The following is a 57,671-nucleotide window of genomic DNA, read 5'->3' on the forward strand; positions in this document are numbered from 1 at the left end:
CCCAAGCTCACGGTGTTCCTCTACGAGATCGCCGAGGACCCCGCCTCGCGCAACCGGCCCCCGGTGCGCTCCCTGCCGCCCGCGCCGCCGACCATACGCAGGCCCCCGATGGCCCTGCTCCTGCGCTACCTCATCACCCCCTGGGGCGGCGACCAGGAGACCCAGCACCGGATGCTCGGACGGGCCCTGCAGACCTTCCACGACGACGCCGTCCTCGACGGCGCCCGGCTCTCCGGCAGCCTGGCGGGCGGCACCGACGCGCTGCACCTCACCCTCACCCCGCTGACCCTCGACCAGAAGTCCTGGGTCTGGTACGCGATCCAGAAGCCGTACCGGCTCTCCCTCAACTACGAGGTCCGCGTGGTCGACCTGGACTCCGCCGCGGAGCGGCCCGTGCGGCCCGTACGCACCCGCACCATCGAGGGCGCGGGCGCCGTCGAAAGGACGACGACGCCGTGAGCGCCTTCCTGCCGCTGGCCGGGTCCACGCTCCACAGCCCCGTCTGGCTGGTGCCGTACGACGAGCACGCGCGGCGGGTGCGGGCCGCCGGGGTGGAGGTCCGCCTCGACCGGTACGACGAGGCGGACGGCCGCTGGGTGCCGCTGGACGGCACCGCGGTGCGCACACCGGGCGGTGCCTTCGCCTTCCCCCGCCTCGGACGGAGCCGCGACCCGTGGGCGGCGCGGCCGGAGCCGCACCGGGCCCGGTTCGCCGCCGCCGGCTACCGGCCGCTGTACCCGGCCGACGGGGAGCCGTACGACGCACGGCGCGGCGGCGTCGAGTTCCTCGTCCACCCGTACGGCGACACCCGGCCGCCGACCGTCCCCGCCGAGGCGCGGCTGGTCCGGCTGCTGCCGGCCGTCTCGTACCCCTACCCGCCCGGCACGCGCACCGTCCACGGCGTCGTCGTCGACGCGGCCGGGCGCGCCCCCGTCGCGGACGCGCTGGTCGAGGCCGCCGGCCACACCGGCGCGGACCGGGTCCCCTGGCACGAGCGCACGCTCAGCGACGCGCGGGGCGCCTTCCGGCTCGCCCTGCGCTGGGAGGGCGACAGGGCCGGGGACGACACCGCCGAGGAGACCTTCCGCCTCCGTGCCACCGACCGGCCGGGCCGGGCCGGCGAACTGGTCGTGCGCCTGCCCCGCGACGCGGCACGCCGCCACGTCGTCGAGATCCGCGAGAGTTGAGGAGATGCGTCCATGGCCGAGTACCTGAGTCCCGGCGTCTACGTCGAGGAGATCGACGCGGGGCCGCGGCCGATCGCGGGAGTCAGCACCAGCACCGCCGGCATGGTCGGGGTCACCGCGCGCGGCCCCTCCACCGGGAAGCCGCGGCTCGTCACCAACTTCCTGGAGTTCCAGAACACCTTCGGCGGCTTCCTGCCCGAACCGGCGGCGCACGTGCGCGACGCCTGGGCCGGCGACCACGCCGAGGGCGGCCGCTGGTGGCTGTTCCCACTGGCCGTCAAGGGCTTCTTCGACAACGGGGGACGCCGCCTGTACGTCAAACGCGTGGTGAGCGGCGGGGCGAAGGCCGCGTCCGGCACCCTCGCGCAGGGCCTCGTCAGCCCCGTCGCCGCCGACGCCGCACCGGGCGCCGACCGGCTGCGCCTCGGCCACCTGCTCGGCTTCGCCGGCACCGGGCAGCAGGTCCAGGTGTTCCGCGGCGACGACGGGCGCGCCGTCCACACCGCCACCGTCACCGCGTACGAGACGGCCACGGGCCGCGTCACCCTCGACCAGCCGCTGCCCGCCGAGGTCAGGGCCTCCCGCGGCGACTACGTCCAGGTGGGGGAGCGCGGGACCGGGCGGACGCTGCGGTTCACCGCCGTGAGCCCCGGCACATGGGGCGACGGCGTCCAGGTGCGCGTCCAGCCCGTGGCCGCGGCCGCGCTGCCCGTCCTGCCCGAGCCGGCCGAGGGCGGACTGTTCGTCACCCGCCTCGCCGAGGACGCGCCCGAGGACAGCGCGACGGTCACGGTCACCGCCGCCGCCGGACTCGACCCGGCCACGCTCCCCGGCGAGGTGTGGGCGCAGATCGGGGCCGGCCGCCACCAGGTCCAGGTCGGCCCCGCCGCCGACGGACTGGTCACCCTCACCCTCCCGGCGGGCACCGCGCACCCCGCGTGGCAGGCCGGGCTGACGGTGCGCCGGGTGCGGCGCGGCAACACGTCGCCCGGCCGCACCCTGCGCGTCGGCGGCGCGAGCCGGCTGTACCCCGGCGCGGTCGTCCAGCTCGACGACGGCACCGCCCTGACCCGCCGCACCGTCGAGACGGTCACGGGCGACACCGTCGCCTTCGACGGCGAGACGCCCGGCACCTTCTTCGAGAGCGACCGCGTCCACCTGGTCGAGGCCGAGGTCAGCACCCGCTTCACCGGCCCCGGCGGCGCCCCCGTCACCGAGCACTTCACCGGCCTGCGGCTCGGCGGCGACGGCCCGTCGAGCCTGGTGACCGCCCTCGCCGCCCGCTCACAGCTCGTGCGGGCCGAGTCGCTGCCCGACCTGTCCGCCGACCCCGCCCGCTTCCCGGTCCCCGCGAGCGGCTCCTGGCTGACGCTGGCCGACGGCGACGACGCGTACGAGTCGCTGACCACCGCCGACTTCGCGGGCGCCGACGGCGGCAGCGGCCGGCGGACCGGGATCGTCGCCCTGGAGGACATCGACGAGGTCGCCGTGTGCGCCGTGCCCGGCCTGTGGTCCGGCACGGTCGAGTCCGCCCTGGTCACCCACTGCGAGCAGCTCGGGGACCGGTTCGCCGTCCTCGACCCGCGCGACGGCCTCGACATCGAGGGCGTCCTCGCGTTCCGCGAGCCGTTCGACACCCGGTACGCCGCCCTGTACCACCCGTGGCTCGTCGTCCGCGACCCCGCCACCCTCCGCGACGTCGAAGTGCCGCCCTCGGGCCACCTGGCCGGCGTCTACGCGCGCGTGGACGTGGAGCGCGGCGTGCACAAGGCGCCCGCCAACGTGGTCGTCCGCGGCATCCGGCAGACCGACGGCTTCGCCCAGGACATCACCCGCCGCCACCAGGACCTGCTCAACCCCAGGGGCGTCAACGCCCTCCGGTTCTTCCCCGGCCTCGGCCACCGCGTGTGGGGCGCCCGCACGCTCTCCTCCGACAGCTCCTGGAAGTACGTCAACGTACGGCGCCTCTTCCTCTACCTGGAGGAGTCCATCGACGAGGGCACCCAGTGGGTCGTCTTCGAACCCAACGACGAGTCGCTCTGGGCGCTCGTCCGGCAGACCGTCGGCAACTTCCTCACCACCGTCTGGCGCTCCGGGGCCCTCGCCGGCACCACCGCCGATGAGGCGTTCTTCGTCGCCTGCGACCGCACCACGATGACCGAGGACGACCTGGCGAACGGCCGCCTGGTCTGCGTCGTCGGCGTCGCGCCGGTCCACCCCGCCGAGTTCGTGATCTTCCGGATCCAGCAGAAGACCCGCGAGACCCAGATCTCCTGAAGAGCACCCCAGCGAGGAACGAGGAGGGGGCCGCCATGCCGCCCATCACCAGGGACGACCCGTACGCGTCCTACAACTTCCAGGTCATCGTCACCAACGTCAGCGACGACGGCGTCGCCGTGAGCGGCTCCTTCACCGAGGTCAGCGGACTGGAGCTGGAGATCCCGCCCATCGAGTACCGCAACGGCAGCGAGGACACCACCGTCCGCAAGGTCCCCGGACTCAAGAAGTACACCAACCTCACCCTCAAGCGCGGCGTCACCGGCCACGTCGGCTTCTGGAACTGGGTCGTCGAGGCCCTCAACGGCAGGGTGCGGCGCACCTCCGGCTCCATCGTGCTCCTCGACGAGAACCGGCAGGAGGCCATGCGCTGGAACTTCGACCGCGGCTGGCCCACCAAGTACACCGGCCCCACCCTGAGCGCCGCCAAGAACGAGATCGCGATGGAGACCCTCGTCCTCGCGGTCGAGAAGCTGGAGATCGACGTCTGACATGACCGCCGAAGCCCTCCCCGGTGTGTCCCTGGCGTTCGCCGCGCGCGACGCCGGGGTCCAGCCGCTGCGCACCGACGTGGCGGTGTTCCTCGGCCGGCTCCGCCGCGGCCCGGTCGGCGCGCCGGTGCGGGTGGAGAGCCGGGACGACGCCGTCGCCGCCTTCGGGCCGCTCCCCGACGGGCCGCCCGCCCCGCCCGGCGCGTGCGCCACCCCCCACGCCCTGCGCGGCTTCTTCGAGAACGGCGGCCGCACCGCCTGGGTGGTGCGCGTCAGCGGACCGGCCGCCACCGCCCGCGCCCGGTGGGAGCCCGGACCGCTCGGCGGGCTGTCCGCCACCCGCTGGGAGGTGACCGCCACCAGCCCCGGCGCCTGGGCCGAGGGCGCCCGCGTCGCCCTGCGCTACCAGGCGAGCACCGTCGCCGGACCGCCCACGATCGGCGTGCGGATCACCGTGCCCGGCGAACCGCCCGAGATCTTCCCGGGCCTGCCGCTGCCCGGCCTCCCCGACCGGCTCGCCGCCTCCCGGTACGTCAGACTCGTCCCCGACGGCCCCCCGCCGCCGCCCCCGCCCGGCCCGCCCGGCCCGATCTCGCGCACCTGGGACCTCACCCTCACGGGCGGAGCCGACGGCCCGCCCACCCGCGCCGCGTACGAGGACGCCGTCACCGTCCAGGCCGACCTGCCCGAACCGGCGCTCGTCGCCCTCCCCGACCTCGGCACCGACCTGCACGGCGCCGACCACACCGGCCTGGTCCTCCGGCTGCTGCGCACCATCGCCCCGCTCCACGACCGGCTCGCCCTCCTCGACGTACCGCCCGCCCTCCGCTCCGCCGACGAGGCGGTCGCCTGGGCCCGGGAGGTCACCGCCGCCGGCGACGGCGAGCTCCTCGCCTGCGCGGCCGTCCACCACCCGGCGCTGCGCGTCCCCGGCCCAGGAGGGCCGCGCACCGTCCCCGCCTCCGGGCACGTCGCCGGCCTCGTCGCCCGCCTCGACGCCGAGCGCGGAGCCCACCACACCCCCGCCAACGCCGTCCTCCTCGACGCGGTCGACCTCGCGGCCGACCTGCCCCGGCCGCAGCAGGAGCGGCTCTACGAGGCGGGCATCGGCCTGATCCGCTGCACCCGCGGCCGGGGCCTCACCGTGTGGGGCGGACACACCCTCTCCCCGGACCCGCGCCACCGCCACATCGCCCACCGCCGCCTGGTGCACCTCCTGGTGCGCGCCGTCCGCCGGGCCGCCCAGCCGCTCGTCTTCGACGTCGACTCGCCCGAACTGCGGCTCGCCCTGGTGCGGGCCGTCACCTCGGTGCTGCTCGCCGCGTTCCGCGCCGGGGCCCTCGCCGGGGAGCGCCCCGAGCAGGCGTTCCGCGTCGTGTGCGACGACACCGTCAACCCGCCCGAGCGGGAACAGGGGCGGCTCGTCTGCGAGATCGACGTCGCCCCCGCCGCCCCCATGGAGTTCATCCGGCTGCGACTCGTCCTCGGTCAGGACCGGGGGCTGGAGGTGATCGAGGCATGAACGAGGACCCGCTGCCCAAGTACCGCTTCCTCGTCACGCTCGACCCCGGCGACGCCTACCTCCCGCCCGCCCAGGCCCTGCTGCTGCCGCTGGTCGCCGCCGGCGCCTTCCAGGAGGTCGCCGGGCTCGGCGCCCAACTGGAGGTGACCGCCTACCCGGAGGGCGGCCGCAACGACTCCGTGCACCAGCTGCCCGTACGCCACTCCTGGAACCGGATCACCCTCAAACGCGGCGTCGTGCGCGACGCGGGCCTGTGGGCCTGGTACCAGGCCGGGCTCGCCGACTCGCTCGGCGCCCGCCGCGACGGCGCGGTCATCCTCCTCGGCCCCGACGGGACACCCGGCGCCGCCTGGGCGTTCCACGGCGGGATCGCCGCCAAGTGGAGCGGCCCCGACCTGCACGCCGAGCAGAACGCGATCGCCGTCGAGTCGCTGGAGATCGCCCACGAGGGACTCACCCGGGCCCTCGACGACACCGCGGCGAGCATGTCGCCGCGACCGAACCGAGGGAGGTGACCGACGTGCCGAAGGTGACCATCCACCACCTCGAGGTGCGCTTCCAGGTGGACGGCGACGACGGTGCCGTCTTCACCCGCCTGTTCAACCAGCACATCCGGGCCTGGGCGAAGCTCTACGAGGACGCCTCCGCCCGCGCCCGCCGCACCGAGACCGAACGCCGCCTCGGCGACGGGGAGGGCTGACCCGTGCACGTGACCCCCGTCTCCCTCGCCCGCCAGGGCGCCGCCCGCGCCCGCCTGGAGATCGTCCGGCCGGTCATCGCCGACGAGCGGCGGCGGCGCATCCCCCTGCGGTTCAACCCCACCGACTACAAGCTCAGCAAGGCCAACACCTTCGCCGAGATCACCATCCCCGGACTGGAGACCCCGCCCCTGCAGTACGTGCGCGGCGGCACCGAGACGCTCACCGTCCAGGCGCTCGTCGACACCTCCGACACCCTGGAGAACGTACGGACCGCCTACGTCGGCGCCCTGCGGAACCTGCTGCGCCCCGACAGCCGCGAACACGCCCCGCCCGTCGTCCGGTTCGTCTGGGACGAGGAGGTCTTCACCGGGGTCGTGGAGAAGCTCGACGTCAACTACCAGCTGTTCCGGCCCGACGGCGTGCCGCTGCGGGCCCTGCTCGACCTCACCCTCAAGGAGTTCCGGTCCGCCGCCGCGCAGGTCGCCGCCACCCCCCGCTCCTCGCCCACCGTGGAGAAGAGCTACGTGGTGCGCCGCGGCGACACCCTCAGCTCCATCTCCCACACCCTCTACCGGCGGCCCGACGCCTGGCGGGAGCTGGCGCGGGCCAACGGCATCACCGACCCGCGGGAGCTGCGGCCGGGCCGGGTCCTCACCGTGCCCCGGCTGCCGTGAGGAGCGCGCCATGAGGAACCCGGCCCCCGAGAACGCCTCCCCCGACCGGTACGCGCCCGAGTTCGAGGTGCGCGTCGAGGGACTGGAGATGGACCCCTCCACCAAGAACGACGTCATCGACATCAAGGTCAACCGCGACATCGACGAGATGTCCGGCTTCGACCTGACCCTGAACAACTGGGACGACGCGCACCTGCGGTTCAAGCACAGCGACTCGCCGAGCCTGCGCCTCGGCGGACGCGTCGCGGTCCGGCTCGGCTACGCCGACCGGCTGCTCACCGTCGCCACCGGCACCATCTCCACCCTCAGCCCCCGCTTCACCGAGAGCGCGTCCCCCACCGTCCAGGTCAGCGGCGTCGACGGGATGCTGCGGCTCAAGGACCGCAAACCCGCCGGGAACGAGGTCAAGATCTACCGCGACCTGCCCGACTGGCGGATCGCCGAGCAGATCGCCGCCCGCAACCACCTGCGCGTCGAGGTCACCCGCGAGGGACCCGTCCACGAAAGGGTCGTGCAGAAGAACCAGGACGACGCCACGTTCCTGCTGGAGCGGGCCAAGCGCCTCGACTTCGACTGCCACATCCTGCCCGACCCCGCGACCGGCGAGGACACCCTGTACTTCGTGCGGCCCACCGACGGCCGCGACGGCCGCCCCGTCCGCGTCTACCGGCTCGCCTACGCGCCCGGACTGGCGACCGGCCCCACCGGCCGGCCCGAGGGACTGATCCCCAACCTGATGGAGTTCACCCCCGAGCTGACGGTGTCCCAGCAGGTCGGCAAGGTCACCGTGCGCGGCTGGGACCCCCGCGCCAAGGCGCCCATCGCGTACACCGCCACCGCCGAGAACCTCCCGGCCGGCCAGAACGCGGCCGGCGGGCCGAGCGGCCCCCAGGTCGCCGAGGCCACGCTCCAGGGCCGCCAGGACGTCGTCGTCGACGCCCCGGTCGGCAGCGACGAGGAGGCCCGCGAGCTCGCCGTCAGCCTCCTGCGGGAACGCGCCTACGAGTTCATCACCGCCACCGGCAAGGTGGCCGGCCTGCCCGAGCTGCGCCCCGGCGACAACCTGGAGGTCCACGGCGTGGGGCGCCGCTTCTCCGGCATGTACTTCGTCAAGCGCGTCGAGCACACCCTCAACACCGGCGGCTTCTTCACCCAGTTCACCGCACGGCGCATCCACCAGGGGGACCAGTGACCGCCAGGACCACACCGCGCGCCCGCACCGCCGACAAGCGGTACTACGGCGTCGTCGAGGCGCTCGTCGCGGAGAACGACGGCGACGACGAGGGCCGCGTCAGACTCCGCTTCCCGTGGTTCGACGACGTCACCGTCACCGACTGGGTCCGCGTCGCCCAGCCCTACGCGGGCAACGGCTACGGCGCCCTCTTCGTCCCCGAGAAGGGCGACGAGGTCCTCGTCGCGTTCGTCCACGGCGACATGCGCTTCCCCGTCGTCCTCGGCGGCCTCTACAACGGCCGGGACAAACCCCCCGCCGCCCGCACGGAGGGCCGCGACCGGAAGACCGTCCGCACCCGGCACGGACACGAGGTGCTCCTCGACGACACCCCGTCGAGCCCCGCCGTGCGGATCACCTCCGCCGCCGGGCACACCGTCGAACTGGACGACACCGGCGCACAGGTCCGCGTCACCGCCGCCGAGGGCGGCAGCGTCACCGTCACCGCGCACGGCGACATCACCCTCAAGGCGCCCCGCGTCACGGTCGACTCGGCCGCCATCGACCTCGGCGGGGGAGCCACCGAACCGCTCGTCCTCGGCAACGCCCTGCTCCAGGCGTTCAACGCGCACACCCACCCCACTCCCGCGGGACCCAGCGGCCCGCCCGCCCCGCCCCTCACCCCGGCCGTCCTGGCCAGGAAGGCGAGGACCGCGTGAGCGAGGAGTTCCTGGGGACCGGCTGGCGGTTCCCCATCCTGCCCGACACGTCCGGGCGCCTCGGCTACGCCGCCGGCGAGGAGAGCGTCGAGCACTGCCTGCGGGCCCTGCTGCTCACCGGCACCGGCGAGCGCGTCATGCGCCCCGACCTCGGCACCCGCGCCCACGAACTGGTCTTCGCCCCCGGCAGCACGCAGAACCTCCGCGACCTGGAGGACTCGATCGCCGCCGCCGTACGGGACCACGAACCGCGGGTCGAACTGGACGAGGTCCGCGCGGAGGCCGACCCGGCCGACGCCACCCGCATCACCGTCTCCGTCGTCTACCGCGTCCGCCGCAGCAACACCAGGGCCAACCTGGTCTTCCCGTTCTACGCCTCGCTCACCGGTCCCGGCGCCGCACCGGGGAGGACGCCGTGACCCTGCCCGCGCCCAAGCTGGACGACCTCACCTGGGCCGAGATGACCGCGGCCGTCCGCCGCCGCATCCCCGCCGAGTCCGGCGGCGTCTGGACCCTGCACGCCCCCGTCGACCCGGGCATCACCCTCCTCGAACTCCTCGCCCACCTCCTCGAACAGCGGCTCTACTGGCTCGACCAGGTGCCGGACGCGCTGGTCGTCGCCGTCCTGCGGCTGCTCGGCGTCGAACCGCCGCGCCCCGCCCGGCCCGCCGCCACCGTGCTGTGCCTCACCGCCCGGCAGGACGGCGCCGCCGTTCCCGGCACGCCCGCCTTTCCCGGCGCGCCCGCCGTTCCCGTCGTCCCCGCCGGGACGGCCCTCACCCGCGACCCCGACGGGCGGATCGCCTTCACCCTCGACGACGACGTCGCCGTCTTCCCGCTCGCCGAGGACGCCGGCTCCACCGTGTGGACCGACCGCGACCGCACCGCCGACCTGGCGTCCCGCCGGGGCGTCCCGCTCCTCGCCGCCGACGGCGCCCCGGCGTCCGCCCGCCTCACCCTGCCCCTCACCGGCGACCACCCCGCGCCCGGCCCGCTGACCCTCCTGTTCGAACTGGACGGCCCCGCGCCGGCCGCCGCCTGGCTGCCCGGCGCCGTCGACGGCGTACCGCCGCCCGCCGAGCTGACCTGGAGCTGGTTCCGGCCCGGCACCGACCTGCGCGGCGCCTTCGACCGGGTCGAGGACGGTACGGCCGGGCTGCGGCGGTCCGGGATCGTACGGCTCCACCCGCCCGCGGGGTGGACCACCCGCGACCGCGGCGTCCTCCTCACCACGCCCGCCGCGACCCACACCGCCCCGCCGCGCCTGCGCCACCTCGCCGTCAACGTCTGCGCCGCCCGCCACCTGCGATGGCACACCGCGGACGCCGCCGCCCTGCGCGAGCAGACCGGCGCCTGGCTCCGGCTGCCCGGCCAGGAACTGGTCCTGCCGGACGCCGCCGGACACCTCGTCGAGGCATCCGTCCGCCTCGCCGGACACGACTGGCGGGCCGTCCCCGACCTCGCCTTCAGCGGCCCCGCCGACCGGGTCTTCGTCCTCGACCGGGACCGGGGCGCCGTGGTGTTCGGCGACGGGCTGACCGGCCGCGTCCCCCACCCCGGCGAGGACGTCCAGGTCCTCTACGCCGTCGGCGGCGGCCACGCCGGCAACGGCGGCACCACCGGCAACTGGACCCCGCTGCCGGACCCCGCCACCGCCCTCCGGCCCCCGGCCGAGCACCCCCAGGCCGACGCGACCGCGCACCCGTCCGACGCGACCGCGCACCCGTCCGGCGCCCGCCCCCCGGCCGGTACGGCGACCGGTGGGACCGCCGGGCCGGCCCCCCGCCCCGCCACCGACCCGGCCGCCACCCCCGCCGGACCCGCCCGCCCGGCCGCCGGGGCCTGCGCGACCGCCGGGCACGCCGCGGCCCCCGCCATCGCGGTCACCGCCGCCAACCCGGTGCGCGCCGAGGGCGGCGCCGACCCCGAGACCGTCGCGGAGGCGCGCCGCCGCGCCGCCTCCTCCCTCGGCGAGGTCACCCGCGCGGTCACCGCCGAGGACCACGTCACCCTCGCCCTCACCACCCCGGGCGTCACGGTCGCCCGCGCCCACGCGTCGGTGGGCGAGCACCCCGGCTTCCCCTGCGCCCGCGTCCCCGGCGCGGTCACCGTGCACGTCGTACCGGCCGCCCCGCGCGACGCCATCGACCGCGAGGACTTCGTCGCCGCGCCGCACCCCGACCCCGGCACCCTGTGCGCGGTCGCCGCCCGCCTGGAGCGGGCCCGCCTCCTCACCGCCGAGGTCTTCGTCCGCGCCCCCCGCTACCGCGACGTGACCCTGCGCGCCGACCTGTCCGGCGCCCCCGCCGACCCCGCCCGCGTCAGGGCCCTGCTCACCGGAGCGCTGCGCCTGCGGCTCGACCCGCTGGTGGGCGGCGACGACGGCGAGGGCTGGCCGTTCGGCGGGCCGCTGCGCCCGTCCGGCCTGCTGCGGGCCGCCCGCGACGCGCTGGGCGGCCTCGCGGACGTGTCCGCCGTGGCCGTGGGGCTCGACGGCGCGGAGCCGGACGAGTCCTGCCGGGACGTAACCCTCGGCCCCGGCGAGCTTCCCGTCCTGCGGGCGGTCCGCGTCCGGACCGTGCCCGCCGCCGAACCGGGGGAGGGGCTGGCGTGACCGGCACCGTGTGGTGGGAGCGGGCCGCACCCGAACCGCGCGGCGGGGACGGCGACCCGGCCGTGCCCGGCCCCGCGGCGGGCGGCGCGCCCGAGCTGACCGACGCGACACGGGAGGCGGTGCGGGCCGCGCTGCGGGCCCGTATCGCGGGCTACACCCCGGAGTGGACCGACCCCGACCGGCGGGACGCCGGCGTGGCCCTCGTCCGCCTCTTCGGCCTCCAGGCCGAACCCGTCCTCGCCCGCGCCAACCGGCTGCCGGAGAAGATCCTCGCCGAGCACCTGGCGACGGCCGGGGTGCGGCGCCGCCCGGCCGGGGCCGCGGCCGCCCTGCTGGAGTTCACCGTGACCCCGCCCGACGGCCGCTCCGTCCTCGTGCCCGCCGGGTTCCAGAGCGCCGCGTCCGGCCCGTCGGGGCAGACCGTGTACGAGACGGACCACGATCTGTACGCCACCCCCGCGACGCTCGCCGCCCTCGCCGTGGAGGAGGGCGGCACCCTGCACGTCCTGGCGCCCGGACCGGCCGGGCCGAGCCGCCCCTTCCCGCCCTTCGGCGGGGACCCGCGGCCCGGCGACGCCCTGTGGATCGGGCTCGCCGGGACGGCCGCCCCCCATCCGCGCCTCACCCTGGGCCTCGTCCTCGACGCCGGCCCGCCCGCCCCGGCCGAGTCCGGCGGGCCGCCCCGGCCCTCCCCGGCGGCGCCGCTGCTGCGCTGGGACGTACTGGACGGCGCCCGGCTCGTCCCCGCCGAGCCGACCCGCGACACCACCGCGGGGCTCCGGTCGAGCGGAACGGTCGAGCTGGCCGTCCCCCGCACCTGGGCACCCGGCACGCCGCCCGGCGTCCGGACCCGGCAGGCCCTGCGCTGGCTGCGCGTGCGCATCGCGCACGGCGCCTTCGGCACACCCGCCCCGGTGCTCACCGGACTGCGTCTGAACACGGTGCCGGCCACCGCCGCCCGCACGGTCCGCGACGAACCCCTCCAGCCCCTCCAGGACACCGGGGCGGGCGGCGGCCGGCGCATGAGGCTCAGTCAGGCGCCCGTCGTCGCCGGGTCGGTCGAGATCGAGGTCGACGACGATCCGGGCGCCGACGTGTTCGGCACGACGGCAGGGGCCGCCACCCGCTGGCGGGAGGTGGAGAGCCTCGCCGGGCACGGCGCCGACGACCGGGTCTTCACCGTCGACCACGAGACCGGGGAGGTGGCCTTCGGCGACGGCGTCCACGGCGCCGCCGTACCGCCCGGCTTCCGCAACGTCCGGGCCGTCCGCTACCGCGTGGGAGGCGGCGGCGCGGGCACCGCCCTGCGCGCGGGCGCCGTCAACGCGCCCGTCACCGCCCTGCCGTACGTCTCCGCCGTCACCAACCCCTTCCCCGCGCCCGGCGGCACCGGAGCCGAACCCGACGCCGACGCGGCCCGCCGGGGCATCGGCGAGCTGCGCGCCCGCGGCCGGGCCGTCGCCCCCGCCGACTACGGGGTCCTCGCCCTGCGCGCTCCCGGCGCCTCCGTGGCCCGCGCACGGGGCGTGCCCGGACTGCACCCCGACCACCCCGGAGCGCGCATCCCCGGCGTCGTCGGCGTCCTCGTCGTCCCGCCGGGCGACGACACCGGGGAGCCGCCCCTCCCCACCGCCGCGACCCTGCGGGCCGTCGCCGACCACCTCGCCCGCGAGGCCGCACCCGCCGGGGTGACCGTCGTCGCCGCCCCCGCCACCTACCGCCGGGTCGCCGTCGAGGCCCGCCTCACCCTCGACCCCGGCCTGGACCGCGCCGCCGTCCTCGCCGGGGCGCGCGACGCGGTCCGCACCCACCTCGACCCGCTGCGCGGCGGCGACGGCGGCGAGGGCTGGCCCTTCGGCGGCGCCCTGCGCCACACCTCCCTGGTCCGGCGCCTCCTCGCGGCCGGCGGCGTGCTCGCCGTGTCCCGGCTCACCCTCACCGTCGACGGCGTACGCCTGCCGCCCTGCACGGACCACGCGATCGGGCCGGACGACCTGGTGTGGCCCGAACCCCCGCTGCTCGTCCCGGACGGAGACCGCCCATGACCTGCGGCCCCCAGCCCGCCACCTTCCGCCTCCTCGACGCGTACGTCGGCTGGGACGAGACGCCCGCCGGGACCGAGCCCGGCACGGGCGGCGTCACCGGCTTCGACGACCCGGAGGGCATCCGGCTCGCCCACGCGGGCGATCCCGAGGGCCCCGCCCGGTCGCGGCTGCTGCCCTGGTTCCCCGACCCGCGCCTCGCGCCCGGCTGCGGGACCCGCCCCTGGTACCTCCTGGTCCCCGAGGAGCGGCTGCTGCTGCGCTCCGGCCCGTGCGGCGGCGCCTTCGCCCCCGTGTGGCCGCCCCCGTGCGACCCCGACCGACTGCGCGCGCCCGTCTCGGTCGCGGCGCGCGGACACCTGCTGGCCGTCGTCGACTCCGACCGGGTGCTCGTGTGGGACGGCGGAGGCGCGCGGCTCACCGGAGTGGTCCGGGCACGGGGCGCCCGGCTGGCCGCGCTCGGAAGCGGCGGCGAGGTGCTGGTCGCCTGCCGCGGCGGCACCGACCTGCGCCGGTACGACCCGGCCGGCGGCTTCCGCGGGCTGCTGCGCACGGGGGTGCGCGGTGAGATCCTCGGGCTGCGCACCGGCCCCGGGCGCACGGTGTGGCTCCTCACGGGCGACGGCGCCCGCCTGCGGGTCCACCGGGGCGGGTACGGCGTGCCCTTCCGTGAAGCCGGCCCGGAGGAACTGGCCGGGGCCCTGCGGCCGTCCGCGCTCACCGCCGCCGACGAGGACGGGTTCTGCCGGCTTGAGGACACCCCGGACGGGCCCGCGACCCGCTGCCACACCTGGCGGGGCCTGCCCCGCGCCACCCCGCCCCGGCCGGCCGGCACCCACCTGACGGACGGCTCCTACGTCACGGCCCTCGTCGACAGCGGGATCTCCCGCTGCCGCTGGCACCGGGTCCGCGTGGACGCCGACGTGCCCCCCGGCACCTCCGTGTCGGTCTCCCTGGTGGTGACCGAGGACGGCCGCTACGAGGACGGCGACTGGCGGGCGGCGGCCCCCGGCGCCGCCGACTTCCTCGTCGACCAGCCGCCCGGCCGCTACCTGCGGCTGCGGCTGCGCCTCACCGGAGACGGCGCCGCGACCCCCGTGGTGCGCCGCGTCCGGCTCGACTTCCCCCGCTCCACGAGCGCCGACCTGCTGCCGCCCGCGTTCCGGCAGGACCCGGCCGCCGACGACTTCACCGAGCGGTTCCTGTCCCTCTTCGACGCCGCGCTCGCCGAGCTGGACCGGGTGGTCGAGAGGTACCCGGCCCTCCTCGACGCGGACGGCGTCCCCGACCGCGTACTGCCGTGGCTCGCCGGGCTGATGGGCCTGTCCTTCGAGTCGGGCTGGGACGCCCGGACGCGGCGCGCGCTGCTGGCCGCCGCGCCCGGGCTGTACCGCCGCCGGGGCACGCCCTGGGCGCTGCGGGAGGCGGTGCGCATCGTCTTCGGGGCGGTGCCGGTCGTGGAGGAACGGACGCGGGAGCGCCGCTGGGCGTGGCTGCGGGCGGGGGCGGGGGCGGGGCCCGCGGGGGCGGTGCTCCCGGCCGGGACGGTGGTGGCCGAGGCCGGACCGGGTGCCGCCGGGCTGGGCACCGTGCGGCTGTTCGGCCGGTCGGCGAGCCGGTTCCGGGTCGGGGGCTCCGCCCTCGGCGCGGCGCCGCTGCGGGCGTTCGGCGACCCGGACGCCGACCCGCTGACCGCGCACGCGCACCGGTTCCGGGTGCTCCTGCCCGCGGGGGCGGCGGACCCGGCGGCGCTGCGGCGGCTGGTCGAGCGCCAGGCACCCGCGCACACGGCGGGGTCGGTGCGCACCGGCGGAGCCGGGTTCGTCGTCGGCTCCCGCTCCGTCGTCGGCGTGGACACCGCGTTCGTACCGCTGCCGCCTCCCGTGCTCGGCGGGGCGGACACGCCGCGGCTCGGACACGACGCGGTGCTCAGACCGGGACCCGCGGGAGCGCGCCGGGGGGTGGGCGTCCCCTTCGCCTGCGCCGTCGGCGTACACACACGAGTGCCATGAGAGGACGGGGCGATGACCGAGACAGGGACACCGGTGCCGGCGGGGGCGGACGAGCCGCCGCCGCGCAGGCTGCGCTACTTCCACGGCCAGATGCTGGGGGCCCGCGACTTCCAGCGCGAACAGGACTACCACCGCGGGAAGGCCAGACTGCGCCTGCGGCGCCTCCTCGGCTACGGGGTGGTGTGCGGACTGCTCGTGGAACCGGTGCGCGAGCACGGCTGCCCGCCGGGCGGCGACGCCCGCGGGCCGGACGACGACCGGGCCGCCCCGGACGAGGCGGCGGCCGGCCGGCGCGGACCCCGGGTGCGCGTCACCCCCGGCCTCGCCGTGGACCCGGACGGCAACGAGATCACCGTCCGCGACGCCCACGTGGTCGACCTGCGGCGGGCGCTGCCGCCCGAAGAGCGGGACGCCGACACGGTCTGGGTCGGCGTCCGCTACGCCGAGCGGCCCGTCGAGCCCACCCGCGCCGTCTACGGCGATGCCTGCGGCGACACCGACGACTGCGCGTACGGCTGGACGGAGGAGTGCCACCGGATCGTCGTCACCGGCAGCGAGCCCCCCGCCGACGAGCGGTGCGACACCTGCAGCGCACCCGGCGGGCCCGGCGTGCTGTGGCTCGCGCGCGTCGAGGTGCCGCACGGACACGAGCCGCCGCGCGCCGACCGGATCCACATGGACGTCCGCCGCCCCTTCGGCCGCCACGTCCCCACGGTGATCACCGGTGTCAACTGGATCCACGGCCACACGTACACCGTCGACGAGGCCAGGGCGCTGCTCGGCACGCAGGACCAGGACGCCGGCCTGGTCGTGCGGTTCTCCGGCGACGTGCGCACCGACTCGCTGCGCCCCGGCGTGGTCGACCTCCAGGTGGTGGAGGGCGGCAGCGGCCGCAACGCCTCCACCTGGTTCATGGGCGGCGCCTTCACCGAACCGGGCGACGGCTGCGGCGAGTTCACCCGCTGGTTCCGCTACCGGCAGACCACCCGCGAGACCCTGCAGGACGGCGACCGCGTGCTCATCACCGTCCGGGCCGCGTTCCTCCTCGACCGCTGCCGCCGCCCGGTCGACGGCACCCACGTCGGCGGCCGCGTCCCCCTCGTCGCCGACCCCCGAGACCCCCGCGACCCCGCAGGGGCCGGGGCGGCGGACGCGGGCGCGCCGGGCGGGGGAGCGGACCTCCCGCCGTCCGGCGTCGGTCCCTGGACGTCCGGCACCGGCGCGGGCGGGGACGTCTTCGAGAGCTGGTTCTTCGTCAAGGAGCGCTGATCATGCGAACAGACTGCGGCTGCGGCTGCGGTGGCGAGGCCACCCGGACCGCCGCCTTCGTACGGCCCCGCTTCTTCGCGGGCCAACTGCTGACCGAGGACGACCTGGGCCTGCTGGTCGAGTACACCACCGCCAAGACCAGGCTCCGCAACCGCTCCCTGCACGGGCCGGGCGTCGTCTGCGGCCTCGCCGTCACCTGCGCCCCCTGCGGCGGCGGGGTCGTCGTACAGCCGGGCCACGCCCTCGACCCCGCGGGCAACGACATCGTGGTGCCCTGCGCCGAGCAGGTCGACGTCCGGGCCCTCGTCCAGGAGCAGCGGATCGGCGCCCTCGGCTGCGACCCGGCCGACACCTGCGCCGACGACGGCGGGCGCGGCTACGCGCTGTACGTGCGCTACCGGGAGCTGCCGGCCGGGCCGGTGGCGCCCTACGCCACGGAGGAGCCCTGCCCGACGCCGGGCTGCGTGCCGTCGCGGGTCCAGGAGGGGTACCGCTTCGTCGTCCGGCCCGGCGACGGCGGCGAGGACCACCGCCACAACCCGGGCACCCGGCTGCTCGCCCGCGTCGGCGACCTCGCCCGCGCCGACCGGGCCCGCACCCGCGACCGGCGGCTCGCCCACTACCTCGACGCCCTGTTCACCGCTGCGGCCGGCACCGCCCGCACGTTCCGCTTCGACGCCGCCGACGCCCGGCGCTACGCCGCCTCCCTGACGTGGCTGCGGGCCCACGCGACGGGGGAGGGGCCGCCGCCCCCGCCCACCGCCCGCGAGACGGCCGAGCACGTCCGCGCGCTCGCCGCCTCCCTCGCCCGGTACGACACCCACGACCCGGCCGGACGCGACCGGCTCGTCCGCGACCACCCCGACCTCGCCACCGTCCGCGAGGCCCGCACGGTCCTGGCCGCCGCCTGCGAACGCCTCCGCGCCGCCGACGCGGAGGCGGCGTGGCCCGACCCGCTGCGCCGAACCCTGGCCCGCGCGGTCGCCACCGAGGCGGCGGCCCGCGCCGTACCCGAGGGCGGCGCCCCCGACGCGCCGCTGGAGACCCGCATGCTCGCCCAGGGGACCCCGCTCGGCCACGCCCTGCGCGCCGAGTTCCGGGCGGACCTGGCGCTGATCCGGGAGTGGCTGCTGGGCCGCCTGGACACGACGGGCGAGACCGGGGACTGCCGGCTGCGCGCGGAGGTCGCGGCCGTCGAGGCACCGCCGCCGCTCCCGGCGCCGCCCCCGGACAGCACGGAGACGGCGACCGTCGCCGAGGTGCGGCAGACCGCCGAGGCCGCGGCGGCGCTGACCGTCGCGCTGCGCCGCTTCCTGACCGACGCGGCCTGCGCCACCCTCAATCCGCCCTGCGGCGACACCACCGACTCCGATGTGCTCCTCGCGCGCCTGGAGTTCGACGGATGCGACGTCGTACGGGTCTGCTCCGCCACCCGAGAGCAGGTGCTGCCCGGCGGCTCCGCCTACGGCGAGTGGCTGCCCAAGCTGTACCGGCTGCGCGAACTGGCCGAGCGGCTGTGCTGCCGCCCCGAGCCCCCGTACCGGCCCCCGGCGCTCCCGCCCGGCGGCGAGGTGGCCCGGCCGTACGTGCCCGGGCTGCTCGGCGACTGGCCGCGCACCGGCGACCTGGAGGAGACGCTGTCCCTGCTGCTCACCCCGCGCCGGGGGAGACCCCGCCGAAGGCGCTGCACGAGCAGGTCCACACGACGCCCGGCGCGGTGACCGACGGCCTCCACGAACTGGCCCTGCTGCGCACCCAGGTCGCCGAGCTGCGCACGGCCCTGGAAGGCGTACGGGCCCAGCTCGGCAGCGCGCAGACCCAGGTCGGCAGGCTCCGCGCCCAGGTGCCGGAGGGCCTGGAGGCCCGCCTCGCCGACCTGGAGGCCGGACCGGGCACCGGACCCGGGAGCGGCACCGGCGACGCGGGCCGGGGCGCCGCCGGGGGAACCGGCCCGGACGGGCGCCGGGTGCCCGGCCCGGACCGGGACCACGAACCGGACCGGGATCCCGGCCGGTCCGCGCCGCCGGGACCGCCTCCCGCGCACGGCCACCCGCCCGGCGGCTCCACGGGGGACGACGGTCCCGCCGCCCCGTCCGGCGGCCCCGCCCCGGACAACGGCCCGGACAGCGGACCCGACCCGGAAGGGGACCGGCCGCAGGAGGAGCACACCCGGCCCCCGGCCCGCCGCACCCGCTCCTCCCGCACCCGCAAGACGGGAGAGACCTCATGACGGGCACCACGGGGACGACGGGCGCGGCCGGCACGCCGGGCGCGCCCGCGGCGGCCGGCCCGCTGCGCCCCGCCTTCCACGAGGGACAGGTGCTGTCCGCCGCCGACCTCACCGCCGCCGTCGGCCACGCGCGCGGCCTGGCCGCCCGGCACGCCCGCCACCAGCACGACTGGGGCGTCGCCGAGGGACTGGGCCTCACCGCCGAGCCCCGCACCGACCCGCTCACCGGTGCCCGCGCCGTCGAGGTGACCGTGGCGCCGGGCGTCGCCGTCGACGGCACCGGCCGCGAGATCGTGCTCACCGCGCCCGCCGTGCTCCGCGAGAGCGACTTCGACGAGGTCAACGGCGCCGACCCGCCGACCGACGAGCCCTACCCCGTCTTCCTCACCGCGGCCGACCGCACGCCCCCGGCGGCGCCCGCGCCCCTGTCCTGCGCGCCCGGCGCCACCGCCACCCGCGTCGAGGAGACATACCGCCTCCTCTTCGGGCGGCTCGGCGACGAACGGCTCGCCGCCGAGCAGCGCCCGCCCGCCGTCGGGGCACCGCCCGCCGACCCGCCGGCCCGCTGGCTCGTCCTGCTCGGCTACGTGCGGTGGACGGACGGCCACTTCACCGCGGTGAGCACCGAGGCGCGCGGCGTGGGCGTCCGCTTCACCGGCGTCCGCGCCGACACCGTGGCGGCCCGGTCGGGCGCCCTCGCCCTGCGGACGCGCCCGGAACCGGAGGAGGGCGAGCCCGCGCTGGTGCTCTCCGGCGGCGAGCAGCCCAGCCTGGTGTTCGGCCTCTACCGGGGCAGCGGCGCGGTCGCCCCGCTGATGACGGTCGCCGCCAACGGCAACCTCACCGTCGAGGGCAGCCTCAGCGGCCGCCTGCAGGCCGGCAGCACCCTCGTGGCGTCCGGGACCGCCACCGACGGGATGCTGCTGCCGCTGCCGGAAGGGGTCGCGCCCGAGCAGGTCGCCGACGGCCGCGTCGCCCTGCACGTCCTGCTGACCCCGCGCACCCCGGCCCTCCCCACGGACTCCACCCTGGCCTCCCCCGTGGAGGCGGGCGTGGACGGCGACCGCCGCGTGCGGTGCCGGACGCGCCTCCACGACCCCCTGGCCGCCCCGGCCGAGGTGGCCGAACGGCCCTGCGCCGTCGACTACATCGTCGTGGCGGCCGTGGCGGCCGTCGCGTCGACGAACGGCGGTGGCTGACGATGGCCCTCACCGTGGTGTACGCGTCCGCCACCGGCCACGTCGTGGGCGCCCTCGCCCGCCCCGGGCCCGCCGCCTCCGCCCCGCCCGACCCGGCCGCGCTCGTCGGACGGGCGCTGCCGCTGCGGGTCGCCCTCGGCGCGGGCCGCACGGCCGTCCTCCCGCTGCACGCGGGGGAACTCGCCTCGGCGTCCGTGGACGACGAACCGGCCGTCTTCGCCGACCCGCTGGCCTTCGGCGTCGACCTGTCCGCCGACGGCAGGCCCAAGCCGGTGCTGCCGCGGCTCGCTGCGTGGACCGGCGGCGGCCTCGCGCTCGCCGCGGACGGGCTCACCGTCACCGTGCCGCTCGCGCCCGTCAGGGCCGCCCGGATCGTCGCCCTCGTCTCCGGTGGACAGGACACCCACGTCCTCGCCGGCGAGATCCCCGCGGGACGGGACCGGGTGACCCTGCCCCTCGCCCTCGCGGAGGGCGGCACCCACGGCGTCCTGGTGCTCGTCACCGGGTGGGCCGGCCGCCTGGAGAAGGCGAGGATGGCGTGACCGCTTCCGACGAGGGCGACCCGGCCGTGCGCGGAGGGGGCGGCCCGACCGCTTCCGGCGACCGCGACAGCGATGGCGACGGCGGCCCGTCCGGCCCGTCCGGCCCGTCCGGCCCGTCCGGCCCGTCCCGCCCGTCCGGCGGGGCGGGCGGCGGGATCACCGTGCACCGCTGCACGGTGACGGTGGTCCGCCGGGGCGGGTGGAGCTGGGGCCCCGACCCGCGCGGCCTCGTCCAGCAGGTCGTCGACACCCTGCCGGAGCGGCTGGCGACCCACTTCGGGCCGTGGCTCGCCGGCGGCGGCCCGGACGTGGAGATCACCGAACCGGTGACCGTCACCGTCCGCCCCGGGCCCCGGCCCGGTGCGCTCCCGACGGCCGCCGACATCCAGGTCGGCCCCGTCGCGCCGACCGAGCCGCCCGGCGGCGGGACGGCCGCCCCGGTGCCGCCGGCGGAGGCCCTCGCCGCCCCGTGGCAGCCGCCCGGCGCGGCGGACCTCTTCGCCGAACTGGCCGAACGCGGCGAACTGGACGCGCTCCTCGCCCTGCTGCCGGACGAGTCGCTCCGGACGTACGCGCGCGCCCTGCGGGACGCCGCCCCGGCCGCCGCTGCCCGGTCGGCCGCCGAAGCGGCCCGCGGGGCCCGGCCGGACGACGGCGCCACCCCCTCCGCCGACGGCACCGGCGACGCGGGCCCCGGCGCCCCGTCCGGCCCGCCCGCCGCGCATCCGGCGGCGGCCGGCCGCGCCGAGCCCGGCCGGCCCGGCCGCGCGGACCAGGACCGCCCGGCCACCCGCGCACCGGCCCCGCGCGGGTCCGCCACCGCCGCGCGCCCCGCCACCGGGGAGGTGCGGGTGTGGTCCGCGCTGCCCTTCCTCCTCACCGGGCCCCTGGCACGCGTCGGCTACCTCGACGCGGTCGCCCCCGCGCTCGCCGGAGCGCGACTGGCCGACGACGCGCCGCTGTTCGCCGCCGCCCTCGCGTACAAGGTCCTCAAGGCGACCGGACGCGGCTGGCGCCGGGACGAGCGGGACAGCGAGGCGGCCGCCGCCTTCGCCGGCCTCGCACCGCCCGTCCCCGAACAGGCGCTCACCCGCTTCGCCGACACCGCGCGCCCCGCGCTCCCGGTCCTCGACGGCGTCCTGGCCCTCGCCGTGTGCCGGGGCCACGACCCGGCCGACCCGCTCCTGCTCACCGGCGCCGGCGGCGGGCTCCTGCTCCTCGACGCCCAGGGCGTGTTCCCCGTCGCGTGGACCTCCGGCGCGGCGGAACTGCTGCCGCACTGGCGAAACAGCGGCCGGCCGGCCGTGCTCGTCTGCGACGGCCCCCTGCCCCCGGGCACGCTCGGCGTACTGGACGCGGCGGCCGTACCGTTCCTCACGGGCGTACGGCCGCTGCGCGGAGAGCCCGCCGTCCGGCTGCCCTGGCGCACGCCCCTGTGGACCGGGGCCGCCCGCCCGCTCGCCGACCCCGCGCTCGCCGCCGCCCTGCCCGGCCACACGGCCCGGACGGCGGACCTGGTCTCCGCCCTCGCCGAGCGCCGCGCGGTGCCGCTGGCCCGGCACGCGGCACTGGAGCGCACGGCCGCCCTCGCCGCCCTCCTGGGCCTGTCCACCCTGGCCTGGACGCTCTGGCGCGACCGGGAGACCCCCGACCCGCTGCTCGCCCTCGGGCGCTTCGCCGACCTGGAGGCGACCGTCCGCCACGAGACCGGCGCCGTCCGGGTCCGCGTCCCGCTGGGACGGCGCCACGCGGACCTGCTGCGCGGCGGACTGCTCGCCGACGTACCGGACGTGCCGTGGCTGGGCGGACGCCCCCTGACCTTCACCGGAGGCTGAGCGCCATGGGCGACGCGGCACTGGAGCACCTGCGGATCCGGCTGGCCGGCATCCACCGGGCGCTGCGCACGGCCGTCGAGCGGCAGGCCGGGCTCGCGGCCCGCCTGACCCGGCCGGACCTCACGCCGTACTGCGTGACGGACGAGCAGGTCGAGGTGCTGCTCGGCGAGATGGACGCCGTCGCCGACGCCCTGGCCGGCGCCCGCGCCCCCCGGCCTCCCGCCCCGCCCTCCGGCGGGCGTACCGCACCGGGCCACGCCCCCGACCCCGCACCGGACCACGCCCCCGACCCCGCGGCGGGCCCCGGCCGGGGCACCGCCCCGGACCCCGGCCGGGCGGTCGGCCCGGACCCCGGCCGGGTCACCGGCCCGGACCGCGGAGGGGCCTGCGGGCCCGACCCCCACCGGGCCGCCCACCCGGCCCCTGAACGCACCATCGTCACCGGCCCCGGAGGGTCCACCCGCGCCCGCCCCGGAGGGGCCTCCCAAGCGGGCTCCCGCCCGGCGGCCGAGGCGGGCGCGGACCCGGCCCCCCGAGAGGCCCTCGGACCGCCCCCCGGCCAGACCCCCGGCGCCCGGGCCGAACACGACCTGCGGCGCCGGGTCGCGGCCGAGGGCGGGCGCCTCCCGCTGGACGCCCTCGCGACCGCCTTCGGACTGACCCGCGCCGAACAGGACGCCCTGCTCCTCGCCGCCGCACCCGAACTCGACCGCGGCTACGAGCGGATCTACGCGTACATCGTGGACAACCTCAACCGGCGGCTGCCCAGCGTCGAACTCCTCGTCACCGTCGCCGCGCTGAGCGGCGGCGACCCGGACGAGCCCGCCGCCCGGCTCGCGCTGCGCCGCGCGCTCGGCCCCGCGGGCCCCCTGCGCCGGTACGGCCTGCTGCGCCCGCACGGCGACGCCCCGCTCGAACTGGCCCGCGAACTGCTCCCCGCCCCCGGCGTGCTCGACTTCCTGCTGGGCTGGACCACCGACACCGGCCTGCTCGGCCACGACCCGGGCGAGGTCACCGCGCACGGCCCGTGCCTCCCGCCGCCGCACCCCTGCGCCGACCGGCTCGCCCGGCTCGGCCGGGCCCTGGCCGCCGGCCGCGTCGACCTCGCCGGGCTGTGGGGCGCCCCGCCCGACGGGCAGCTCGACACCGTACGCGCCCTGGCCCGCGCCGCCGGGACGCCGCTGCGCACCCTCACCGAGGACCCCGACACCGACCTGCGGACCGCCGCCGCGCTCGGCGCCCTGCTCTGGGTGCCCACCGACGACCTGCGCGACGAGCGGCGCCGCCCCGACGCCGACGCCCTGACCGCCGCGCTCCTGCGCACCCGCCTGCCGGTGTGCCTCACCGGCCTGGAGCCCTGGCGCCCCGCGTCCCTGCTCGCCGCCCGCTCCTACGCCGAACTGGCCGTTCCCGCACCCGGTCTCGCCGAGCGGCGTGCCATGTGGTCGGCCGCCCTGCCCGGCCTGGGGACCCCCCTCCTGGACGACCTGGCCGTGCGCTACCGGATGAACGGCGGCGAACTGCGCGCCGTCGCCTCGGTCGCGCGTACCGGGGCCCGGCTCGCGGGCGACGGCCGGCCCGAACCGGTCGCCGCCCACGTCGAACCCGCCGTCGCCACCGTCACCCGCGGGCGCGGCGGCGGCGCCGTACGCTCCCTCGCGCCCCGCCGCACCCTGGACGACCTGGTCCTGCCCGACGCCCAGCTCGGCCAGATCCGGGAGATCGCCTCGGCGTTCCGCGCCTGGCCCCGCGTGGCGGAGACCTGGGGCTTCGCCCGCCGCTCGGCCCACGGCGGGGTCAAGGCCCTCTTCACCGGAGAGCCCGGCACCGGCAAGACCCTGTCCGCCGAGATCGTCACCGGCATGCTGGGGCTGGAACTCCTCAAGGTGGACCTCGCCCGGGTCGTCTCCAAGTGGGTGGGCGAGACGGAGAAGAACATGGAGGCCGCCTTCCGGCAGGCCGAGGAGAGCCACGCGGTACTCCTCTTCGACGAGGCCGACGCCCTGTTCGGCAAGCGCGGCGAGGTCAGGCACGGCACCGACCGCTACGCCAACATGGAGGTCGGCTACCTGCTCCAGCGCCTGGAGGCCAGCGACGGACTGGTGATCCTCACCAGCAACCTGCGCGACAACATCGACCCGGCCTTCACCCGGCGCTTCCACTTCGTCGTCCACTTCCCCCGCCCCGGCGCCGCCGAGCGGCGCAGACTGTGGCGGCTGGCCTTCCCCGAAGAGGCGCCGCTCGCCGCCGACGTCGACCTGGGCGCGCTGGCCCGGCTCGACATGACGGGCGCCGGCATCACCGCCGCCGCCCGGACCGCCGCCCTGGCCGCCGCGGACGGCGGCGCCGACACCATCACCATGCGGCACGTCGTCCGCGGCGTGGCCCGCCAGTACCAGCGCGAGGCCCGGCTGCTGCGCCCCGCCGAGCTCGGACCGCACGCCCACCTGCTCGACGACGCCTCGCGGGGGTGACCCGTTGCTGCCCGCCGAACCGCCGCTCGCCCTGCACCTCCGGCCGCCGGGTCCCGTCCCGCCCGAGCGGCGGCAGGCCGTGTCCGGCCACCCGGCCCCGGCACCCGAACCGGCACCCGCCCACGCGGTGGTGGCGGGCACCGCCCCCGCCCCGGCCCGCCCGGCGGGCCCCGCGCTGCTCGCCGGCCAGGACGGGGTGGGGAACGCGGCGGTGGCCGCGGCCGCCCTCCGCACGCCCCCGCCCCTCCCCACGGCGACTCCGGCCCAGGCCCCTGCCCCGGTTCCCGCCGCGACGCCCGCCCCGGTCCGGGAGCCCCCGGCGTCCGCCGCGGTCCCGGAGCCCTCGGCCCCCGGTCCGCTACCGGACCCCCCGCGGCCCCTCACGGCCCCGCCCCCGATCACCGCACCCCCGCCGCCCGCCCCGGCCCCGTAGCCCGCCGGCCGCCCCCTCGTTCGTGGACCGCGCCTCCGCCCTCGCAGGCCGGCGCACGCGCCGGCCCTCATCGCGCCCTGCCCGACCAGCCGCGCCGCGAGCCGCACGCCCGCGGCGCCCGCCCGCGGCGCATGCCCGAGCCGCGGGCGCCGGCGACCGCCCCGTCCCGAGCGCCCCCCTGACTCGGCACCCGCCCCGACCACCCCCCGGCCACCCCGACCCGCCACACCAGGCCGCCCCCCGCCCCCCCGCCCCGGAGCGCCGCGCGTCAGTCCTCCCGCCGCGCGGCCGCCCTCAGACCGGCCTGCCGCCGCAGCTCGCGCACCTCCTCCAGGCCCTCGTGCGCCTCCTCCACCTCCACGTCGTCCACGGAGCCCGCGCCCCAGTTCGACGGGTCGTCCCGCTGCCGCTCCAGGGCGCGGACGTACGCCGCGTGCTCGGCGACCAGGACGTCCAGCACGCAGTCGCCGCACTCCAGGGCGTCCCGTGCGGAGCCGCGGCCGAAGAGGCGGAAGACCGTGGAGCGGCCCGCCCGGAGCTCGCCGAGCCGGTAGCAGATGATCCGGTCGTCCTTGCCCGGCGCGGCGGCCGGGATGCGCAGCAGCGGCAGCAGGTCGGGGTCCTCGGCCAGCAGCCGCAGCTCGGTACGGACCAGCGAGCTCGGGGTCTCCTGGGTGCCGTCGTGCTCCGGCGGTACGGCCAGCTGCCACGGCTGGTTGGTGAACCGGGCGAGCAGGTCCGGCCGCCACAGCCCGCCCTCGGCCAGCACGAAGACCTCCTCGGGGAAGTCGGCGCCGTAGCAGGTGCGCAGCACCTGGCGCGGACCGAACCCGGCCGCGTACAGGCCCCGCGCCAGCCGGACCATCGAGCCGTAGTCGTCGCGTGCCGCCTCGGCGCGCAGCCGCTCCAGCGCGGCATCGGTCATGGTGAATCCCTCCCTGACGGCTTCGGCCCATCATGCCCTGACCGGGTGTCAGCGGCGGCCGCCTCCGCGCCGCGGCTTCCGCGTGACCTCGTCCAGGGCGTGGCGCACACGTCTCCACAGGCCGGCGAGTTCCGGGGCGGTCATCGCGTACACGATCTCCCGGGTGATCTCCTGCGCCTGCGCGACCCCCTGGCGGTAGCGCTCCTTGTTCCGCCCGGAGCCCGTCTCCAGCAGGCCGGCCACCGACTCCTCCAGCCGCTTCAGCTCCGCCCGGACGACCGGACTGCGGGCGGTCAGCCGGGGGTCGTCGGACATCAGCATGGCCACGTTCTCGACGTGGACGAAGACCAGGGACGCGAGCTCCCGCTGGGCGGTCGGCCCCAGCCGGGCGGCGCGGGAGAACTCCCTGGCCAGGGTCTGGGCGCTGGCGGTCGTCTGCGACTGGATGATCAGGGCGTACATCCGGTGGCGCACGCGGACGGCCTCCTCACGCCCCCGCATGAGCATCCTGCCCCGCCTGGCCCTGCGGACGGCCGCCGGTGTGACCGCGAGGCCCCGCGCCTCGTCGCCGGGCTCCGCGCTGGTGGCGGTGGAGGCCTCCGGCGCGTACCGCACGGAGAAGTCCGGGCCGAAGACCTTCCGCAGCCGCTCCCGCAGCTCCCGCCCCTCGGCCCCGCCGATTCCGTACACGTCGCCCTGGACCTGGAGCCTGGCGAGCATCCGCGCGTTCTGGAAGATCCCGTCGGCATGGTCCCGGTCCCACGCCTTGACCAGCATGTTCGGCTCGGTCGGGTACAGCATCTCCGGGTACCGGCGGGCGATGGCCTCCCGGATGGCGCGGTCCAGGCGGTTGGCCAGCCGCGTCAGCTGCCGGGTGCGGCGGTCCCCCCGCCGGCCCCAGTCGGCGCCCTCGAAGTGGTAGCCGCCGATGGTCAGCAGCGGGTGCCGGGCCATGCCGGACAGCACGTCCTCGTACGCCTTGAGGACGCCCTTGCCGCTGATGGCGGCCACGCCCGTGTCGGCGTCCTGGCCGACGACGTGGACCTGCCGGTTGACCTGCTGGAGGAGTTCCACCGCCCGCCGGGTGTAGGAGGAGCCGAGCACCTCCTCGCGGAAGACGCCGTACGGCAGGGCGCCCTTGTCGCGCAGCTTCCGCTCGTTGGCCTCGGCCCGCCTGCGGTCGCGTCCCCGCCGCAGTCCCCGGTAGGCCGCGCGCACCTCGTCGATGCCGACCGGCGTCCCGTCCACGTCCTTCACCCAGCGGGGCGTCCAGTGGAAGCCGAACACCGCCAGCAGGAGTTCGGGCCTGCGCCCGACGGCGTCCACGGCGTCCCTGACGGGGTCACCCTTCTGGGGGTCGAGCCGTTCGAAGGTGTTGACGCCGATGACGACGGCGGTCCGCGCCGCCGCGAGGTCCCCGGTGTTCCGGGAGCCGTCGGTGTCGTTCCACGCCTCGTCGAGGTAGCGGGTCGCCACGTCCCGCCGCTTGAGGATCTCGCCGGGGGTGGCGGCCATGGTGACGACGAATCCGGTCCAGCGGTCGCCGGAGCCCGTGGCGAAGGGCACCAGCACGGCCCGCAGCTGCACCACGGAGTGCGGGTGCCTGGTGGTCGGGAAGGAGCCGGCCGCCTTCCCGATCCGGTACGGGAAGAGGGTCCGGTACGACGTCCGCCTGCTGGGGTTGACGGAGGCGGTCACGTGGTAGGTGTGCGGCCCGGAGCGCTCCAGCGTGATCCGGGTGAGGCGGTGCCGCCGCCGGATGGCCGGCAGACCGCGGCGTACGGACTCCTCCGTGGCCGCGTCCGCGCCCAGCAGCGCCTCGGCCTCGCGGACGGCCGCGTCGAGGGCGGCGAGCATCTCCCGGCGGGTGCGCCGGTCCTCCCGCCCCCGGCCGTCCCGTCGCCCGCCGCCCCGTGTCGGCTCGTCCCGCCGCCTGCCGCGTCCGGGCCTGCCGCGCCGGTCCCGGTCCCGGTCCCGTCCCGTCCTGTCGCGCCCGGTCCCGGGGGCCCGGTCGCGCCGGGGTCCGCGGCCGGGGCCCGGCCGGCCGGCGGGGCCGGGCCGCCGCGCCGTGCCGGGGCGTCCGCGGGGCCGGTCCGGGTGCCGCGGGCGGCCCGCCCCGGCCGCGTCACCGGCCCGGGTGCGGGAGCCCTTCCCCCCACCACCCGGTCCGATCCTGGCCCACAGCCTCCGGACGAGTCCGGCGAGCCGGTCGACGGCCGCGTTCACCGCCCGGTCGACCGGGGCGGCCAGCCGCCGCACGATCCGCCCGACCCGCGCGGCGACGCCGCCCACGCCGAGGAGCGCCGCGAGGACGCCCAGGAGCACGGGGATCGAGCGGGCCAGGGCGCGTTCGACCAGCGCCGGTACGCCGCCGCTGCCGCCCCGCGCGATGGCGATGACCGCGTCGAGCACCGCGTTGACGAAGGCGATGATCTGGCGGGCCTGGGTGACGACGAACCGGACGAAGTCGACGATCAGCTTCACCGCCCGGACGAACGCCGACGCCGGGTTGAGCAGCGAGATCACCCACAGGATCCCGGCGACCACGATGGTCGGCCGGACGTAGGCGACGACGTCGTCGAGCAGCCGGGCGCGCAGGTCGCCGACGCGCGGCCGGATCTCCTCCCACAGCGCGGCGACGCCCCGCCTGCGGACGTCGGCGAGGAGCGGAACCGCGCTCTCGGCCGCCGCGACCGCGGGTTCGGGCACCTTGCGGGTGAGCCGGGCGCGGATGCCGTGCCACGTCAGGCCGAGCGTGCCGGCGACCATCTCCACGACACCGGGGGTGTCGAACCGCGCCGGCGGCCGGATCCCCGCCTCGGCGGTGCGGCCCAGCAGCCACGACAGGATGCCCTGCTTCAGGTGGCGGCCGATGTTCTGCAGGAACCGCCGCAGACCGGCGCCGACGGCGGACACCAGGTTGCGCAGGAATCCGACCGGGTCCCTGAGGATCAGCATGACGGCCTGGGCGGCCTTGGCGAGGACCGCCAGCAGCAGCCGCTTCAGCTCCAGGATGGTGTCGATGACCGCCTTGACCGCGTCGACCGCCTTCGCGACCAGGCCCCGGTTCTTCTCCTTCTCCGCGGCGATCTCGTCGTCGACGGCGGTCAGCGCCTCGGTGTACTTCGCCGCCAGCGTGTCGACGAGCTGGGTGCCCTTCTCGTCCACCGCACGGGTCAGTTCGTCGAACCGGTCGGTGAACTCGGCCGCCGCCCGCCGCCCCACCTCCCGCAGGTCGGCCGGGAGCCGGCGCACCGCGTCCCGCATCTCGGCTCGCCCCTGGGCGATGCGCCGCTTGGCCCGGTTCAGTTCGGCGCCGATCAGCCCGGCCACGTCCGTGATGACCTGCCGCATCCGGCGCACGTAGCCGTCGCGGGCCTCCTCGAAGATCCGGTCGGCCTCGGCGGGCAGCCCGGCGAACAGGTCCCGCACCCAGCGCAGTTTGCCCGTCGCCCCCGCATAGCGGCGGTCCTTGTACTCGTCCATCTTCCGCCGGTGCTCGGCGGTGAACGCCTTCCGCGCCTCCCTCTCGCCCCGGTCGAACCGGTCGTCGACAAGGCCGTCCAGCCCGTCGAGGATCGCCTCGACGTCCTTCTTCATCCGGTCGAACACGCCTTGCAGGACCGCGGTGACGGCGGCCCGCTTCTCCTCGTCGCTGCCCTTCGCGCCCGCCTTGCCCGCGTCCACCTGCCGGCCGGCCAGCGCCCGCCGGTCGCCCATCGCGCCCATGGCCTCGGTGCCTATCCGCCTGGCCCGCGCCGTGGCGCCGCGCAGTTCGGCCGCCTCGTGCCCGCGCAGCCGCCGCGGGGCGGCGGCGGAGTGCCGCTCGGCGGCCCGCTTCGCACCGAGCGCCCGGGTGAAGGAGGGCTCGTTGGACGTGCGGAGCTGCGCTTCGGTGACCCGCGCGTCCGCCATCCGCCGGTCGACCTCGGCGGGCCCCGCCGACATGTCGGTCTCCGACGGCGGCAGCCGGTCCGGTACGGCCTGCGCCGGGTCGGGGGCGGCCGGGGCGCTGGGCGGCCGGTCGCCGCGCATCGGCACCACCTTCTTCGGCACGGCCGCCGACGTGTCGGGCGGGGCGGCGGTCGTCGTGGCGATCTGCCGTGCCGAATCCGCCCTGCCCTCCCCGACCTTGCCGTGCACCTCCGCGCGTACCTCGTCGGCCTTGCCGGACCCGGCGAACCGGTCCGCCTCGTCGAGGTTCTTCGGCGCCCGGTCGGCGACCGCCTTCTCGACCGCCCGGATGAACGCGGCCTGGTCGAACTCCCTCGGCTCGGCCTCGTGCATCCGCTCCGCGTTGGCGGCCTTGCCCTGGGCCTCCAGGTCGTCCCGCGGCGGCAGCGCCGCGTCCTGCGCGGCTACGGCCTCGGCGCGGGGCGGCGGGTGGGAGGCGGCGAGCGCGCGCTTCTTGCTCCGTACGTCCCGGGTCAGCGCCGCGAACTTCGGATCGGTCCGGGGCCCGCCCCGCCGCTTCCGCCCCGCGGCCTTCTCCGCCCGGCCACCACCGGAGGCGCCCCCGCCCGCCCCGCCCTGCGAACCGGGCCCGCCGGACACCGAGTCCCGCGTCTCCGACTCCAGGGCGCGCCCCCGGGCGGGGGTGGACCCCTCCCGCGCGGCGCCCGTACGGCCACCGGCGCCCTCCTCCGCCACCCCGCGCCCGGCGTCCGGGCGGCTACGCCCACCAGTCCCTCCCGTCTCACGCGCCGGACCCACCCCGGCCCCGGCGGCCGCGACGGCGCCGTTGCCGACCGTGTCCTGGGCGGCCGCGCTCCCGGCCCGTACGGACAGGGGCGGGGGAGCGGCCGGCCCGGCTCCGCCCACCAGGGCGGCCACGACGGCGGCGTTGGACGGAGCGCCGGCCGCGGTCACCGAGCCGCGCGCGGAGCCGGCCGCCGCGGGCCGCACCGCGGTCGCGGCCCCGGGGACCGCCGGCCGCGTCCGGAGAGCCTTCGGCAGGGGCAACGGACGGCCTCCCTCCACACGTGTCGGCGGCGGCACGGCCCTGCGGCCCACGCCACCCGCCGGGAGTGTGCCGCCCCACCCGTGAGGAGCACGTCACCCCCGCGTCCACCCCACGTCGCCGCACCCCGGCGGGGTGTCACCATGAGCAGGCGCACAGGCCCGGAGACGGCGGCTCGTCCATCGACTGACCGCCTGTCCACCACACCGTGGTCGACCTGTGCCGGTGAACGTCGACCGATTGCCGGCGAAGGGCGATCAACGGGGGTGTGTGCCAGTCGGGGCTGACCGTCTGTGGGTTCGTGACAGTGGAAGACGACCGCTGGTGGTCGTCCTGCCCCATCGAAGGTTGGTCACCTCCATCGAGGTGTCAGCGCGGTGCGTCGCGGCCGTCGTCGGCCTCGGCCGCATCGCCGGCCTCCTGTCAGTGGCGCGTGGTTGGGTGGCCGCATCCTTGAAGGAGGACCACGTGACCGATCTCAAAGCGGAGTTGCACCGCGAGCTGCGGGCAGGACGGGCCGGTCTGCTCTCCAAGCTGGATGGGCTCACCGCATACGACATGCGCCGGCCCATGACGCCCACCGCCACGAACCTGCTGGGGTTGGTCAAGCATCTGGCAGGCCTTGAGTACGGATACCTCGGCGCATCGTTCGACCGGCCGGCACCAGAGCCGCTGGCCTGGGTCGAGGACGGTTCGATCTGGGACGGCGCAGACATGTGGGCCCGGCCCGACGAGTCCGGCAAGTACATCGTCGAGCTCTATCGACGTGCCTGCGCGCATGCCGACCGGACCATCACGGATCTCGCACTCGACACGCCGGGCCAGGTGCCGCACTGGCCCGAAGACCGCCGGGCCACCACCCTGGGCGTGCTGCTCGTCCGCATGGTCTCCGAGACCGCCCGGCATGCCGGCCACGCCGATGTCCTGCGAGAGCTCATCGACGGCGAAGCCGGACCGGATCACGACGGCTTCGGCGACGAGGCCGAGTGGCGGCGGTATCACGCCCGTGTTCAGGCGGCGGCCGACACCCACCGCGCATCAGGCGGGCCCCGTTGCGTGTCGAGGTCTCGACGCCCTCTTTGATCGCCTGCCGCATCGCCGCATCGCCGCATCGCCGCATCGCCGCGACGACGGCGTCAGGTGCGTCACCGAACTCCTCGCGCTTGCGGGCCGAACGATGGTCCATGACCCTGGCCGGTCCGGCCAGGCCGTCCTCCGTGCAACGGCGTCGCCGCAGCCGCACCGCCCCGGACTTGATCCCGAGGCCGAGGGCCGCGAGTTCGGCGGCCTCGGTCTTCCGGCGTGAGGTCACCGACGGGCCCGGTCCGCCGCCACCGCGCGGGTGGTGGGCGGCGGACCGGGCCGCGGACGGTGCCGGCGGCCGGCGCGGGAGCGGCGGCGGTCTACTCGTTCCGCGAGCGGGTGAGGTCGCGCCCGAGGGTCTCCCTCGTGACGGCCACCGTGATGGTGGTGACGACGGCCGCCACGCTGAGGTAGACGGCGATCGGGACGGAGGAGTCGTACTCCTTCAGCAGCTCGACCGCGATGATCGGAGCGAGGGCGCCGGCGAGGATCGAGGCGAGCTGGGAGCCCATGGAGGCGCCGGAGTAGCGGACCTTGGTGTCGAACATCTCGGAGATGAACGCGGCCTGCGGTCCGTACATCGCGCCGTGCAGCAGCAGACCCGCCGTCACGGCCAGCGTGATCACCGTGAACGACCCGGAGTCGACGAGGCCGAAGAAGACGAACGCCCAGACCGCCATGCCCACCGAGCCGATGAGCGTGACCGGGCGCCGGCCCAGCCGGTCCGACAGCGCACCCCACAGCGGGATGGTGACGAAGTGGACGGCGGAGCCGATCAGGACGGCGTTGAGCGCGGTGCTCTTGGGCAGCCCCAGGTGGACGGTGACGTAGACCAGGAGGAAGGAGGTGAGGATGTAGTACGAGATGTTCTCGCCGAAGCGGGTGCCGATGGCCGCGAGCACCTCGCGCCAGCTGCGCCGGAACACCTCCACGACCGGGGCCTCCTCCTTGGCGCCCTCGGCGGCCGCTGCCTCGGCCTTCGCCTGCGCCGCCAGGAAGACCGGGGACTCGGACACCGAGACGCGGATCCACAGGCCGATCACCACGAGCAGCCCGGACAGCAGGAACGGGACGCGCCAGCCCCACGACTGGAACGTCTCCTCCGACTGGACGGCGGCGAGCAGCGCCAGCACACCGGTCGCGAGCAGGTTGCCGCCGGGTGCGCCGGCCTGCGGCCAGGAGGCCCAGAAGCCGCGGTGCCTGTCCCCGCCGTGCTCGGAGACGATCAGGACGGCGCCGCCCCACTCGCCGCCGAGCGCGAAGCCCTGGACCAGGCGCAGCACCGTCAGCAGGATCGGGGCCCACACGCCGATGGTCTCGTAGGTGGGCAGCAGGCCCATGGCGAAGGTGGCGCCGCCCATCATGAGGAGGCTGAGCACCAGGAGCTTCTTGCGGCCGATCTTGTCCCCGAAGTGGCCGAAGACGATGCCGCCGAGCGGCCGGGCGGCGAACCCGATGGCGTACGTGACGAACGCGATGAGCGTGCCCACCAGGGGGTCGGAGGTGGGGAAGAAGAGCGTGTTGAAGACCAGGGCCGCGGCCGAGCCGTACAGGAAGAAGTCGTACCACTCGATGGTGGTGCCGATCAGGCTCGCTCCGACGATGCGGCCGATGCCGCCTCTCGGCTGGGTGGTGGTGTCAGACATGGGTTCACCGGTTTCGCGGACGGAAGGGACAGGGGGAGGGGAGGAAGGAGAAGGGGAGAGGGGGAGAAGGGGAGAGGGGGAGAGGGGGAGAAGGGGAGAGGGGGAAGAAGCGGGAGGAAGGTGGGGAGGGACGGAGGGCATCGGTGCCCCGCACGGACGGCGGCGCCCCGGGGGCGGTGCCGCTCGGGCCCGTCGTCAGCCGGCGGTCCAGCCGCCGTCGAGCGGCAGGGAGGCGCCGGTCAGGTAGCCGGTGTGCGGGCCGCACAGCCACAGCACGGCCGCGGCGACCTCCTCCGGCTCCAGGAGCCGTTTGACGGGCGAGCGGGCCAGCATCACCTCCGAGAGGACGTCGCCCTCGCTGATGCCGTGCGCGGCGGCCTGGTCGCGGACCTGGCCCTCGACGAGCGGCGTGCGGACGTAGCCGGGACTGACGCAGTTGCTGGTCACCCCGTGCGGGGCGCCCTCGATCGCCGCGACCTTGCTCAGCCCCTCGAGGCCGTGCTTGGCGGCGACGTAGGCGGACTTGTAGGCGCTGGCCCGCAGTCCGTGGACGCTGGAGACGTTCACGATCCGGCCCCACCCCTGCCCGTACATGTGCGGCAGGACCCGGCGCATCAGCAGGAACGGGGCGGTCACCATCACCTTCTGGATCAGTTCGAACCGCTCCGCCGGGAACTCGGTGAGCGGGGCGACGTGCTGGAGGCCGGCGTTGTTGACCAGCACGTCCACCCCGGACGGGAGGAGGTCGATCGCGGCCCGGTCCGCGAGGTCGGCCTCATGGGCCTGTCCGCCGGCCATCCTCGCGACGGCCTCGGCGGCGGCTCCGTCCCGGTCCACGACGTGCACGGCGGCCCCGGCCCGGGCCAGGGCGAGCACGCAGGCCCGTCCGATGCCGCTGCCGCCGCCGGTCACCATCGCCGTGCGGCCGCTCAGGTCGGCCGCGGCGTCGGGCGGTGGAGGAACCGGAGTGGGAAAGGTGTTCGTCATGGCCGGAAACAGTAGGGAGAGCTCCGGGTCTCTCCCATGTGGTCGACCACTACAAGCTGATGACGTTCAGTGGTGTCAGGCCCTATGGGCGCGGTGCGGAGGGGAGTGACGGAGCCTCCGGAGGCGGTGCCGTGGCGCTCGGTCAGGAGAACCTTCGTCCGCGCAGGGAGCAGTGGGCGACGAGCGACGCGGCGTCCGCGCCCGGAGGCCGCGCGACCGTCCCGGAGGCGGGCGGGCGGTCGCCCCTGACGACCCACCGCTCCAGGGCGGTGAAGCCGGCGCGGTGGCAGGGCACGAGCGGCCGCAGCCTGTCGGGGAAGGCGTCGAACAGCGAGTCCGCGTGCGTGCCGCCCTCGATCCGGTAGTAGCGGTGCAGGTGGCCGCGGCCGGCTTCGCGCACCATGCGGGCGTAGACGTCGGAGTCCCGCCCTATCGGCAGCAGGACGTCCAGGGTGCCGTGCAGGGTGATCAGGGGGCGGCCGATCCTGCCGGTGAGGGCGATCTTCCGCACGGCCCGCCGCACGTCGTCGGGGCGCGTGCCGTAGTCGTAGTCGGCGTCGCAGGCCGGGGTGCCGGGCGCGCAGTACGGGGTGCCCGCCTCGGTCGCGCCGTCGAAGTCCGGGTCGAACTCCTCGCGGTAGACGCGCTGGGTGAGGTCCCAGTAGACCTGGTGGTGGTACGGCCACAGGAACTCCGAGCCCGCCGGGAAGCCCGCCGCGTGCAGGGCCCGCCGCGCCGCGGGCGCGCCGGCGCCCCCCGCGGCGTACTCGGGGTACGCGCGCAGCGCCTTCGGCAGGAAGTCCAGCAGGTTGGGGCCCTCGACGCGCCACAGGGTGCCTTCCCAGTCGACTCCGCCGTCGTACAGCTCGGGGTGGTTCTCCAGTTGCCAGCGCACCAGGTAGCCGCCGTTCGACATCCCGGTCACCAGGGTGCGCGAGGGCGGCCGGCGGTAGCGCTGCGCCACCGTCTCGCGGGCCGCTCGCGTGAGCTGGGTGAGACGGTCGTTCCACTCGGCGACGGCGTCGCCCGGCTCCGCCCCGTCGCGGTGGAAGGCGGGCCCGGTGTTGCCCTTGTCGGTGGCGGCGTACGCGTAGCCCCTGGCCAGCACCCAGTCGGCGATGGCCCGGTCGTTCGCGTACTGCTCGCGGTTGCCGGGGGTGCCGGCCACCACGAGGCCGCCGTTCCACCGGTCGGGCAGGCGGACGACGAACTGGGAGTCGTGGTTCCAGCCGTGGTTGCCGTTGGTGGTGGAGGTGTCGGGGAAGTAGCCGTCGATCTGGATGCCCGGCACCCCGCTCGGCACGGGCAGGGAGCGGGGCGTGAGGCCCGCCCAGTCGGCGGGGTCGGTGTGCCCGGAGGCGACCGTGCCGGCCGTCGTCAGCTCGTCCAGGCAGGCCGACCGCTGGTGCTCGGCGCCCGGAACGCGGACCTGCCCGACGCGCGGGCAGTGCCCGGCGGCGCCGCCGGGCGTCGACGCCCCGGGCACCGAAGTGCCGGGGGCGGCCGTGGCCGGCCCGGCGGTGGCCACCAGGGCGGCGAGGGCCAGGGCCGCGGCCGCGCTCCGGCGGGCCCCGGACGTCCGGCGCCCGTGCGGACGCGCTGGAGCAGCGGGCGGACGTGGCGGGGGAGCGGGTGACAGCGCCGGGCTGTCGGCGAGAAGCCCCATCTGCGTACCTCCGGGATCGGGTGTCAAGGACGCGCGAGAGGCTACGACCCCACTCCGACCCGCCCCATGGGTGCGCCGCCCACTCTTCCCTCGTAGTTCATGGGTGAAGGCACCACCCTGCCGGGTCTGACGGGTTCCTCCCCGCAGGAGGCGGGACGAGTGCCTGCCCACGGGGCTTGCGACGTACCTCGCCCCTCGCCTGCGGTACATGGCGGCCCATCACATACCGGCCGACGCAAGCCTGGGCGGCCGCCCCATGCCACCGCCTCCGCACGGCCCCCATGATGCACGCCACGCCACGCCACACCGCGCCGACGCCGGCGGGACCGGCCTCGGCGCGGGCCGGAAACCCTCAGGAGGCAGTCGACCATGGGACAGCTCCCCTCTCCGCTCCACCCCGCACGCACCCGCCGCGGCGGACGTGTCCGGCGCCGGCTCGCCACCGCCGCGGCGGCACTGGCCCTCTCGGCCGGCCTCACGGCGGCGGGCCCGCACGCGTCCGCCGCCGGCCCGGCGGCCACGGGCCCGCACGCGTCCGCCGCCGGCCTGACCCAGGTCACCGGCTTCGGCTCCAACCCCGGGAACCTGTCCATGTACACCCACGTCCCCGACGGCCTGCCCGCCGGCGCCCCGCTCGTCGTCGCCCTGCACGGCTGCACCCAGAGCGCGAGCGACTACCACGCCGGGTCCGGCTGGCCGCGCATCGCCGACCGCGACGGCTTCGCCCTGGTCTTCCCCCAGACGACCGGGGCCAACAACGCGAACTCCTGCTTCAACTGGTTCGACCCGGCGGACAGCGCACGGGACCGGGGCGAAGCACTGTCGATCCGCCAGATGGTCGACAAGGCCGTCGCGCTGTACGGCAGCGACACCGGCCGGGTCTACATCACGGGCCTCTCCGCGGGCGGCGGCATGACCGCCAACATGCTGGCCGCCTACCCCGACGTCTTCGCGGGCGGCGCCGTCGCCTCCGGGCTGCCCGCGTCCTGCGCGACCACCCTGACCGCCGCGTACACCTGCATGTACAGCCCCCCGGACCGGACCCCGGCCCAGTGGGGCGCGCTTGTGCGCTCCGCCGCTCCCGCCGGAACCTCCGCCTGGCCCCGCGTGGCGGTCTGGCAGGGCACCGCGGACACCACGGTCGCCCCGGCCAACGCGGCGGAGCTGCGCGACCAGTGGACCGACGTCTGGGGCGTCGGCCAGACGCCCTCCCGCACCGCGGCGCTCGGTGGCGGGACGACGCTGGACGAGTACGACGACCCCTCGGGGCGGCCCGCCGTGCGGGTCTACACCGTCGCGGGCATGGCCCACGGCCTCGCCGTCGACCCCGGCAGCGGCGCCGACCAGTGCGGTACCGCCGGCACCTACTACCTCGACACCATCTGCTCCAGTCACCACACCGCCCTCTTCTGGGGACTGGACCGCGAGGGCGACGGCGGCGATCCGGGCACCCTGCCCGCGCCCACGGGGCTGGCCCTCGCGGGGACGACCGACACGACCGCGACCCTGAGCTGGGGCGCGGTGAGCGGCGCGGCCGCCTACGAGGTGCACCGCGACGGCACGAGGACGGGCACCACCACGTCGACCTCCCACACCGACACCGGACTGGCCACCGGCACGACGTACACGTACACCGTCGCCGCCGTGGACGCGGCCGGCGTGCCGGGGCCGGTCTCCTCGCCGGTCACCGCCACGACCACCGGTCACACGCCCGCATGCCACACCGCGAGCAACTACGCGCACACCGTCGCCGGCCGTGCCCACCAGAGCGGCGGCCACACCTACGCCGCCGGCTCCGGCCAGGCGATGGGGCTGTGGAACACCTTCACCACGCGCACCCTGAAGGAGACCTCCCCCGGCTACCACGTCGTCGCCGACGCGGGCTGCCCGGCCTGACCCCGGCGCCGGCCGACGGGCCGCCGGGGTCGCCGCGCCCCGCCGGGCACACCGCCGCCCCGGCCGGCTCCCGACGCCCGCGGCGCCCGGCGCCCGCAGAGCCCCGAACCGGGGCGCCCCGGTTCGCGGGGCCCCGGTTCGGGGCGCCCGGGTTCGCGGCGCCGCCACCCCGCCCGGCGCGCCGGCCCTCCGCCCCCGCCACCTCCCACCGCGGAAGCGACCGTGCGGAGCCCGCGGACGTGACGCTCACCACGTCGGGATACCCCCCGGGGCATAAAGCGGATCCTGTTACGGTTGGGTCCAGGCATACCCCCCTGGGTATTTCTGAACGGCAAGTGAGCAGGAGTTCCCCGCATGGTTCCCGAGATCGACCAGCAGCGGTTCGCCGAGGCGCACGCGGCGGGCGGCCTCGTCGTCGACGTCCGCAACAGCGGCGAGTACCGCGCCGGCCACGTCCCCGGCGCCCGATCCGCACCCCTCCCCGACCTCCCCCTGGCCCTCGCCGGGCTGCCGAGGAACCGGCCGGTCTACGTGATCTGCCAGAGCGGCGGCCGCAGCGCGCAGGCGACCTCACTCCTCCGCCAGTTGGGTTACGACGCCCACAGCGTGAACGGAGGCACCGCCGCCTGGATCGAAGCGGGCCGCCCCGCGGTCACCGGCGCCGCGCCCGGCGCCCCCACCGCCACTCCGGAGGAAGCCCGATGATCACCGTTCTGCCCGTCGAGACCCCCGGCCTGGGCGACCGCACCTACCTCGCCCACGACGGCTCCGCAGCCCTGGTGGTCGACCCCCAGCGCGACTACGACCGCGTCACCGCGCTGGCCGAGGCCGCCGGGGTGCGGATCACCCACGTGTTCGAGACGCACATCCACAACGACTACGTCACCGGTGGTCTGGCCCTGGCCCGCGAGGTGGGCGCCCAGTACCTGGTGAACGCCGACGACGAGGTCTCCTACGAGCGGACCCCCGTGCACGACGGCCAGGTGATCGAGGTCGGCGACACCATGCGGGTGCGGGTGATCCACACCCCGGGCCACACCCACACCCACCTGTCCTACGCCCTGGAGGCCGACGGGGAGCAGGTCGCGGTGTTCACCGGAGGCTCCCTGCTGTACGGCACCACCGGACGGCCCGACCTGCTGGGGCCGGACCACACCGACACCCTGGTGCGGGCCCAGTGGCACTCGGCGCACCGGCTGGCGAAGGAACTGCCGGACGAGACCGCCGTCTACCCCACCCACGGGTTCGGGTCGTTCTGCTCGGCGACCCAGGCGGCCGGCCTGTCCAGCACCATCGGCCAGGAGAAGCGGACGAACACCGCCCTGACCGCCGGCGAGGAGGCGTACGTCGGGCAGCTCCTGGCGGGACTGGACGCCTACCCGGCGTACTACGCCCACATGGGCCCGGCCAACTCCCACGGCCCCGGCGCGCCGGACCTGTCCCCGCCGTCCGTGGCGGACCCGGCCGAACTGCGGCGCAGGATCGAGGCCGGCGAGTGGGTCGTGGACCTGCGCGACCGCACCGCCTTCGCCGCCGGGCACCTCGCGGGCAGCCTCAACTTCGGTCTGGACGGTCCCTTCGTCACCTACCTGGGCTGGCTGATCCCGTGGGGCACCCCGGTCACCCTGCTCGGCGAGACCGCGGGCGACGTCGCCGAGGCCCAGCGCGAGCTGGTCCGCATCGGCATCGACCGCCCGGCCGCCATGGCCACCGGCGGACCGGAGGACTGGACCGGCGGCGCGCCCCCGGCCGCCTACGACCGGGCCACCTTCGGCGACCTGAAGGCCGCGCTGGCCGGCGGCGACGGCATCGTCGTCCTGGACGTGCGCCGCGACCAGGAGCGCGCCGAGGCCCACATCCCCGGCACGGTGCACATCCCGATCCACGAGGTGCCGGGCCGGCTCGCCGAGATCCCCGAGGGCCGCGTGTGGGTGCACTGCGCCGGCGGCTACCGCGCCGGGGTCGTCGCCGCACTGCTCCACGCCCGCGGCCGCGACGTCGTCGCCGTCGACGACAGCTTCGACACCGCCCGCGACCTGGGCCTGTGCGCCCCCGCGCACCCCGCCGCGGCCCGCGCCGCCACGGAGACCCCCGAGGCATCCGTGACTCCCGGGTCCGCCGAGACCCCCGAGACCCCCGAGACCCCCGCGTCCCGCGGGACGCTCCCCACCCCCACCCCCACCACCGACGACGACCGTCAGGAGATCACCATATGACCGCCCCCACGACCCCCCGCGGCCTGACCGTAGGCGAACTGCGCACCCGGCTCGAGTCGGCCGCCCCGCCCCGGCTGCTCGACGTCCGCTCGCCCGCCGAGTTCGAGGGGGCGCACATCCCCGGGTCCTACAACGTCCCCCTGGACACCCTGCGCGAGCACCGCGAGGAGCTGACCCGGCACCTGGACACCGACGTGGTCCTGGTCTGCCGCTCCGGACAGCGCGCGGGCCAGGCCGAACGCGCCCTCGCCGAAGCCGGGCTGCCCGGCCTCGCGGTCCTGTCGGGCGGCATGTCCGCCTGGGAGAAGTCCGGTGCCCCGACCAACTACGGGCAGGAGCGCTGGGACATGGAGCGCCAGGTCCGCCTCGTGGCCGGCTCCCTGGTCCTGGTGGGCGCCCTCGGCAGCTTCGTCCTCCCCGGCCTCCAGGCGCTGTCCGCGTTCGTCGGCGGCGGGCTGGCCTTCGCCGCGATCAGCAACACCTGCGCCATGGGGGTGCTGCTGTCGCGGATGCCGTGGAACCGCAGGCCGTCCTTCGATCCGGCCAAGGCCGTCGCACAGCTCGCCGAGGGAAGGTGACCGGGTGACCGCCATGACGCTGACCCTCGTCCTGGCCCTCGCGCTGCTGGTCGGCCTCTCCCTCGGCCTCCTCGGTGGAGGCGGCTCCATCCTGACCGTGCCGTTGCTCGTGTACGTGGCCGGGATGGACGCCAAGGAGGCCATAGCGACCTCCCTCTTCGTCGTCGGCGTCACCTCCGCCGTGGGCATGATCAACCACGCCCGCGGCGGCCGGGTCCGCTGGCGCACCGGTGTCCTGTTCGGAGCGGCCGGCATGGCCGGCGCGTACACCGGCGGGCTCGTCGGCGGCCACATCCCCGACACGGTCTTGCTGATCGCCTTCGCGGTCATGATGATCGTCACAGCCGGCGCCATGCTCCGGGGACGCCGCGAGGTCGACCCCGACCGGGCGCACCGGCAGATCCCGGTGGGGCGGGTGCTGCTGGACGGCGCGGCCGTCGGCCTGGCCACCGGCCTGGTCGGCGCGGGCGGCGGCTTCCTCGTCGTACCCGCGCTGGCGCTGCTGGGCGGGCTCCCGATGCCGGTGGCCGTCGGCACCTCGCTGCTGGTCATCGCGATGAAGTCCGCGGCGGGCTTCACCGGATACCTGTCGACCGTCAAGATCGACTGGTCTCTGACCCTCGCGGTCACCGCCTTCGCGGTCGTCGGCAGCCTCGTCGGGGCGCGGCTGGCCGGGCGTGTCCCCGCGCACGTCCTCTCCCGGCTCTTCGCCTGGTTCGTGCTGGCCATGGGCGCCTTCGTCCTGGTCCAGCAGGCCCCCGCCCACATCGGCGTCCCGATCCTCGCCGCCCTCGCCTCCCTGGGCGCGGGAGCGGGTGTCTGCTACGGCTTCGTCGCCCGCTGCCCACTGCGGCGCGCCGTCCAGAGGACCTAGCTGTTCTGTCCCGGGAGGTTGTGGACGGGTGATGCAGGTCTCGGCTGAGGGATCTTGAAATGGGTGAGGGCCTTCTGGCCTGGTGTGGATTGCGACATCTGCACCGGCGACCAGAAAGGCCCTCGTGCCCCACCGTAATGCACCCCTGACCGAGACCGGACGGCTGCGCCTGGCCCGCTGCGTGGTCAAGGACGGCTGGCCGCTTCGGCGGGCCGCCGAACGTTTCCAGGTCTCACCCACCACCGCCCATCGATGGGCTGCCCGCTACCGGGCCATGGGCGAGGCCGGGATGGGCGACCGTTCCTCCCGTCCGCACGCAAGCCCGCGCCGGACCCCGACCCGCACCGAACGCCGGATCATCAAGGTCCGCCTCATCCGCCGGTGGGGGCCGGCCCGCATCGCCCACCTCCTGGACCTGGTGCCCTCCACGGTCCACCGCGTGCTGACCCGCTTCGGGCTGGCCCGCCTGACCTCCCTGGACCGGGCCACCGGCCGTGTCATACGACGCTACGAACGCGACCGGCCCGGCGAACTCGTGCACGTCGACATCAAGAAACTCGGCAACATCCCCGACGGCGGCGGCCACAAGACCCTCGGCCGCCAAGCCGGCCGCAAGACGAAGTCCGGCGTCGGCTACAGCTACATCCACACCGCCGTCGACGACCACTCCCGTCTCGCCTACAGCGAGATCCTGGCCGACGAGAAGAGGGAGACCGCCACCACCTTCTGGCAGCGGGCCCACGCCTACTTCGCCTCATGCGGGATCACGGTGCAGCGGGTCCTGACCGACAACGGCTCGTGCTACAGATCCCACGCCTGGCGCGACGCGCTGGCGGCGGCCGGGATCACCCACAAGCGAACCCGGCCCTACCGGCCCCAGACCAACGGCAAGGTCGAACGCTTCAACCGCACCCTGCTCGACGAATGGGCCTACGCCCGCCCCTACCGCTCAGAGCAGGAACGACGCGATGCCTTCCCCGACTGGCTGCATACCTACAATCACCACCGCGGACACACCGCGCTCGCAGGCAAACCACCCGCCAGCCGCGTCCCCAACCTCACAGGGCAATACACCTAGCGCCTTCTTCTCCGGCCCCCGCCGCCCCGGCGCCCACAGTGCGTCGGGGCGGCGGTGCGCCAAGCCGCGGACGCCGCGCATCCCACGGCGGACGGCAGCCGCTCACCTCGGCGCAATGCCCCATCCGGGCACGGAATGCCCCGCCCGGTCGAGGCGTTGATTACCCCAGGGGGTATAAGTCGCCCCCCGTACCCGTCCCACCCACCGCAGAAGGAGTCACCCCATGAGCACCGTCGACCTCACCGCGGCGAACTTCGAGACCACCGTCACCGGCAACGACATCGTCCTCGTGGACTTCTGGGCCTCCTGGTGCGGACCCTGCCGGATGTTCGCCCCCGTCTACGAGCGGGCCTCCCAGGCCCACCCCGACGTCGTCTTCGGCAAGGTCGACACCGAGTCCGAGCGGGACCTGGCCGCGGCGGCGCAGATCACCTCGATCCCCACCCTGATGGCCTTCCGCGAGGGCCACCTGGTCTTCTCCCAGCCCGGCGCGCTGCCGCCCCAGGCCCTGGAGCAGGTCATCACCGCTGTGCGCGGCCTCGACATGGACGAGGTGCGCGCGTCCCTCGCCACCCGCGGCCCCGGCCGGTGACCGCGACCGGCCCCCGGCCGGCTCTTCGAAAGGAACCCCCCATGGTCCAGCTCCCCGCCGACCAGGTGCGGTCGGCCGCCAACCGCCTCAAGCGCGCCCAGGGCCAGCTCGCCGGTGTCGTCCGCATGCTGGAGGAAGGGCGCGACTGCGAGGACATCGTCACCCAGCTCGCCGCCGTCAACCGCGCACTGGACCGGGCCGGCTTCGCCATCGTCGCCAGCGGACTCAGGCAGTGCCTCGCCGAGGAGGGCGGAGCCGACAGCCTCGACACCCGGAAGATGGAGAAGCTCTTCCTCTCCCTCTCCTGAGCCCCGCCCTCCGGCGGCGGCCGAGCCCCGCCCTCCGGCGGCGGCCGGGCGGCTCAGGCCGCGGAGTGCTCACGCGCCCGCGCGGGTCATGGACGTGACGCTCAGCGGGCCCAGCGGAGTCACACGCGAGACGGTGAAGCCGAAGTGGCGGTAGAGCGAGACGTTGGCCGGATCGGCCGTGGTCAGATGCAGACCCGAGGGAGTGCTGGCCAGGACATGGTCCAGCAGGAGACGGCCGGCGCCGCGCCCCGCCGACTCGGGCCGGACCCCGATGAACTCCAGCGTCCAGGCCCCGGTGGGGGCGCCCCCGTCGGTGACGGCGAGGTGGCGCAGAGTACGCCCGAGGGCGCGTGGCCCGCAGCGGAGCCCGGTGCGGGCCGTCCACAGAGCACGGGCCCACAGGTCCGGCCTCGCGCCGGGCGGGGTGAGGACAGCCGCCGCGATGAGCCGGCCCTCCGCGTCCACCAGCGCGGAACGACGAGCCCCGGCAAGACCGGCGTGGGCCCGCAGGACGGCCCGGAACCAGTGGGTGCGTCTGGGGGCCGAGCCGTCGCAGATCCAGGAAACCGCGGGCTCCCGCGCGAACGCGGCGGCCAGTACGACGGCGCAGGCGGCCGGGTCGGGATCGGTGTCGATCCGCCAGGAGCCGGCGGCCTCAGCCATCCCGCCTCCGCTCCAGCGGTGCCTCGGGTACGAGGTGGCAGACGAGCAGCTTCAGGAAGAACAGCGGCGCGAACCAGGCGAGCGCCGCGGGGACCGGCAGCCAGAACAGGTTGACCAGGACGGCCGCCATCAACAGGGCCATCGCCACCGGGCGACCGAGGTGCAGGGGAGCGAACTCCACGACCACCGCCCCACCGAGCAGCAGCGCGGCGTTGGCCAGCATCCACGTGACGTCGCCGGACAGGACGATCAGCCCCATCGCGGCGAGGTGGACCAGGTGCGCGGAGACGAACAGCAGCCGGGAGCGCCTGACTCCCGGGCCGGCCCGGTGGTACCAGCGCTTGGCGGCGTTGGTCGCGTTGGTCAGCACCCCGCCGATCAGGTCGAGCCCGGTCAGGGCGACCACGACGAGCTGAGCGGTGGACCAGCCGCGCGCGGTGTCGGAGGTCCACAGGCCGGCGGCCAGGATCAGGGCGCAGCCGAGGAGGCCGAGGGCCTCCACCGCGGACTCGGAGCGGGACTTGCCGGGACCCATGAACCGCTCCAGGCGTCCGGCGAGGCCGGTCCCGGTGGGCGGGATCTCCCAGCGGACCCGCAGGTCAGCGCGCATCGGCGGAGTCCTCTCGGCGCGCTGGGGCCGCTCCGCCCCACAGGCCGGACAGGAGGCTCCAGACCTGTGCGAAGACCTCGCCCTCCGGGAGGTTCGCGGTCTCGGCGGGTCCGTCGGGTGCGTCAGGTCCTGCGGGTCCGGCGGTGTCCGCGGCCGCGGAGGCGCCCCCGGTCGTCATGCGGGCCAGTGCCCAGGTGTCGGCGGCCCGGATGACCGCGGCGGTCGCCGATACCAGCAGCCCGCGGTCCACGTCGGTGCGGATCACCCCGAGCCGCTGCCCGTCCGCGACCAGGGCGTCGAACCAGTCGAGCCACGCGCCGCCGTGGGCGCGGCCGATGGCCGCGTCGGCGAGGGCCAGATCGTCGGGATGGTCCCGCAGGTGGGCGGCGAGGACCGCGCTGGAGGCGGCGAACCGGGCCCGGAAGTCGGCGCCGTCGCGTGCCGGGTGCCAGGGACCGAGGGCGTCGAGCAGTCGATCGAGCACCCCGTCGAGGACCGTGGCGAGCAGGTCGTCGCGGCCGTCGAAGTAGTGGTAGGCGGCGGTCTTCGAGACCCCCGCCGCTTCGATGATCCTGTTGTAGGAGGCGCCCTCGGCGCCGTGCTCGGCGAAGAACCGGCGCGCGACCTCCAGGATGAGGCCGCGGCGCTCGGCGGGCAGGCGATGGAACCGTGGGAGGGGCATGACGTCAACGTACCACCAGGGTGTACTGGTGGTACACCCTGGTGGTTTCCGGGTGCGCTCCCCTGGTCGGCCGGCGATCGGCGCGCTCTCCGGGGAAGAGGGCGCGCCGCGTCGGAGGGGAGGGGGCGGCTCACTCCCAGAGGCGTGCCAGGTGTGCGTGGAGGACGTCCTGGGCCTCGTCGGGAGTGAGGTGGCCGATGAGGACCTGTGCGGTGAGGCCGTCGGCGAGGGCGAGCAGGGTGCGGGCCTCGCGCGCCGCGTCGAGGGACGCGACCGGGCCGGCGCCCCCGAGGGCCTCTGCCGCGAGGGCGGTGAACGCCTCCTGAAGCTGCGCGTAGTTCGCCCTCAGCGTCCCCGCGAGTGCCTCGCTCACCGCCGCCTGTGCGACGAAGGCGAGCCAGACCCTGGCCTCGGCGCGGTGTTCCTCCCGCAGCAGTGACACCTCGGCGGCCGCGTGCCCCAGCTCGGTGCGGGCCGACTGGGCGGGGCTTTCGTTCAGGCGGGCCCGTACGCGCTCGCCGATCCGCGCGCCGACGTGCCCCAGGGCGAAGACGAGCATCTCCTCCTTGGTGCGGAAGCACCGCTGCACCGCCCCCATCGACACCTGCGCGCGGGCGGCGACGTCGCGCAGCGTCACGCCCTCCAGCCCGCGTTCGTCGGCGAGGAGGCAGACGGCCTCGGCGATGAGGCGGCGCCGGCCCGCGTGGTCCACCTGCCTGGGCATGTCCCGCACCTTCCGTTCGTCGTGCTCGGCCGACTTCGTGCTCGGCCGCCCGGCGCACTTTATCCGATGCGGCCGCATCGGTTTCCAGGGTACGGTCCGATGCAAGCGCATCGGTACGAGGACGAGGAGGGTGCGGGCATGAAGGACGCCCTGTGGCGGATGCCGGCCGCCGAACAGGCGGAGGCCGTACGGCGGGCGGAGGTCTCCGCCGTCGAACTGGTCGACAGCCACCTGGAGCGCATCGCCGAGGTCAACCCGCGGGTCAACGCGGTCACGCGGCTCATGGCCGAGAGCGCGCGGGAGGCCGCGGCGCGGACGGACCGCCGGCGCGCCGCGGGCGAGGAGCTGGGTCCGCTCGCGGGCGTGCCCTTCACGGTGAAGGAGAGCACGGCGGTCGAAGGCGTGCCCACCACGTTCGGCACGCCGCGCTTCCGGAACCTGGTGGCGCCGGCCGACGCGCCACCGGTGGCCCGCCTGCGCGCGGCCGGGGCCATCCCCGTCGGGCGCGGCAACATCCCCACCCTGATCCTGGCCGGAATGCACACGCGCAGCGAGCTGTTCGGCGACACGGTCAACCCGTGGGACGGCGGCCGGACCCCGGGCGGCTCCAGCGGAGGCGACGCGGTGGCCGTCGCCACGGGCATGGCGGCGCTCGGGCTCGGCAGCGACTCCGGCGGGTCGGTGCGCATACCGGCCCAGTTCTGCGGCGTGGCCGGGCTGAAACCGTCCACGGGCCGGTTCCCCGCCGACCACCGCGTCCTGGGCCCGGACGACCCGGGCCCGGCGTCCCAGGCGCTGGTCACCGACGGCCCGCTGGCCCGCAGTGTGCGCGACCTGCGGCTGGCCTACGAGGTCCTGGTCGGGACCGACCCCCGCGACCCGCGCGCCGTGCCGGTACCCGCCTACGGGGAGCCGCTGCCCGGCCGCGTGAAGGTGGCGGTGGTCGCCGACCCGGGCGGGCACGGAGTCCACCCCGCGGTGCGCGGCGCCGTCGCGACGGCGGCGGACGCGCTGCGCGACGCCGGGTACGACGTACGCGAGGTGCGGGACGTACCGCGGCTGGACGAGGCCCTGGAGGCGTACGGCCGGATCACGCTGACCGAGTTCGCCCCGACCTGGCCGGCGGTGCGCGGACTGCTGGGCGAAGGCGGCGACCGGTACATCGCGATGGCGATGGAGCGGACCCCGCCCGCGAGCGCGGCGGAGCTCATGACCCTGATGGGCACGTGGCTGAACATCCGCCGTTCCTGGGCCGAGTTCCTCGACGCCCACCCGCTGCTGCTCGGCCCGGTCTTCACCGAGCCGCCGGTCGAGCCGGGGCTGGAGTCGCGCGACAGGGCGGGGCGCGACCGTGTCGCGACGGGCATGCGCCTGTGCACCGCGACCAGCTTCGTGGGCGTGCCCGCCGTGGCCGTGCCGACCGGGACGGTCGACGGCCTCCCCTGCGGCGTGCAGATCGTCGGGCGCGCCTTCCGGGAGGACCTGTGCCTCGACGCGGCCCAGGCGATCGAGGACCGCCTCGGCACCCTCACACCGGTGGACCCGCGTACCTAGTCACCGTTCCGGCTGAGCGCCGCCCGCACCCGGCCGAACGGGGTCGGCACGGCGGCGCGCGGGCCTCCGGCCCTCCGCGCCGGCGCCTGACCCGGTCCCGCCCTCACCCGCCTCCCGGAGGGCGGCGAAAGCGAGGCCCCCGGCCGCCGTGGCGACCGGGGGCCTCATCCTGGTACGTCCGGGCACCCGGTCGTACCGCGGCGCCGGTGCAAGGAGTGGGCACCCGCGGGTGTCGGGACGCTCACGGACCAGCGTTGGCGGCGGCCTGTGCCCCGGCCCGGCCGTGCGGTGCCGGGGTCACCGCGGACGCACGGGTGATCAGAAGTGCTCGATGGACACGCGCTCGACGTTGCCCCAGCTGCAGTACGCGTTGGTGCGGGTCGGGCCGGTCACGATGCTGCTCGACCCCGAACCACCCAGGGTGCAGTCGACGTTGACGCGCCACTTGTACTTCCCGGCCGTGGTGCACTTCCCCCACCCGTTGGTGAGGTTCTTCCCCGTGGTACACGACGGACCGAGCGCCGAGACGGCTCCGTCGTGGGCGGCGGCGGGCGCGGACACACCGCCCAGAGCCAGCGCCGCACCGATGCCCAGTCCTGCCGCGGCCTTGCGGAAACGCATGAGTACTCCTCCGAGATCGTCGGGATGCGGAACGCGGTGGCCGACCGCGAACCCGCGACGGCTGAACCGCTGGTGCGAGCCCCCTGGCCGGCACGCGTACAAGGCCCGGGGGAGGCAGCCGGGCGGCCGGCGCCGATTGGCGCGGTCCTGGCTTCACGGCCCGCTGTGGACACCACCAGACTGGGGCCCCGGGGGCCGCGCGTCTTGTACGAACGCGCACCGCTCACCGATCCGCATCCTCCCTATGGAAAGGGCGGCAGGGGTGACCCGCGCATCAGCACCGGACGACGCGCGCTCGGTGGGCGGCGGGGCACGGCGCCGCCGCTCACCCGCCCGGTTGCGCGCGCACGTGGTCGGCTACACCGGCTACCGCCTCAGCGGGGCGCCGGTCGCGCGGCGGCTGAACCTCCCGTCGGCCACCCTGACACTGTGCCTGACGTGGGGAGCCCCGCTGGATCTCGCCCCGGACGGGGAGCCGACGCCGGGCCGGCGCTGGGACGAGGTGCTGCTGGGGCTCCGGACCAGTCCGGTGATCAGCCGTACCAGCGGCACGGGTCACCTCGTGCAGGTGGAGTTGACGCCACTGGGGGGCTACGAGCTTCTCGGTGTGCCGCTGCGTCACCTGACGGGTGCCACGGTCCGTCCGGCGGACGTGCTGGGACGGCACTGGGACGCCGGTCTCACGGAGCGACTCGCCCGCGCGCCCGGTTGGGAAGCCCGCTGGCAGATCCTCGACGAAGCCCTCTCCGCACGGCTCGCGGCCGGCCGGTGCCCGCCCTCCCCGGTGGTGTCGGAGGCGTGGTCCCTGTTGAGGGCCAGTCACGGCACGCTGTCCGTCGGGCGGTTGGCCGAGGAGACTGGACGGAGCCGCCGCCGGCTGGAGGTCCTCTTCGCCGAGCAGATCGGCCTCGCGCCCAAGACCGCCGCCCGCGTCCTCCGCTTCCAGAGGGCCCTGACCATGCTGCCTGGCCCGTGTACGACCTGGGCCGGGACGGCCGCCGCGTGCGGCTACCACGACCAGGCCCATCTGACCCGCGAGTTCCGCGCCCTCGCCGGTGTGACCCCGACCGGCCTCCAGGCTCTCGCCCTCCGCGGCGACTCCGGCGGCGCCCTCCCGGTGCACCCCCTCACCTCCGTCCTGGCCCCGTTCTGACCCGCGTCCCGCCTCCACCCCGCCTCCCCTCCGGCCGGGTGGGCGGCGCCGGGACGTACCCGGCGGGGAGTACGGCCTGGCGCCCCACCGGGCAGGGCGAATCCGGTGAGCACACCGCAGCCATCCCCGACGGGGCCGAGCAGGCCCTGTCGGAGCGTGGTGACAGACTTGGCGTTCATGGGGAGTGAAGGCCGTGAACCCGGCGACCGGTCGGCGATCGACCAGATCGTCCGCACCCGACTGGGCGTGGACGCCGCAGAGCGGTTCCTGTCCCTGGTCAGGCCATCGGTGGGCTTCTCTGCGGGCAAACGGTCCTCGGAGTCGGGCAGCGTGATCGGGGGCGTGCCGGTAACGACCGAGTCGTTCGCCTGGCCCCGCTGCCGTGGACGGCCCATGGTGCTCCTGGCCCAGATCGACTGCGGTCAGGCGGCCCGCCTGCTCGGTGGGCACTGGACGCTTCCTGACCACGGCCACCTGTTCTTCTTCCACGACGACGACTTCGCCGCGGAGCCCGCTCCCGGGCTCGGCGACGACGGTTGCCGCGTCCTGCACGTGGCGGCCGGAACCGGCGGACCACCGGAGGGACACGCCCCGGCCCCGCCGTCTTTGCCGGCCCTCCCGCTGGAGGCCTGCGCGCTGCCTTCGGTGCCCACCCTGGCGGACGCCGAGACCGGTTGCGCGGTCGGTGACGACGTCATCGCCCTCCTGATCGACCTGGCCGAGGCGCTGTCGGCCGTGCTTCCGGCCCCGCGCCACCGCCTGTTGGGCTGGTGCGACAGCTGGGACACCCCTCGGCCGGAGGGGCATCGCCCACTTCTGCAGTTGGAGGTGGAAGCGGGCACCTCCTGGGGCGAGATCGTCAACGTCTCCTTCTGGATCCGCGACGAGGACCTGCGGGCCGCCGACCTCCGCGGGGTCCGCCGATCCTACGAGGTCGCCTGACCCCGCAGGAGCCGTGGCACGGCGACCGGCGGGCAGACCGGCGGCGCGTTCCGGCGGGTCGGCGGAGGGGGCGCGTCCGGCTTCGCCCTCGCGCTCCCGTGTGACGCCGCCGTCGGTGGGCCCGACGCCCGACGCCCGACGCCCGACGCCCGACGAACGGCCGGACGTACGCGCCCCTCGTGTCGACCGGAATCCGATGCCTGTCCCCTTCCCTATCCGCCCGTCATGGTGGCCTGCACATCGGCCATGCCGGCGAGGGGGAGCGGTACGTCGCCGGTCGTCTCGGCTGCTCCGCTGCTCCGCCGTTCGGGTGGAGAGGCGGGGCGGCGGCGGCGCGGCTGCCTGGTGGGGGGAACGGGTACCGGTATGCCCCCGCCGCGTCCGCTGCTCCTCGCCGCCCTGGCCCTGGCCGCCCTCGCGCCCGCCGCCGTCGCCCTGGCCCCCGCCGTCGCCCCGGCCCCCGCCGTCGCCCCGGCCCCCGCCCGCGCGCCGCAACCGGTCGTCGCCTTGCTGGAAGGCGCCGCCACCCCGCTGCGGGCCACCGGGCCCGGTGCGGGCCCGGGCGACCTCCGGCCCCTGGGCCGCGCCGTCGGGGACGCCTCGGTCGTCGGGATGGGCGAGGCGACGCACGGCTCGCACGAGTTCCCCGCCACCAAGGACCGGGTCTTCCGCCACCTCGTGCGCGAGCATGGCTTTCGCACCTTCGCCCTGGAGGCGGCGTGGAGCACGGGCGTGCTCCTCGACGCGTACGTCCGGCACGGCGAGGGGGACCCCCGCCGCATCATGCGGGAGGACTTCCAGTACACGTACGCCCTGGCCAACACCGCCGAACACCTCGCGCTGATCGAGTGGATGCGCGACCACAACCGGCGCCACCCGCACGACCCCGTCCGGTTCATGGGCGACGACTGGGGGTACACCGGGCCCGAGCTGTACGACCGGGTGACCGGCCACGTCGCCGCCACCCGCCCGGAGCTCGCGCCGCGCCTCGACGCGCTCTACCGGGGGCTGCGGCCCACGGTCCCCTCCGCCGAGTACCAGAAGCGGTACCTGGCCAAGCCGCTCGCCGAGCGCAGGGAGATGGCCGAGCGCACCGGGCGCGCCCTGGCCCTGCTGCGCTCCTCCCCGCCGAAGGGCGGCGACGGGCGGGAGGCGGACGCGTACGCATGGACGCTGCGGCACGCCACGGTGATCGACCAGACGGCCAGGGGGTACGCCTTCGACTTCGACGACCCCCGGCAGGTGGCCGCGGGCATGCGGTACCGGGACGAGGCCATGGCCGACAACATCGCCTGGTGGCATCGGCACACCGGGCACAAGGTCCTGCTGTCGGGCCACAACAACCACGTCGGATACGAGCCCGAGGACCCGGAGGTCCTGCCCCGCACCCAGGGCGCCTTCCTCCGCGACCGGCTCGGCGCCCGCTACCGGGCCGTCGGGTTCACCTTCGGCCAGGGCTCGTTCAAGGCCACCGACCCCGAGGAGCGGGAGATGCTCACCCACACGGTCGGCCCCCCGCCGCCCGGCGGCAACGAGGACACCCTCGACCGGGTACGGCACGACCGCTACGTGCTGGACCTGCGCACCGCGCCGCCCGCGGCCCGCCGCTGGCTGGCGACCGCCCGCCCCACGCGCAGTGTCGGCACCGCCTACCCGGAGGAGCGGACCACGTACGACATCGCGTTGGCGCGCTCGTACGACGTCCTGATCCACCTGTCACGGGTACGCGCCGTCGACCTGCTTCCGGTGTCCTGAGCGGGTACCGGTCACGCGCGGCACAGCATCCGCTCGACAAGCCCCTGGAGGGCCTTCTCGGTCGCGAGGAGCCGCCGCTCGTCGGTGGTCCTGCCGCTGAGCGCGATGACGACGGATCGGCTCCCGTCCGCGGTGAGCCCCGTCCTGACCATGGCGCCTTCGAGGTCGCCGTGGTGGCCCCAGCGGTGCCCGCCGCAGCCGAGGGGCTGCCGCATCAGGCCGAGGCCGTAGCGCATGCCGGGCGTGTACCGCTCGTGCTCCGCGTCGACGGGGACCGTGGCGCGCATCGCGGCGAGCTGCGGGGGCGGCAGCAGCCGGCCGCCGAGCAGGGCCGTGAAGAACCGGTCGACGTCGCGGGACGTGGAGACCAGCGCCCCGGCCGGGCCCGCCCACGCCATGGCGCGGACCGTGGTGTCGGTCCAGCCCCCGGACCCCGCGAACCGGTGGTAGGTGCGCGCGTACGGCTCCGGCAGGCGCGGGTCGTCCCCGGGCGCGCGGGTGCCGGTCAGCCCCAGCTCCCGGACGATCCGGTCGCGCACCTCCGCCTCCCAGGGGCGGCCGGTGGCCTTCCGGACGACCTCCCCCAGCAGGAGGTAGCCGGTGTTGGAGTAGCTCCAGCGGGGCGCCGGGTCGCCGGGCGCGGCGGGCGGGAACTCCGGGGCCTGCCGCAGCGCGGCGGCGATCAGCCGCTCCGGTTCCACACCCTCGTACCTGAGCCGCTCGAACTCCGGGGCCGTCCGCCCGGTGAACGCGGTGGAGTCGGCGTCGCGCAGGCCGCTGGTGTGCTGGAGCAGGTGCCGGAGCGTGACGCGGTTCCCGTCGTGGCCGTTCCCGCTGACGACGCCGGGCAGCCAGTGCTCCACCGTGTCGTCCAGGGACAGGCGCCGCTCGGCGGCCAGCCGCAGCACGGTCGCGGCCATGAACGACTTCGTCACGCTGGCGGCCCGGAAGTGGGTGCCGTCGGGCACCGCGCGACCGGTGCCCAGCTCGGCCTCCCCCGCGCTCGCGGCGACCGCGTGCCGCCCGTCCCGCACCCGGACGTGGACGCTGACGGCGCCCGCCGCCTCCAGCAGGGCCGCCGCCTCCCGGCGCAGCCGCCCCTCCGTGAGCGGCGGGGAGCCCTGCGCGGCCCGCGACGCCGGGGGCGCCTGCGCGGTACCCGCCACCCGCGACGGCGTGGTCAGGGACAGGTACAGCGCCAGGGCCGACGCGAGCGCCGCGGCGAGGATCAGTACGAGCACCGCCGTGGGGCTCGGGCGGCGCGGCAGGCTGGGTCGCATCCGTCATCCATAACCCACGGGGAGGGAGCCGGCCCTCGGGCTCACCGGCCGCCCGGCCCCGCTTCACCGGACCTGCCCCACCGCCCGGCGGCAGGGGCCTTCACCGGGCCGCCGCGCGGGCGGTGCCGTGTGACGGGGAGACGGGAGCGGACGGGCGGTGCCGTGTGACGAGGAGACGGGAGCGCACGGGCGGCGCCGTGTGACGAGGAGACGGAAGCGGACGGGCGGCGCCGGGGGAGGGGGACGCGGACGGGCGGCGCAGCGCCGAGCGAGGGGCGCCCTGCGCCGTGGCGTGTGCGGGCACGGCGTACGGGCCCGTCACGGGGCGCCGCGGTGACCCGAGGCTGTGCGCGGGACGGCCGCCCCGCGGAGGTCCGGTGCGGTGCGCCCACGGCCGCGCGACGTCCCGTGCCATTCGCCCACCGGCTGCCGGGCGGAACGCGGCGCCTGCCGCGCGGACCGTCACCGGCGCCGCTTACGATGACCCGCCATGAGCATGAGTGAGGGTGGCAGACCCCTCGTCGACGGACGTTTCGAACTGGTCTCCCGGCTGGGCAGCGGCGGCATGGGCACGGTCTGGCGGGCACGCGACGTGGCCCTGGACCGGGAGGTCGCCCTCAAGGAGGTCCGCCCGCCCGACCCGGCCGTCGAGGCGGCCAGCCCCGGACTCGCCGCGCAGCTGCGCGCCCGCGCCGTCCGCGAGGCCAGGGCACTCGCCCGGCTGTCGAACCCCCACGTCGTGACGATCCACCACATCGTCGAGCCCGCCGACGGCTCCCACCCCTGGATCGTCATGGAGCTGGTCGAGGGCAGCTCCGTCCACGAGCGGCTCGCCCGCGGCCCCATGCCCGTTCCCGAGGTGACCCGCCTCGGACTGGAGATCCTCTCCGCGCTCCGCGCCGCCCACGCGGCCGGCATCCACCACCGGGACGTGAAGCCCGCCAACGTACTGCTGCGCCCGGACGGGGCCGCCGTCCTCACCGACTTCGGCATCGCGGCCCTCTCCGAGTCGACGTCCCGGCTCACCTCGACCGGCGACCTCATCGGCTCACCGGAGTTCATCGCGCCCGAGCGCGTGCGCGGCGAGGAGGGCAACCCGGCCTCCGACCTGTGGTCGCTCGGCATGCTGCTGTACGTGGCGGCCGAGGGCCACCACCCGTTCCGCAGGGCGACCAGCCTGGCGACCGTGGTCGCCGTCCTGGACGACCCGATACCGCCCCCGGTCAGGTCGGGCGCGCTCGGGCCCGTCCTCGACCGGCTCCTGGTCCGCGACCCGGCGCTTCGCCCCGACGGGGCGGAACTGGAGCGGCTGCTGCGCGAGGCGGCGGCCCGTCCGGGCACGGCCCCGTACGACGCCCCGGACCACCCCGCCCCGGACCGCCCGCGGCCCGACCACCGGCCCGGCGGGCGGCCTGACGACCGGTCCGCCGACCACCTCCACGACCACCCCGGCGAGCGCCCCGGCCAGAGCGCCGGCACCCCGCAGGCCGCCCCCCGGCCCGCGGCCACGCCCGGCCCCACCGCCCACACCCCGCCGTCCGGGCACCCCACCACCCCCGGCCACGCCCCGCACGTGGCCAAGGAGCCGTTCCCCGGGCCGGGTGCCACCCCGTACGGCTCCCACCCCGCGTACGCGGGCGCGCAGGGCGCGCACGCGACGTGGTCGCCGCACGCCCCCGTGCCGAACGGCCGGTTCGGGCCGCCCGTGCCCCCCGCCCGCCGCCCGGCGGGCCGCCGCGTGGCCGTCGCCCTCGCGTCGGCCGCGGCCGTCACCGCCGCGGCCGTCGCCGCGCTCAACTGGCCGTCCGGTGACGGCCGCGACGGCGAGGCCGGGCGGGCCGCCCCGGCGTCGAGCGCCGCCCCGCGCGCCGCCGTGCCCGCGGCGCCCGGCGCCGGGGGCGCCTCCCCGCTCCCCGCCGGTGCGGCCGGCGCCTCCCCTGAGCCCGGCGGCGCCCGCCAGGCGGCCGCGGGCACGCTCCTGACCCCGGCGAACGTCCGCACCGTCCTGGCCGCCTTCCGGGCGGCGAGCGGCAACGGGCAGGTCAAGACCGTCACGTTCTACGAGGAGTACGCGCTGGCCGAGATCCCCACCAAGCCCGGGGCGAAGACGTACGACCGGTACCAGTACCGCGACGGCGTCGCGCGCAAGTCCGGGCCGGGCGGCACCATCGCCTCCGGCTCGCCCGACGAGCAGCCCTTCGACGCGACCGCCCTCGACTGGGACACCCTCCCGGCGCTGATGCGGCGCGGCGAGAAGGAACTCAACGTGGACGCCCCGGACACGCGGTACGTCATCGTCGACCGGTGGACCTTCAACGCCGACCAGCCGACGCTCCGCTTCTACCTCTCCAACGAGTACCGGGCGTCCGGGTACCTCGCCGCCGACGGCAGCGGCAAGGTCGTCGCCTCGTACCCCGCGGAAGGCTAGCGTCCCCCGGCGCACGCCTCCCCGGCGCACGCCTCCCCGACGTGCGCCTCCCCGCGCCGGAAGACGCCCGCACCGCGTCCCGCCGCCCGGCCGTGCGACCGGTCCGTGAGCGGCGGACGCGGAGCCCTTCCACGAGGCGGCACCTCCCGGACGCACCGCCCCCGCGCGACCGGTCCATGACCGACCGTGTCGTGTCCCGGGCTCCCGCGGCCACGCGACGGCGTGAGCCGGACACTTTCGGACGATGGTGGTCGAAGGCGGCTACAGCACCCGAAGGGTGGGGTAGTCGTCCCTTCCCCACGCCGGCCGCGAAGGTGCCCCCGACGGGGGCGCGAGGAGACTGCCATGGCATTTCGGACCCGTACGACATCCGCGCGGCCCCGTACGGCGCCCGCGCGGCCCCGGTGCTCGCGCAAGGCGCCGCTCGCCTCCGCGCTGGCCCTCGCGCTCGCGCTCTCCGCGTGTGCGGCGGGCACGGGCGGAGGCGGGGCCGGCGCGGCCGACCGGACGCCGCGTACCGGGTCGGCCGCGCCGCAGGACCCCGCCGCCACCCCGGCCGCACCCTCGGCCTCCGGCACGCGCTCACCGGGCGGTACGGCACCGCCGCCGACGGCCCCGGCCCCCGGCCCCACCACCCCGCCCGCCGAGGGCAGGCAGGTGCGGACCGGCGTCTACTTCCTGCACGGCGAACGGGTCTCGCCCGCACCCCGCTCCGTCACCGCCCCCGCCACCGTGGCCGGCGCCCTGCGCGCCCTCCTGGCCGGCCCGAACCCCCGGGAGCGCGGCCACGGCAGGACGACGGCGATCCCCGAGGGGACGCGGCTGCGCTCCCTCGCCGTACGCGACGGCGTCGCCACCGTGGACCTGACCGGCCGGTACGACGACGGGGGCGGCACCCTCTCGATGCGCGCGCGGCTCGCCCAGGTCGTCTTCACGGCCACACGCTTCCCGGCCGTCACATCGGTGCGGTTCGCGCTGGACGGCGGGCCGGTGACCCGGTTCGGCGGGGAGGGCGTCGACCTCGCACGGCCGGTGGGGCGGGCCGACTTCGAGGACCT

Annotated in this window: 47 protein-coding genes (2 of these 47 only partly in view); 36 read left to right on the plus strand and 11 right to left on the minus strand. The window is 76.5% G+C overall.

Annotated elements, in window-relative coordinates:
• The 21 genes in view from CP974_RS28425 to CP974_RS28530 are tightly spaced (at most 35 nt apart) and all read left to right on the plus strand, a layout consistent with a single transcriptional unit that may run on beyond the window.
• On the plus strand, nucleotides 1–459 hold the 3' portion of the coding sequence (locus CP974_RS28425; protein WP_031130335.1) for a Pvc16 family protein. The gene continues 138 nt to the left of window position 1, outside the view; the window shows 459 of its 597 coding nt (coding positions 139–597); its start codon lies beyond the left edge, outside the window; it ends in the stop codon at nucleotides 457–459.
• Nucleotides 456–1,187, plus strand: a complete 732-nt coding sequence (locus CP974_RS28430; RefSeq protein ID WP_031130336.1) for a carboxypeptidase-like regulatory domain-containing protein — start codon at nucleotides 456–458, stop codon at nucleotides 1,185–1,187. Before CP974_RS28425 ends, CP974_RS28430 begins: the two co-directional genes overlap by 4 nt.
• Nucleotides 1,188–1,199: 12 nt before the next feature.
• Nucleotides 1,200–3,464 carry a phage tail sheath C-terminal domain-containing protein gene (locus CP974_RS28435; protein ID WP_031130337.1) on the plus strand — a complete coding sequence of 755 codons (2,265 nt, stop codon included), beginning with the start codon at nucleotides 1,200–1,202 and terminating at the stop codon, nucleotides 3,462–3,464.
• 35 nt (nucleotides 3,465–3,499) lie between these two features.
• The gene (locus CP974_RS28440; RefSeq protein ID WP_031130338.1) at nucleotides 3,500–3,955 is read left to right on the plus strand and encodes a phage tail protein; all 456 of its coding nucleotides are present in this window, start codon (nucleotides 3,500–3,502) and stop codon (nucleotides 3,953–3,955) included.
• 1 nt (nucleotide 3,956) lies between these two features.
• Nucleotides 3,957–5,477, plus strand: a complete 1,521-nt coding sequence (locus CP974_RS28445; protein WP_031130339.1) for a phage tail sheath family protein — start codon at nucleotides 3,957–3,959, stop codon at nucleotides 5,475–5,477.
• The gene (locus tag CP974_RS28450; RefSeq protein ID WP_031130340.1) at nucleotides 5,474–5,992 is read left to right on the plus strand and encodes a phage tail protein; all 519 of its coding nucleotides are present in this window, start codon (nucleotides 5,474–5,476) and stop codon (nucleotides 5,990–5,992) included. Before CP974_RS28445 ends, CP974_RS28450 begins: the two co-directional genes overlap by 4 nt.
• A 5-nt stretch (nucleotides 5,993–5,997) precedes the next feature.
• Nucleotides 5,998–6,177, plus strand: coding sequence for a putative phage tail protein (locus tag CP974_RS28455; RefSeq protein WP_223844518.1), 180 nt, complete (start codon nucleotides 5,998–6,000; stop codon nucleotides 6,175–6,177).
• Between the two features lie 3 nt (nucleotides 6,178–6,180).
• Nucleotides 6,181–6,852 (plus strand): CIS tube protein, encoded by a 672-nt coding sequence (locus tag CP974_RS28460; RefSeq protein ID WP_031130342.1) that lies wholly within the window; start codon nucleotides 6,181–6,183, stop codon nucleotides 6,850–6,852.
• 10 nt (nucleotides 6,853–6,862) lie between these two features.
• The gene (locus CP974_RS28465) at nucleotides 6,863–8,044 is read left to right on the plus strand and encodes a phage late control D family protein (protein WP_031130343.1); all 1,182 of its coding nucleotides are present in this window, start codon (nucleotides 6,863–6,865) and stop codon (nucleotides 8,042–8,044) included.
• Nucleotides 8,041–8,742 (plus strand): phage baseplate assembly protein V, encoded by a 702-nt coding sequence (locus CP974_RS28470; RefSeq protein ID WP_031130344.1) that lies wholly within the window; start codon nucleotides 8,041–8,043, stop codon nucleotides 8,740–8,742. Before CP974_RS28465 ends, CP974_RS28470 begins: the two co-directional genes overlap by 4 nt.
• Entirely contained in the window at nucleotides 8,739–9,161 is a 423-nt protein-coding gene (locus CP974_RS28475) for a GPW/gp25 family protein (RefSeq protein ID WP_031130345.1), read from the plus strand. Before CP974_RS28470 ends, CP974_RS28475 begins: the two co-directional genes overlap by 4 nt.
• Nucleotides 9,158–11,356: a baseplate J/gp47 family protein gene (locus CP974_RS28480; RefSeq protein WP_150485873.1), complete on the plus strand. Its 2,199-nt coding sequence runs from the start codon at nucleotides 9,158–9,160 to the stop codon at nucleotides 11,354–11,356. Before CP974_RS28475 ends, CP974_RS28480 begins: the two co-directional genes overlap by 4 nt.
• A complete protein-coding gene (locus CP974_RS28485; RefSeq protein WP_031134088.1) occupies nucleotides 11,353–13,401 on the plus strand; it encodes a putative baseplate assembly protein in 2,049 nt (682 codons plus the stop codon). Before CP974_RS28480 ends, CP974_RS28485 begins: the two co-directional genes overlap by 4 nt.
• Nucleotides 13,398–15,410 (plus strand): phage tail protein, encoded by a 2,013-nt coding sequence (locus CP974_RS28490; protein WP_031134090.1) that lies wholly within the window; start codon nucleotides 13,398–13,400, stop codon nucleotides 15,408–15,410. The genes CP974_RS28485 and CP974_RS28490 overlap by 4 nt, the downstream gene beginning before the upstream one ends.
• 12 nt (nucleotides 15,411–15,422) lie before the next feature.
• The gene (locus CP974_RS28495) at nucleotides 15,423–16,679 is read left to right on the plus strand and encodes a hypothetical protein (RefSeq protein WP_031134092.1); all 1,257 of its coding nucleotides are present in this window, start codon (nucleotides 15,423–15,425) and stop codon (nucleotides 16,677–16,679) included.
• Nucleotides 16,680–16,681: 2 nt separating this feature from the next.
• A complete protein-coding gene (locus tag CP974_RS28500; protein WP_174887779.1) occupies nucleotides 16,682–18,400 on the plus strand; it encodes a hypothetical protein in 1,719 nt (572 codons plus the stop codon).
• A complete protein-coding gene (locus CP974_RS29870; RefSeq protein ID WP_174887780.1) occupies nucleotides 18,397–18,909 on the plus strand; it encodes a hypothetical protein in 513 nt (170 codons plus the stop codon). Before CP974_RS28500 ends, CP974_RS29870 begins: the two co-directional genes overlap by 4 nt.
• Nucleotides 18,906–20,108 carry a hypothetical protein gene (locus CP974_RS28505; RefSeq protein WP_051839730.1) on the plus strand — a complete coding sequence of 401 codons (1,203 nt, stop codon included), beginning with the start codon at nucleotides 18,906–18,908 and terminating at the stop codon, nucleotides 20,106–20,108. The genes CP974_RS29870 and CP974_RS28505 overlap by 4 nt, the downstream gene beginning before the upstream one ends.
• A gap of 2 nt (nucleotides 20,109–20,110) precedes the next feature.
• Entirely contained in the window at nucleotides 20,111–20,650 is a 540-nt protein-coding gene (locus CP974_RS28510; RefSeq protein WP_031134095.1) for a hypothetical protein, read from the plus strand.
• A complete protein-coding gene (locus CP974_RS28520) occupies nucleotides 20,647–22,485 on the plus strand; it encodes a hypothetical protein (RefSeq protein ID WP_224354490.1) in 1,839 nt (612 codons plus the stop codon). Before CP974_RS28510 ends, CP974_RS28520 begins: the two co-directional genes overlap by 4 nt.
• Nucleotides 22,486–22,490: 5 nt before the next feature.
• Nucleotides 22,491–24,959: an ATP-binding protein gene (locus tag CP974_RS28530; RefSeq protein ID WP_223844665.1), complete on the plus strand. Its 2,469-nt coding sequence runs from the start codon at nucleotides 22,491–22,493 to the stop codon at nucleotides 24,957–24,959.
• Between the two features lie 701 nt (nucleotides 24,960–25,660).
• Here CP974_RS28530 and CP974_RS28535 read toward each other — a convergent pair.
• Both CP974_RS28535 and CP974_RS29875 read right to left on the minus strand, forming a co-directional pair.
• Complete coding sequence (locus CP974_RS28535; RefSeq protein WP_051840123.1) at nucleotides 25,661–26,317, minus strand: hypothetical protein; 657 nt, start codon at nucleotides 26,315–26,317, stop codon at nucleotides 25,661–25,663.
• Between the two features lie 48 nt (nucleotides 26,318–26,365).
• Nucleotides 26,366–31,279, minus strand: a complete 4,914-nt coding sequence (locus tag CP974_RS29875; RefSeq protein ID WP_107426930.1) for a hypothetical protein — start codon at nucleotides 31,277–31,279, stop codon at nucleotides 26,366–26,368.
• Nucleotides 31,280–31,745: 466 nt separating this feature from the next.
• Here CP974_RS29875 and CP974_RS28545 point away from each other — a divergent pair, with 466 nt between their 5' ends.
• Complete coding sequence (locus tag CP974_RS28545; RefSeq protein ID WP_051840006.1) at nucleotides 31,746–32,360, plus strand: DinB family protein; 615 nt, start codon at nucleotides 31,746–31,748, stop codon at nucleotides 32,358–32,360.
• A 320-nt stretch (nucleotides 32,361–32,680) separates the two neighbouring features.
• Here CP974_RS28545 and CP974_RS28555 read toward each other — a convergent pair whose 3' ends face one another.
• From CP974_RS28555 to CP974_RS28565, 3 genes are all read right to left on the minus strand, one after another.
• Nucleotides 32,681–34,006, minus strand: coding sequence for an MFS transporter (locus CP974_RS28555; RefSeq protein WP_031136136.1), 1,326 nt, complete (start codon nucleotides 34,004–34,006; stop codon nucleotides 32,681–32,683).
• 195 nt (nucleotides 34,007–34,201) lie between these two features.
• Nucleotides 34,202–34,993 carry a 3-hydroxybutyrate dehydrogenase gene (locus CP974_RS28560; protein WP_031136476.1) on the minus strand — a complete coding sequence of 264 codons (792 nt, stop codon included), beginning with the start codon at nucleotides 34,991–34,993 and terminating at the stop codon, nucleotides 34,202–34,204.
• Nucleotides 34,994–35,135: 142 nt separating this feature from the next.
• Complete coding sequence (locus CP974_RS28565; protein WP_051840047.1) at nucleotides 35,136–36,659, minus strand: tannase/feruloyl esterase family alpha/beta hydrolase; 1,524 nt, start codon at nucleotides 36,657–36,659, stop codon at nucleotides 35,136–35,138.
• Between the two features lie 369 nt (nucleotides 36,660–37,028).
• Here CP974_RS28565 and CP974_RS28570 point away from each other — a divergent pair, with 369 nt between their 5' ends.
• The 8 genes from CP974_RS28570 (at nucleotide 37,029) to CP974_RS28605 (ending at nucleotide 44,201) form a co-directional block, all read left to right on the plus strand.
• Nucleotides 37,029–38,555: an extracellular catalytic domain type 1 short-chain-length polyhydroxyalkanoate depolymerase gene (locus CP974_RS28570; protein ID WP_037939761.1), complete on the plus strand. Its 1,527-nt coding sequence runs from the start codon at nucleotides 37,029–37,031 to the stop codon at nucleotides 38,553–38,555.
• A 354-nt stretch (nucleotides 38,556–38,909) separates the two neighbouring features.
• Nucleotides 38,910–39,260: a rhodanese-like domain-containing protein gene (locus tag CP974_RS28575; protein ID WP_031136696.1), complete on the plus strand. Its 351-nt coding sequence runs from the start codon at nucleotides 38,910–38,912 to the stop codon at nucleotides 39,258–39,260.
• Complete coding sequence (locus CP974_RS28580; protein WP_223844666.1) at nucleotides 39,257–40,771, plus strand: MBL fold metallo-hydrolase; 1,515 nt, start codon at nucleotides 39,257–39,259, stop codon at nucleotides 40,769–40,771. Before CP974_RS28575 ends, CP974_RS28580 begins: the two co-directional genes overlap by 4 nt.
• A complete protein-coding gene (locus CP974_RS28585; RefSeq protein WP_031136700.1) occupies nucleotides 40,768–41,349 on the plus strand; it encodes a rhodanese-like domain-containing protein in 582 nt (193 codons plus the stop codon). Before CP974_RS28580 ends, CP974_RS28585 begins: the two co-directional genes overlap by 4 nt.
• A 13-nt stretch (nucleotides 41,350–41,362) precedes the next feature.
• A complete protein-coding gene (locus CP974_RS28590) occupies nucleotides 41,363–42,223 on the plus strand; it encodes a sulfite exporter TauE/SafE family protein (protein WP_037939890.1) in 861 nt (286 codons plus the stop codon).
• A 124-nt stretch (nucleotides 42,224–42,347) separates the two neighbouring features.
• Nucleotides 42,348–43,301, plus strand: coding sequence for an IS481 family transposase (locus CP974_RS28595; protein WP_031186440.1), 954 nt, complete (start codon nucleotides 42,348–42,350; stop codon nucleotides 43,299–43,301).
• Nucleotides 43,302–43,524: 223 nt separating this feature from the next.
• Nucleotides 43,525–43,893 carry a thioredoxin gene (gene trxA / locus CP974_RS28600; RefSeq protein ID WP_031133494.1) on the plus strand — a complete coding sequence of 123 codons (369 nt, stop codon included), beginning with the start codon at nucleotides 43,525–43,527 and terminating at the stop codon, nucleotides 43,891–43,893.
• Nucleotides 43,894–43,934: 41 nt separating this feature from the next.
• On the plus strand, nucleotides 43,935–44,201 hold the full coding sequence (locus CP974_RS28605) for a metal-sensitive transcriptional regulator (protein WP_031133491.1): 267 nt from the start codon (nucleotides 43,935–43,937) through the stop codon (nucleotides 44,199–44,201).
• Between the two features lie 69 nt (nucleotides 44,202–44,270).
• On the opposite strand, the gene CP974_RS28610 is transcribed toward CP974_RS28605, so the two are convergent.
• From CP974_RS28610 to CP974_RS28625, 4 genes are all read right to left on the minus strand, one after another.
• A complete protein-coding gene (locus CP974_RS28610) occupies nucleotides 44,271–44,864 on the minus strand; it encodes a GNAT family N-acetyltransferase (RefSeq protein ID WP_051839667.1) in 594 nt (197 codons plus the stop codon).
• Nucleotides 44,857–45,474, minus strand: a complete 618-nt coding sequence (locus CP974_RS28615; protein WP_031133487.1) for a hypothetical protein — start codon at nucleotides 45,472–45,474, stop codon at nucleotides 44,857–44,859. The genes CP974_RS28610 and CP974_RS28615 overlap by 8 nt, the downstream gene beginning before the upstream one ends.
• On the minus strand, nucleotides 45,464–46,156 hold the full coding sequence (locus CP974_RS28620) for a TetR/AcrR family transcriptional regulator (protein WP_051839664.1): 693 nt from the start codon (nucleotides 46,154–46,156) through the stop codon (nucleotides 45,464–45,466). Before CP974_RS28620 ends, CP974_RS28615 begins: the two co-directional genes overlap by 11 nt.
• A gap of 130 nt (nucleotides 46,157–46,286) precedes the next feature.
• The gene (locus CP974_RS28625; protein WP_031133483.1) at nucleotides 46,287–46,880 is read right to left on the minus strand and encodes a TetR/AcrR family transcriptional regulator; all 594 of its coding nucleotides are present in this window, start codon (nucleotides 46,878–46,880) and stop codon (nucleotides 46,287–46,289) included.
• 138 nt (nucleotides 46,881–47,018) lie between these two features.
• Between CP974_RS28625 and CP974_RS28630 the strand changes: the two genes are divergently transcribed.
• Nucleotides 47,019–48,434 carry an amidase gene (locus tag CP974_RS28630; protein WP_031133481.1) on the plus strand — a complete coding sequence of 472 codons (1,416 nt, stop codon included), beginning with the start codon at nucleotides 47,019–47,021 and terminating at the stop codon, nucleotides 48,432–48,434.
• A gap of 318 nt (nucleotides 48,435–48,752) precedes the next feature.
• Here CP974_RS28630 and CP974_RS29880 read toward each other — a convergent pair whose 3' ends face one another.
• Nucleotides 48,753–49,055 (minus strand): hypothetical protein, encoded by a 303-nt coding sequence (locus CP974_RS29880; RefSeq protein ID WP_031133479.1) that lies wholly within the window; start codon nucleotides 49,053–49,055, stop codon nucleotides 48,753–48,755.
• A gap of 262 nt (nucleotides 49,056–49,317) precedes the next feature.
• Here CP974_RS29880 and CP974_RS29885 point away from each other — a divergent pair, with 262 nt between their 5' ends.
• The 3 genes from CP974_RS29885 to CP974_RS28645 all read left to right on the plus strand — a co-directional run bounded on the left by CP974_RS29885 (nucleotide 49,318) and on the right by CP974_RS28645 (nucleotide 52,905).
• Entirely contained in the window at nucleotides 49,318–50,208 is an 891-nt protein-coding gene (locus tag CP974_RS29885; protein WP_158100689.1) for a helix-turn-helix domain-containing protein, read from the plus strand.
• Nucleotides 50,209–50,385: 177 nt separating this feature from the next.
• Complete coding sequence (locus tag CP974_RS28640) at nucleotides 50,386–51,150, plus strand: DUF1963 domain-containing protein (RefSeq protein WP_140160835.1); 765 nt, start codon at nucleotides 50,386–50,388, stop codon at nucleotides 51,148–51,150.
• Between the two features lie 366 nt (nucleotides 51,151–51,516).
• Nucleotides 51,517–52,905 (plus strand): erythromycin esterase family protein, encoded by a 1,389-nt coding sequence (locus tag CP974_RS28645; RefSeq protein ID WP_037938380.1) that lies wholly within the window; start codon nucleotides 51,517–51,519, stop codon nucleotides 52,903–52,905.
• 11 nt (nucleotides 52,906–52,916) lie between these two features.
• Here the strand turns inward: CP974_RS28645 and CP974_RS28650 are convergent, their stop codons facing one another.
• On the minus strand, nucleotides 52,917–54,185 hold the full coding sequence (locus CP974_RS28650; protein WP_051839660.1) for a serine hydrolase domain-containing protein: 1,269 nt from the start codon (nucleotides 54,183–54,185) through the stop codon (nucleotides 52,917–52,919).
• A gap of 490 nt (nucleotides 54,186–54,675) precedes the next feature.
• On the opposite strand from CP974_RS28650, the gene CP974_RS28655 reads away from it, so the two are divergent.
• Nucleotides 54,676–56,613 carry a serine/threonine-protein kinase gene (locus tag CP974_RS28655; RefSeq protein WP_223844584.1) on the plus strand — a complete coding sequence of 646 codons (1,938 nt, stop codon included), beginning with the start codon at nucleotides 54,676–54,678 and terminating at the stop codon, nucleotides 56,611–56,613.
• Between the two features lie 345 nt (nucleotides 56,614–56,958).
• Nucleotides 56,959–57,671, plus strand: partial view of a GerMN domain-containing protein gene (locus CP974_RS28660; protein WP_031134199.1) — the 5' portion only. It continues 307 nt past the right edge of the window; only the first 713 of its 1,020 coding nucleotides appear in the window; its start codon is at nucleotides 56,959–56,961; its stop codon lies off the right edge, out of view.

This window comes from Streptomyces fradiae ATCC 10745 = DSM 40063, from assembly GCF_008704425.1.
Lineage (GTDB): Bacteria > Actinomycetota > Actinomycetes > Streptomycetales > Streptomycetaceae > Streptomyces > Streptomyces fradiae.

Bases quoted from the DNA above. Each gene is read 5' to 3' on its own strand.
- CP974_RS28630 (WP_031133481.1), top strand. From the start codon at position 47,019: ATGAAGGACGCCCTGTGGCGGATGCCGGCCGCCGAACAGGCGGAGGCC.
- CP974_RS28565 (WP_051840047.1), bottom strand. From the start codon at position 36,659: ATGGGGCTTCTCGCCGACAGCCCGGCGCTGTCACCCGCTCCCCCGCCA.
- trxA (WP_031133494.1), top strand. From the start codon at position 43,525: ATGAGCACCGTCGACCTCACCGCGGCGAACTTCGAGACCACCGTCACC.
- CP974_RS28510 (WP_031134095.1), top strand. From the start codon at position 20,111: ATGGCCCTCACCGTGGTGTACGCGTCCGCCACCGGCCACGTCGTGGGC.
- CP974_RS28440 (WP_031130338.1), top strand. From the start codon at position 3,500: ATGCCGCCCATCACCAGGGACGACCCGTACGCGTCCTACAACTTCCAG.
- CP974_RS28575 (WP_031136696.1), top strand. From the start codon at position 38,910: ATGGTTCCCGAGATCGACCAGCAGCGGTTCGCCGAGGCGCACGCGGCG.
- CP974_RS28620 (WP_051839664.1), bottom strand. From the start codon at position 46,156: ATGCCCCTCCCACGGTTCCATCGCCTGCCCGCCGAGCGCCGCGGCCTC.
- CP974_RS28535 (WP_051840123.1), bottom strand. From the start codon at position 26,317: ATGACCGATGCCGCGCTGGAGCGGCTGCGCGCCGAGGCGGCACGCGAC.
- CP974_RS28465 (WP_031130343.1), top strand. From the start codon at position 6,863: ATGAGGAACCCGGCCCCCGAGAACGCCTCCCCCGACCGGTACGCGCCC.
- CP974_RS28585 (WP_031136700.1), top strand. From the start codon at position 40,768: ATGACCGCCCCCACGACCCCCCGCGGCCTGACCGTAGGCGAACTGCGC.
- CP974_RS28655 (WP_223844584.1), top strand. From the start codon at position 54,676: ATGAGCATGAGTGAGGGTGGCAGACCCCTCGTCGACGGACGTTTCGAA.
- CP974_RS28570 (WP_037939761.1), top strand. From the start codon at position 37,029: ATGGGACAGCTCCCCTCTCCGCTCCACCCCGCACGCACCCGCCGCGGC.
- CP974_RS28625 (WP_031133483.1), bottom strand. From the start codon at position 46,880: ATGCCCAGGCAGGTGGACCACGCGGGCCGGCGCCGCCTCATCGCCGAG.
- CP974_RS28580 (WP_223844666.1), top strand. From the start codon at position 39,257: ATGATCACCGTTCTGCCCGTCGAGACCCCCGGCCTGGGCGACCGCACC.
- CP974_RS28605 (WP_031133491.1), top strand. From the start codon at position 43,935: ATGGTCCAGCTCCCCGCCGACCAGGTGCGGTCGGCCGCCAACCGCCTC.
- CP974_RS28500 (WP_174887779.1), top strand. From the start codon at position 16,682: ATGCGAACAGACTGCGGCTGCGGCTGCGGTGGCGAGGCCACCCGGACC.
- CP974_RS29880 (WP_031133479.1), bottom strand. From the start codon at position 49,055: ATGCGTTTCCGCAAGGCCGCGGCAGGACTGGGCATCGGTGCGGCGCTG.
- CP974_RS28555 (WP_031136136.1), bottom strand. From the start codon at position 34,006: ATGTCTGACACCACCACCCAGCCGAGAGGCGGCATCGGCCGCATCGTC.
- CP974_RS28615 (WP_031133487.1), bottom strand. From the start codon at position 45,474: ATGCGCGCTGACCTGCGGGTCCGCTGGGAGATCCCGCCCACCGGGACC.
- CP974_RS28590 (WP_037939890.1), top strand. From the start codon at position 41,363: ATGACGCTGACCCTCGTCCTGGCCCTCGCGCTGCTGGTCGGCCTCTCC.
- CP974_RS28435 (WP_031130337.1), top strand. From the start codon at position 1,200: ATGGCCGAGTACCTGAGTCCCGGCGTCTACGTCGAGGAGATCGACGCG.
- CP974_RS28505 (WP_051839730.1), top strand. From the start codon at position 18,906: ATGACGGGCACCACGGGGACGACGGGCGCGGCCGGCACGCCGGGCGCG.
- CP974_RS28445 (WP_031130339.1), top strand. From the start codon at position 3,957: ATGACCGCCGAAGCCCTCCCCGGTGTGTCCCTGGCGTTCGCCGCGCGC.
- CP974_RS28560 (WP_031136476.1), bottom strand. From the start codon at position 34,993: ATGACGAACACCTTTCCCACTCCGGTTCCTCCACCGCCCGACGCCGCG.
- CP974_RS28530 (WP_223844665.1), top strand. From the start codon at position 22,491: ATGGGCGACGCGGCACTGGAGCACCTGCGGATCCGGCTGGCCGGCATC.
- CP974_RS28640 (WP_140160835.1), top strand. From the start codon at position 50,386: ATGGGGAGTGAAGGCCGTGAACCCGGCGACCGGTCGGCGATCGACCAG.
- CP974_RS28645 (WP_037938380.1), top strand. From the start codon at position 51,517: ATGCCCCCGCCGCGTCCGCTGCTCCTCGCCGCCCTGGCCCTGGCCGCC.
- CP974_RS28610 (WP_051839667.1), bottom strand. From the start codon at position 44,864: ATGGCTGAGGCCGCCGGCTCCTGGCGGATCGACACCGATCCCGACCCG.
- CP974_RS28450 (WP_031130340.1), top strand. From the start codon at position 5,474: ATGAACGAGGACCCGCTGCCCAAGTACCGCTTCCTCGTCACGCTCGAC.
- CP974_RS28650 (WP_051839660.1), bottom strand. From the start codon at position 54,185: ATGCGACCCAGCCTGCCGCGCCGCCCGAGCCCCACGGCGGTGCTCGTA.
- CP974_RS28495 (WP_031134092.1), top strand. From the start codon at position 15,423: ATGACCGAGACAGGGACACCGGTGCCGGCGGGGGCGGACGAGCCGCCG.
- CP974_RS28490 (WP_031134090.1), top strand. From the start codon at position 13,398: ATGACCTGCGGCCCCCAGCCCGCCACCTTCCGCCTCCTCGACGCGTAC.